The organism is Haladaptatus halobius, assembly GCF_020618475.1.
In the GTDB taxonomy this organism is placed as follows: Archaea; Halobacteriota; Halobacteria; order Halobacteriales; family Haladaptataceae; genus Haladaptatus; species Haladaptatus halobius.
The window spans coordinates 113,607-168,912 of the sequence record NZ_CP085335.1; the positions used below are offsets into that span (position 1 = coordinate 113,607).

60 protein-coding genes, 1 tRNA gene and 2 pseudogenes (2 of these 63 only partly in view) are annotated in these 55,306 nt (G+C 64.0%); 34 read left to right on the forward strand and 29 right to left on the reverse strand.

The features are described from left to right. From LIW51_RS00545 to LIW51_RS00565, 5 genes are all read left to right on the forward strand, one after another. A protein-coding gene (locus tag LIW51_RS00545; protein ID WP_227375319.1) for a CAP domain-containing protein crosses the window boundary here: on the forward strand, positions 1–219 show its end. 465 nt of this gene lie to the left of the window's left edge; only the last 219 of its 684 coding nucleotides appear in the window; its start codon lies off the left edge, out of view; the stop codon is at positions 217–219. 57 nt (positions 220–276) lie between these two features. Beyond that, positions 277–555, forward strand: coding sequence for a hypothetical protein (locus LIW51_RS00550; RefSeq protein ID WP_227375320.1), 279 nt, complete (start codon positions 277–279; stop codon positions 553–555). Between the two features lie 55 nt (positions 556–610). Then, positions 611–1,114, forward strand: a complete 504-nt coding sequence (locus tag LIW51_RS00555) for a cation:proton antiporter regulatory subunit (protein ID WP_227375321.1) — start codon at positions 611–613, stop codon at positions 1,112–1,114. 2 nt (positions 1,115–1,116) lie between these two features. After that, positions 1,117–2,316, forward strand: a complete 1,200-nt coding sequence (locus LIW51_RS00560; RefSeq protein WP_227375322.1) for a cation:proton antiporter — start codon at positions 1,117–1,119, stop codon at positions 2,314–2,316. A 119-nt stretch (positions 2,317–2,435) separates the two neighbouring features. Next, positions 2,436–2,588, forward strand: a complete 153-nt coding sequence (locus LIW51_RS00565) for a hypothetical protein (protein WP_227375323.1) — start codon at positions 2,436–2,438, stop codon at positions 2,586–2,588. A gap of 267 nt (positions 2,589–2,855) precedes the next feature. Here LIW51_RS00565 and LIW51_RS00570 read toward each other — a convergent pair whose 3' ends face one another. Then, the gene (locus LIW51_RS00570; protein ID WP_227375324.1) at positions 2,856–3,029 is read right to left on the reverse strand and encodes a hypothetical protein; all 174 of its coding nucleotides are present in this window, start codon (positions 3,027–3,029) and stop codon (positions 2,856–2,858) included. Here LIW51_RS00570 and LIW51_RS00575 point away from each other — a divergent pair. Together LIW51_RS00575 and gnd are read left to right on the forward strand one after the other, a co-directional pair. Beyond that, entirely contained in the window at positions 3,013–3,285 is a 273-nt protein-coding gene (locus LIW51_RS00575) for a hypothetical protein (protein ID WP_227375325.1), read from the forward strand. The genes LIW51_RS00570 and LIW51_RS00575 overlap by 17 nt on opposite strands. Before the next feature lie 51 nt (positions 3,286–3,336). Beyond that, the gene (gene gnd, locus LIW51_RS00580; protein WP_227375326.1) at positions 3,337–4,230 is read left to right on the forward strand and encodes a phosphogluconate dehydrogenase (NAD(+)-dependent, decarboxylating); all 894 of its coding nucleotides are present in this window, start codon (positions 3,337–3,339) and stop codon (positions 4,228–4,230) included. Positions 4,231–4,236: 6 nt separating this feature from the next. Here gnd and LIW51_RS00585 read toward each other — a convergent pair whose 3' ends face one another. Both LIW51_RS00585 and LIW51_RS00590 read right to left on the reverse strand, forming a co-directional pair. Next, positions 4,237–4,980: a class I SAM-dependent methyltransferase gene (locus LIW51_RS00585; protein ID WP_368411747.1), complete on the reverse strand. Its 744-nt coding sequence runs from the start codon at positions 4,978–4,980 to the stop codon at positions 4,237–4,239. A 352-nt stretch (positions 4,981–5,332) separates the two neighbouring features. Continuing rightward, positions 5,333–5,902: a class I SAM-dependent methyltransferase gene (locus LIW51_RS00590; protein ID WP_227375327.1), complete on the reverse strand. Its 570-nt coding sequence runs from the start codon at positions 5,900–5,902 to the stop codon at positions 5,333–5,335. A 115-nt stretch (positions 5,903–6,017) separates the two neighbouring features. On the opposite strand from LIW51_RS00590, the gene LIW51_RS00595 reads away from it, so the two are divergent. From LIW51_RS00595 to LIW51_RS00615, 5 genes are all read left to right on the forward strand, one after another. Next, entirely contained in the window at positions 6,018–6,593 is a 576-nt protein-coding gene (locus LIW51_RS00595) for a 2Fe-2S iron-sulfur cluster-binding protein (RefSeq protein ID WP_227375328.1), read from the forward strand. Positions 6,594–6,683: 90 nt separating this feature from the next. Continuing rightward, the gene (locus LIW51_RS00600; RefSeq protein WP_227375329.1) at positions 6,684–7,265 is read left to right on the forward strand and encodes an MATE family efflux transporter; all 582 of its coding nucleotides are present in this window, start codon (positions 6,684–6,686) and stop codon (positions 7,263–7,265) included. Beyond that, positions 7,247–7,465, forward strand: coding sequence for a hypothetical protein (locus LIW51_RS00605; protein WP_227375330.1), 219 nt, complete (start codon positions 7,247–7,249; stop codon positions 7,463–7,465). The genes LIW51_RS00600 and LIW51_RS00605 overlap by 19 nt, the downstream gene beginning before the upstream one ends. A 44-nt stretch (positions 7,466–7,509) precedes the next feature. Further along, a tRNA-Arg gene (locus LIW51_RS00610) sits at positions 7,510–7,582 on the forward strand. A gap of 317 nt (positions 7,583–7,899) precedes the next feature. Next, positions 7,900–10,137 (forward strand): universal stress protein, encoded by a 2,238-nt coding sequence (locus LIW51_RS00615; protein WP_227375331.1) that lies wholly within the window; start codon positions 7,900–7,902, stop codon positions 10,135–10,137. Between the two features lie 171 nt (positions 10,138–10,308). Here LIW51_RS00615 and LIW51_RS00620 read toward each other — a convergent pair whose 3' ends face one another. Beyond that, on the reverse strand, positions 10,309–10,644 hold the full coding sequence (locus LIW51_RS00620) for a sensor histidine kinase (RefSeq protein ID WP_227375332.1): 336 nt from the start codon (positions 10,642–10,644) through the stop codon (positions 10,309–10,311). 72 nt (positions 10,645–10,716) lie between these two features. Continuing rightward, on the reverse strand, positions 10,717–10,875 hold the full coding sequence (locus LIW51_RS00625; protein ID WP_227375333.1) for a hypothetical protein: 159 nt from the start codon (positions 10,873–10,875) through the stop codon (positions 10,717–10,719). A 304-nt stretch (positions 10,876–11,179) separates the two neighbouring features. On the opposite strand from LIW51_RS00625, the pseudogene LIW51_RS00630 reads away from it, so the two are divergent. Beyond that, positions 11,180–12,416 (forward strand): annotated as a pseudogene (locus LIW51_RS00630) (RNA-guided endonuclease InsQ/TnpB family protein). Positions 12,417–12,699: 283 nt separating this feature from the next. On the opposite strand, the gene LIW51_RS00635 reads toward LIW51_RS00630, so the two are convergent. Then, positions 12,700–13,068 carry a DUF7344 domain-containing protein gene (locus LIW51_RS00635; protein ID WP_227375334.1) on the reverse strand — a complete coding sequence of 123 codons (369 nt, stop codon included), beginning with the start codon at positions 13,066–13,068 and terminating at the stop codon, positions 12,700–12,702. Between the two features lie 146 nt (positions 13,069–13,214). Between LIW51_RS00635 and LIW51_RS00640 the strand changes: the two genes are divergently transcribed. The 6 genes from LIW51_RS00640 to trpB all read left to right on the forward strand — a co-directional run bounded on the left by LIW51_RS00640 (position 13,215) and on the right by trpB (position 20,081). Next, a complete protein-coding gene (locus tag LIW51_RS00640) occupies positions 13,215–13,373 on the forward strand; it encodes a hypothetical protein (protein WP_227375335.1) in 159 nt (52 codons plus the stop codon). A 322-nt stretch (positions 13,374–13,695) separates the two neighbouring features. Next, entirely contained in the window at positions 13,696–13,875 is a 180-nt protein-coding gene (locus tag LIW51_RS00645) for an amphi-Trp domain-containing protein (RefSeq protein ID WP_227375336.1), read from the forward strand. A 72-nt stretch (positions 13,876–13,947) separates the two neighbouring features. After that, positions 13,948–15,372, forward strand: coding sequence for an MATE family efflux transporter (locus LIW51_RS00650; protein WP_227375337.1), 1,425 nt, complete (start codon positions 13,948–13,950; stop codon positions 15,370–15,372). 156 nt (positions 15,373–15,528) lie between these two features. Then, positions 15,529–17,163: an alkaline phosphatase family protein gene (locus LIW51_RS00655; protein ID WP_227375338.1), complete on the forward strand. Its 1,635-nt coding sequence runs from the start codon at positions 15,529–15,531 to the stop codon at positions 17,161–17,163. A gap of 106 nt (positions 17,164–17,269) precedes the next feature. Further along, positions 17,270–18,775, forward strand: coding sequence for an FAD-dependent oxidoreductase (locus tag LIW51_RS00660; protein ID WP_227375339.1), 1,506 nt, complete (start codon positions 17,270–17,272; stop codon positions 18,773–18,775). A 130-nt stretch (positions 18,776–18,905) separates the two neighbouring features. Beyond that, complete coding sequence (gene trpB / locus LIW51_RS00665; RefSeq protein WP_227375340.1) at positions 18,906–20,081, forward strand: tryptophan synthase subunit beta; 1,176 nt, start codon at positions 18,906–18,908, stop codon at positions 20,079–20,081. 5 nt (positions 20,082–20,086) lie between these two features. Here the strand turns inward: trpB and LIW51_RS00670 are convergent. From LIW51_RS00670 to LIW51_RS00680, 3 genes and pseudogenes are all read right to left on the reverse strand, one after another. Continuing rightward, a pseudogene (locus LIW51_RS00670) lies at positions 20,087–20,575 on the reverse strand (SRPBCC domain-containing protein); the annotation flags it as partial. Positions 20,576–20,681: 106 nt separating this feature from the next. Then, a complete protein-coding gene (locus LIW51_RS00675) occupies positions 20,682–20,978 on the reverse strand; it encodes an ArsR/SmtB family transcription factor (RefSeq protein ID WP_227375342.1) in 297 nt (98 codons plus the stop codon). Between the two features lie 120 nt (positions 20,979–21,098). Beyond that, complete coding sequence (locus LIW51_RS00680; protein WP_227375343.1) at positions 21,099–22,745, reverse strand: helix-turn-helix domain-containing protein; 1,647 nt, start codon at positions 22,743–22,745, stop codon at positions 21,099–21,101. 139 nt (positions 22,746–22,884) lie between these two features. On the opposite strand from LIW51_RS00680, the gene LIW51_RS00685 reads away from it, so the two are divergent. The 4 genes from LIW51_RS00685 (at position 22,885) to LIW51_RS00700 (ending at position 28,003) form a co-directional block, all read left to right on the forward strand. Next, the gene (locus tag LIW51_RS00685; RefSeq protein ID WP_227375344.1) at positions 22,885–25,680 is read left to right on the forward strand and encodes a S8 family serine peptidase; all 2,796 of its coding nucleotides are present in this window, start codon (positions 22,885–22,887) and stop codon (positions 25,678–25,680) included. Between the two features lie 10 nt (positions 25,681–25,690). Next, positions 25,691–26,752 carry a S8 family peptidase gene (locus tag LIW51_RS00690; protein ID WP_227375345.1) on the forward strand — a complete coding sequence of 354 codons (1,062 nt, stop codon included), beginning with the start codon at positions 25,691–25,693 and terminating at the stop codon, positions 26,750–26,752. A gap of 24 nt (positions 26,753–26,776) precedes the next feature. Then, positions 26,777–27,676, forward strand: a complete 900-nt coding sequence (locus tag LIW51_RS00695) for a S8/S53 family peptidase (protein ID WP_227375346.1) — start codon at positions 26,777–26,779, stop codon at positions 27,674–27,676. Between the two features lie 150 nt (positions 27,677–27,826). Continuing rightward, positions 27,827–28,003 carry a hypothetical protein gene (locus LIW51_RS00700; RefSeq protein WP_227375347.1) on the forward strand — a complete coding sequence of 59 codons (177 nt, stop codon included), beginning with the start codon at positions 27,827–27,829 and terminating at the stop codon, positions 28,001–28,003. A 185-nt stretch (positions 28,004–28,188) separates the two neighbouring features. Here the strand turns inward: LIW51_RS00700 and LIW51_RS00705 are convergent, their stop codons facing one another. The 3 genes from LIW51_RS00705 to LIW51_RS00715 all read right to left on the reverse strand — a co-directional run bounded on the left by LIW51_RS00705 (position 28,189) and on the right by LIW51_RS00715 (position 30,979). After that, complete coding sequence (locus tag LIW51_RS00705) at positions 28,189–29,625, reverse strand: S8 family serine peptidase (RefSeq protein ID WP_227375348.1); 1,437 nt, start codon at positions 29,623–29,625, stop codon at positions 28,189–28,191. Between the two features lie 110 nt (positions 29,626–29,735). Then, positions 29,736–30,233 (reverse strand): deoxyuridine 5'-triphosphate nucleotidohydrolase, encoded by a 498-nt coding sequence (locus tag LIW51_RS00710; protein ID WP_227375349.1) that lies wholly within the window; start codon positions 30,231–30,233, stop codon positions 29,736–29,738. A 41-nt stretch (positions 30,234–30,274) separates the two neighbouring features. Further along, positions 30,275–30,979 carry a hypothetical protein gene (locus LIW51_RS00715; RefSeq protein WP_227375350.1) on the reverse strand — a complete coding sequence of 235 codons (705 nt, stop codon included), beginning with the start codon at positions 30,977–30,979 and terminating at the stop codon, positions 30,275–30,277. A 116-nt stretch (positions 30,980–31,095) separates the two neighbouring features. Between LIW51_RS00715 and LIW51_RS00720 the strand changes: the two genes are divergently transcribed. The 3 genes from LIW51_RS00720 (at position 31,096) to LIW51_RS00730 (ending at position 34,444) form a co-directional block, all read left to right on the forward strand. After that, the gene (locus LIW51_RS00720) at positions 31,096–31,782 is read left to right on the forward strand and encodes a hypothetical protein (protein WP_227375351.1); all 687 of its coding nucleotides are present in this window, start codon (positions 31,096–31,098) and stop codon (positions 31,780–31,782) included. A gap of 110 nt (positions 31,783–31,892) precedes the next feature. Beyond that, positions 31,893–33,875: an aconitate hydratase gene (locus LIW51_RS00725; protein WP_227375352.1), complete on the forward strand. Its 1,983-nt coding sequence runs from the start codon at positions 31,893–31,895 to the stop codon at positions 33,873–33,875. 128 nt (positions 33,876–34,003) lie between these two features. After that, positions 34,004–34,444 carry a metal-dependent transcriptional regulator gene (locus LIW51_RS00730; protein WP_227375353.1) on the forward strand — a complete coding sequence of 147 codons (441 nt, stop codon included), beginning with the start codon at positions 34,004–34,006 and terminating at the stop codon, positions 34,442–34,444. A gap of 3 nt (positions 34,445–34,447) precedes the next feature. Here LIW51_RS00730 and LIW51_RS00735 read toward each other — a convergent pair whose 3' ends face one another. The 3 genes from LIW51_RS00735 to rimI are packed head-to-tail and all read right to left on the reverse strand — an operon-like array spanning position 34,448 to position 35,783. Further along, the gene (locus LIW51_RS00735) at positions 34,448–34,858 is read right to left on the reverse strand and encodes a DUF5809 family protein (protein WP_227375354.1); all 411 of its coding nucleotides are present in this window, start codon (positions 34,856–34,858) and stop codon (positions 34,448–34,450) included. 24 nt (positions 34,859–34,882) lie between these two features. Then, positions 34,883–35,278 (reverse strand): DUF5810 domain-containing protein, encoded by a 396-nt coding sequence (locus LIW51_RS00740; protein ID WP_227375355.1) that lies wholly within the window; start codon positions 35,276–35,278, stop codon positions 34,883–34,885. Between the two features lie 34 nt (positions 35,279–35,312). Continuing rightward, the gene (rimI, locus tag LIW51_RS00745) at positions 35,313–35,783 is read right to left on the reverse strand and encodes a ribosomal protein S18-alanine N-acetyltransferase (RefSeq protein WP_227375356.1); all 471 of its coding nucleotides are present in this window, start codon (positions 35,781–35,783) and stop codon (positions 35,313–35,315) included. A gap of 518 nt (positions 35,784–36,301) precedes the next feature. Between rimI and LIW51_RS00750 the strand changes: the two genes are divergently transcribed. Then, on the forward strand, positions 36,302–36,865 hold the full coding sequence (locus LIW51_RS00750) for an NUDIX hydrolase (protein WP_227375357.1): 564 nt from the start codon (positions 36,302–36,304) through the stop codon (positions 36,863–36,865). Beyond that, a complete protein-coding gene (locus LIW51_RS00755) occupies positions 36,862–37,380 on the forward strand; it encodes an NUDIX hydrolase (protein ID WP_227375358.1) in 519 nt (172 codons plus the stop codon). Before LIW51_RS00750 ends, LIW51_RS00755 begins: the two co-directional genes overlap by 4 nt. Before the next feature lie 25 nt (positions 37,381–37,405). Here the strand turns inward: LIW51_RS00755 and LIW51_RS38355 are convergent, their stop codons facing one another. Continuing rightward, positions 37,406–37,528 carry a hypothetical protein gene (locus LIW51_RS38355; protein ID WP_255766877.1) on the reverse strand — a complete coding sequence of 41 codons (123 nt, stop codon included), beginning with the start codon at positions 37,526–37,528 and terminating at the stop codon, positions 37,406–37,408. 74 nt (positions 37,529–37,602) lie between these two features. Here LIW51_RS38355 and LIW51_RS00760 point away from each other — a divergent pair, with 74 nt between their 5' ends. Beyond that, positions 37,603–37,950 (forward strand): rhodanese-like domain-containing protein, encoded by a 348-nt coding sequence (locus LIW51_RS00760; RefSeq protein ID WP_227375359.1) that lies wholly within the window; start codon positions 37,603–37,605, stop codon positions 37,948–37,950. 111 nt (positions 37,951–38,061) lie between these two features. Here the strand turns inward: LIW51_RS00760 and yciH are convergent, their stop codons facing one another. The 5 genes from yciH to LIW51_RS00785 all read right to left on the reverse strand — a co-directional run bounded on the left by yciH (position 38,062) and on the right by LIW51_RS00785 (position 43,324). Beyond that, positions 38,062–38,355, reverse strand: a complete 294-nt coding sequence (yciH, locus tag LIW51_RS00765) for a stress response translation initiation inhibitor YciH (protein ID WP_227352784.1) — start codon at positions 38,353–38,355, stop codon at positions 38,062–38,064. Between the two features lie 80 nt (positions 38,356–38,435). Further along, a complete protein-coding gene (locus tag LIW51_RS00770) occupies positions 38,436–40,646 on the reverse strand; it encodes a transglutaminase TgpA family protein (protein ID WP_227375360.1) in 2,211 nt (736 codons plus the stop codon). Next, positions 40,643–41,734, reverse strand: a complete 1,092-nt coding sequence (locus LIW51_RS00775; protein ID WP_227375361.1) for a DUF58 domain-containing protein — start codon at positions 41,732–41,734, stop codon at positions 40,643–40,645. The genes LIW51_RS00770 and LIW51_RS00775 overlap by 4 nt, the downstream gene beginning before the upstream one ends. A gap of 1 nt (position 41,735) precedes the next feature. Then, the gene (locus tag LIW51_RS00780; RefSeq protein ID WP_227375362.1) at positions 41,736–42,734 is read right to left on the reverse strand and encodes an AAA family ATPase; all 999 of its coding nucleotides are present in this window, start codon (positions 42,732–42,734) and stop codon (positions 41,736–41,738) included. A 257-nt stretch (positions 42,735–42,991) separates the two neighbouring features. Further along, complete coding sequence (locus tag LIW51_RS00785; RefSeq protein ID WP_227375363.1) at positions 42,992–43,324, reverse strand: DUF7573 domain-containing protein; 333 nt, start codon at positions 43,322–43,324, stop codon at positions 42,992–42,994. 72 nt (positions 43,325–43,396) lie between these two features. Between LIW51_RS00785 and LIW51_RS00790 the strand changes: the two genes are divergently transcribed. Continuing rightward, positions 43,397–43,597: a DUF8024 family protein gene (locus tag LIW51_RS00790; RefSeq protein ID WP_227375364.1), complete on the forward strand. Its 201-nt coding sequence runs from the start codon at positions 43,397–43,399 to the stop codon at positions 43,595–43,597. Here LIW51_RS00790 and LIW51_RS00795 read toward each other — a convergent pair. The 3 genes from LIW51_RS00795 to LIW51_RS00805 are packed head-to-tail and all read right to left on the reverse strand — an operon-like array spanning position 43,560 to position 45,860. Beyond that, on the reverse strand, positions 43,560–44,540 hold the full coding sequence (locus LIW51_RS00795; protein WP_227375365.1) for a 5,10-methylenetetrahydromethanopterin reductase: 981 nt from the start codon (positions 44,538–44,540) through the stop codon (positions 43,560–43,562). The two genes, LIW51_RS00790 and LIW51_RS00795, sit on opposite strands and share 38 nt — an antisense overlap. After that, positions 44,527–45,288, reverse strand: a complete 762-nt coding sequence (locus LIW51_RS00800; protein WP_227375366.1) for a coenzyme F420-0:L-glutamate ligase — start codon at positions 45,286–45,288, stop codon at positions 44,527–44,529. Before LIW51_RS00800 ends, LIW51_RS00795 begins: the two co-directional genes overlap by 14 nt. Positions 45,289–45,341: 53 nt before the next feature. Next, positions 45,342–45,860, reverse strand: coding sequence for a metallophosphoesterase family protein (locus LIW51_RS00805; RefSeq protein ID WP_227375367.1), 519 nt, complete (start codon positions 45,858–45,860; stop codon positions 45,342–45,344). Between the two features lie 85 nt (positions 45,861–45,945). On the opposite strand from LIW51_RS00805, the gene LIW51_RS00810 reads away from it, so the two are divergent. The 3 genes from LIW51_RS00810 to ddh all read left to right on the forward strand — a co-directional run bounded on the left by LIW51_RS00810 (position 45,946) and on the right by ddh (position 49,469). Then, entirely contained in the window at positions 45,946–47,040 is a 1,095-nt protein-coding gene (locus LIW51_RS00810; RefSeq protein ID WP_227375368.1) for an outer membrane protein assembly factor BamB family protein, read from the forward strand. Positions 47,041–47,105: 65 nt separating this feature from the next. Then, a complete protein-coding gene (locus LIW51_RS00815; RefSeq protein ID WP_227375369.1) occupies positions 47,106–48,392 on the forward strand; it encodes an eIF2B alpha/beta/delta subunit family protein in 1,287 nt (428 codons plus the stop codon). 141 nt (positions 48,393–48,533) lie between these two features. Continuing rightward, positions 48,534–49,469: a D-2-hydroxyacid dehydrogenase gene (gene ddh, locus LIW51_RS00820; RefSeq protein WP_227375370.1), complete on the forward strand. Its 936-nt coding sequence runs from the start codon at positions 48,534–48,536 to the stop codon at positions 49,467–49,469. 48 nt (positions 49,470–49,517) lie between these two features. Here ddh and LIW51_RS00825 read toward each other — a convergent pair whose 3' ends face one another. The 3 genes from LIW51_RS00825 to LIW51_RS00835 form a co-directional block, all read right to left on the reverse strand. Next, entirely contained in the window at positions 49,518–51,002 is a 1,485-nt protein-coding gene (locus LIW51_RS00825) for an LVIVD repeat-containing protein (RefSeq protein ID WP_227375371.1), read from the reverse strand. Between the two features lie 46 nt (positions 51,003–51,048). Further along, the gene (locus tag LIW51_RS00830; RefSeq protein ID WP_227375372.1) at positions 51,049–52,023 is read right to left on the reverse strand and encodes an ROK family protein; all 975 of its coding nucleotides are present in this window, start codon (positions 52,021–52,023) and stop codon (positions 51,049–51,051) included. A gap of 120 nt (positions 52,024–52,143) precedes the next feature. Beyond that, entirely contained in the window at positions 52,144–52,593 is a 450-nt protein-coding gene (locus LIW51_RS00835; RefSeq protein ID WP_227375373.1) for a universal stress protein, read from the reverse strand. Positions 52,594–52,696: 103 nt separating this feature from the next. On the opposite strand from LIW51_RS00835, the gene LIW51_RS00840 reads away from it, so the two are divergent. Further along, positions 52,697–53,434: an SDR family NAD(P)-dependent oxidoreductase gene (locus tag LIW51_RS00840; RefSeq protein WP_227375374.1), complete on the forward strand. Its 738-nt coding sequence runs from the start codon at positions 52,697–52,699 to the stop codon at positions 53,432–53,434. Between the two features lie 30 nt (positions 53,435–53,464). On the opposite strand, the gene LIW51_RS00845 is transcribed toward LIW51_RS00840, so the two are convergent. After that, positions 53,465–54,046 carry an LURP-one-related/scramblase family protein gene (locus tag LIW51_RS00845; protein ID WP_227375375.1) on the reverse strand — a complete coding sequence of 194 codons (582 nt, stop codon included), beginning with the start codon at positions 54,044–54,046 and terminating at the stop codon, positions 53,465–53,467. 60 nt (positions 54,047–54,106) lie between these two features. After that, on the reverse strand, positions 54,107–55,306 hold the 3' portion of the coding sequence (locus tag LIW51_RS00850) for an ABC transporter ATP-binding protein (RefSeq protein ID WP_227376696.1). Its footprint extends 672 nt past the window's final position; 1,200 of the gene's 1,872 nt are visible here — the last part of the coding sequence; its start codon lies off the right edge, out of view; the stop codon is at positions 54,107–54,109.

Below are 55,306 nucleotides of genomic sequence, written 5' to 3' on the forward strand. Positions count from 1 at the left end.
GAGAACATCGCTCAGACGTGGTACGACACGGCCGTCACCACCGACGGCGGAACGGTTCGCCACACCACCGAGCGTGAACTCGCTCGCGGCATCGTGAACCAGTGGATGAACTCGCAGGGTCACCGCGAGAACGTCCTTACCCCTGCGTGGCGCAACGATGGTATCGGCATCTACGTGGCCGAGAAAGGAAAGGTGTACGCGACGCAGAACTTCTGCTAGCCCTCCTTCTTTCGCCGAAACGATTACCGTGTCCGTCCCGTAGTTGCGGATATCGAGATGGCTAGCTTCGAGCGCGTCGACCTCCGGATACCGCCGGACGAAGCGACCGATATCGTGCGGGAGAAGACAGACGACCTCCGCGTGGTTCGGGGCGACGGCGCTATTGAGTTCCGAACGGCCACCGGTTTCGTCGTCGCCACGATTCGACCGACTCCCGAGTCCGACGGCGCGAAAGCGACGCTTCGATACCGGGTCGCTCCGCGATTGCCCATCTTTCTTCACGGACTGTCGAAGGGCACCGAGATTCGAGACGCGCTCGACGCACATCGCGCGTAGTGAAATCGGCTTCCTGCAACGTGATTTTTATACCCTCACACTCGTTTCATTCCGTATGACCGTCTACGAGTCCGAGATTCCCGGCGTCGGGCACAAGTTCGAACTCGAACTCGACGGCGAGGAGCGACTCGTCGTCATCATCCACCACGACGGGAAGCGCGAACTCTACCGCCGCCCCGGCCCGAACGAAGACAGCGTCAAACTGGCCTCGCTAACCGGGAAGAAGGCGCGACAGCTCGGCTCCATACTCGAAGGCGCGTACTTCCAACCCGTCGAGATGGACGAGTTGAACGTCCCGCTTGGGGAGGCCATCATCGAGTGGGTCGAAGTCAAAGATGGGTCGCCGCCGGTCGGACGAACCCTCGCGGAAGCCGCGATTCGCCGACAGACCGGCGTCTCGGTCATCGCCATTCAGCGCGGCGAGGAGACGATTGCGAACCCGAACCCCGAAACTGAAATCGACGCCGGCGATATCCTGGTCGCCATCGGAACCCGCGAAGAGCAGGCGGCGCTCACGGAGCTACTGAACGCGACCGACTCCGAAGACGCGCAGTCCTGACGATGGCAGGGTCGCTCCTCGTCCAGTTCGGAGTCGCAGTGACGGCCATCGCTCTCGTCGGCGCGCTCGCGGTTCGCGTCGGTCTCTCGGTCATCCCCGCGTACATCGTCGTCGGCATCTTCGTCGGGCCGAACGAACCGACGAGCATCGGGGGAATCTCGCTCAGACTTGTCCGGACGAGCGAGTTCATCGACCTCCTCGCGGAGCTCGGCATCGTCTTTCTCCTCTTTTTTCTCGGGTTGGAGTTCAGCCTCGACCAGCTCGTCTCGAACCGCGAGAAACTCGTCCGAATCGGTCTCGTCGACCTCGGCATCAACTTCGCGCTGGGTCTCGGACTCGGCGCGCTGTTCGGCTTCTCGTGGCTCGAAACGCTCTTTCTCGCGGGAATCGTCTACATCTCGTCCAGCGCCGTGATAACGAAGTCGCTCATCGACGAGGGGTGGATCGCGAACGCGGAGAGCGAACCGATCCTCGGAACGCTCGTCTTCGAAGACATCTTCATCGCCGTCTATCTGGCCCTGCTCTCGGCGGTCGCGCTGGGCGAAGGGAGCGTTTCCGACGCCGCCCTCTCGATAGCTACGTCGCTCGTCTTTCTCTCCCTCCTCGTCGCGGTCGCGTGGTACGGGTCGGAGCATGTCGAACGACTCTTCGGCGCGGAGTCGAACGAACTATTCCTGCTCGGGGTGACGGGCGTCACGGTCCTCGTCGCGGGTGCCGCCTTGGCGTTGGGTATCAGCGAGGCGGTCGCCGCCTTCTTCGTCGGGACGGCGTTCAGCCAGACCGCCCACGTCCAGCGCATCGAACAGGTGCTCTCCCCCGTCCGCGACCTGTTCGCCGCGGTGTTCTTCTTCTCCATCGGACTGACGACCGACATCACGCTCTTGGCCGGCGTCGTCGCGCTCTTGCTCGCCGCCGTCGTCGTCACGACCGTCGGCAAGTTCGTGAGTGGGACGCTCTCGGGAATGTTCTACGAACTCGACCGACGGCGCTCGATTCGCGTCGGTCTTGGGATGGTGCCTCGGGGGGAGTTCTCGCTGGTGTTGGCGACGCTCGCGATGAGCGTCGGAACCGGCGCTCTCGGCGAACTGATCCCCGCGTTCGCGGTGGGGTACGTCCTCGTCATGAGCATCCTCGGAACGCTGTTGATCCAGCACGCGGACAGAGTGACGAACGCGGTCGAAACGGTCGCTCCGCGCTTCTGACGCCCCTGTCGCCGGAACGCGTCCCGGCGATGGACGAATCCGTATCTTGAAGTGTTCGATGTTGTGACGTCCTCGCCCGTCGTAAACGACGGGGCTTCCCCACATAGGAGGAACTCGGCATGACGCCGGTTCGGTTTCAGGACGCTGCGCGCCACGTTCGCCGGGACGGGTTTCATCCCTCCAGTGGCGTGTCCTGTGGCACCGTCACCAGTGCTCCCATCTTGAAGCGAGTCATCGCCACGCGGTTTCTCAACGCGGCTCTCTCCCAATGAGTTACCCTTGCGGACGGCCGTTATACCGTTTTGACCCGGCTTTCTGGCGGCACCTGCCGAAACGGACTTATGAGCACCCCGTCCGGACACCCGGACGGGAACCCTCTGCGTGCAGACTTTTGTCTCTGCTCCCAGTCAGTTGGTTCGAGAACTACTAAACGTTCACGTTGGGGTTCCTACCGGCTGATTTACGGCGGTAGTGTGACTGATCGTACACGATTCACGCCCGCCGTAAACGGCGGGATTCACTCGCTATTAAAAGATATGTTACCGCATATCCTGCGAGGAGTGCGGCGCGAGCATCTGTGCCGGCGCGAACCGCTGTCGTGACTGCGCCGCGCCGACCCCGAAGTACATCGAGGCGATCTGCGTTCTCGCCCTGTTCGTCGACCCGTTCGTCTTCGCGCTGTTGTTCTCGGTAACCGTGATACCTCCGTTCATCGCGGAGACGAGTCTCCTCCTCCTTTCGCCGTTCCCCGTCGGCAAACTCTCCATCTACTACGGACTCTTCCGAGCGCGAACGTGGGCGTGGGGGTTCGCCGTCGTGATGTTCGCCGCGGGTGCGCTGGTCGGACTCGTCGCACTCTGGTTCGGTAGTCTCGGCGGTCTCGTCACGCTCGTCAGCAACGGAGCTATCGCGGCGTACATCTACAGCCAGCACGAGGTGTACGTCCCCGACCCGTCCGAACGTGCGTAATCCGCGACCGGAACCGCAACCCCTACCTCTCCCCCACCGCCACCTACGTCCATGCAACTGGGCGTCATCGGACTGGGGCGAATGGGACGAATCGTAGTGGACAGAACCCTCGACGCCGGACACGACGTGGTCGCCTACGACGTGGCCGAGGGAGCGATCGAGTCGGCTGCGAAGGCGGGCGCGGAACCCGCGGACTCGGTGGCCGACCTCGCGGAGAAACTCGGTGACGAGAAGCGAATCTGGCTGATGGTGCCCGCCGGAGAACCGGTGGACGCCGCGCTCGAAGACTTGGAACCCCACCTCGACGGAGACGACATCGTGGTCGACGGCGGCAACTCCTACTTCGAGGACTCGGTGCGCCGGGCCGAGACAACTTCGGCGGCGTACCTCGACTGCGGGACGAGCGGCGGACCGGCGGGGGCCGAACTCGGCTTCTCGCTGATGGTCGGCGGGCCGGAGTGGGCGTACGAGGTGTTAACCCCGGTTTTCGACGCGGTGGCGACCGGCCCGGACGGACACGACCGAATGGGCGAGGCGGGGTCGGGCCACTACGTGAAGATGGTTCACAACGGCGTCGAGTACGCGCTGATGCAGACCTACGGCGAGGGGTTCGAACTGCTCCGCGAGGGCCGCTACGATCTCGACTTGGAGACCGTCGCCCGGACGTGGAACAACGGCGCGGTCATCCGTTCGTGGCTCCTCGAACTCTGCGAAGAGGCGTTCCGCGAGGAAGGCACCGACTTGGACGACGTGGCCGACCACGTCGCCGGCGGTTCGACCGGGACGTGGACCGTACAGGAGGCACTGGAGCAGGAGGTACCGGTTCCACTCATCTATCAGTCGCTCGCGGAGCGGTTCGGCAGTCGGTCGGAGGGTCGCTTCTCGCGCCGGTTGGCGAACCGACTTCGGCACGGGTTCGGTCGACACGAGGTCGCGCGGGACTGATATCGATCACCGACGTGCGACGACGACGTGGGCTTCCATCGGGAAGACGACGCCGTCATCGTCCGTATACTTTCGGAGCGATTCTTCGACATCCCGAACCAGCGCTTCCCGAACGACTCGCTTTAGCGCGCCGAGTGGTTCGGCTAACGGTGAACTCGCGGCCTCTCGTCGCACGAACTCCTCCGGAGACGGATATCGCATAGATTCGATCCCGATGGTGACGGATACGTCGTGGAATCCTGCTTCTTTAACGAGGTCGCGCAACTCGTCCATCCCCCACGAGGGAAACGGTGAACGCATCATCGCCGCCGTCTCGTCGCCGACGTGGCGCTCTAACGTGTCCGCCATCGTGACGTAGCTGGGATTGAACTCGATCGGCCGCCAGACGCTGACCACGAGTCGGCCTTCGGGAACGAGAACGCGACACATCTCCTGTAGTGTGGTCGAAGGGTTCGGCACGAACTGAAGGACCTGCTGGCAGAAGACGACATCAAACGTACCGTCCGAAAACGGGAGGTCGGTAGCGTCACCTTCTTGCCACTCTATCACCGAACCCTCGTCCGACGAGGTCGCTTTCGCCACTTCGAGCATACCTTCGTTCAAATCGAGTCCGGCGACGGATCCGTCCGGCTCCACCGTTTGAGCCACGTATCGTGCGACGATACTGGTTCCACACCCGACATCGAGCGCGCGATCACCCGACCCGAGACCGGAACGTTCGACGAGTTCGTCCGCCCAGGGGGCGAACATCCTCGGAACGAGAATCGTTCGTACGCTTCTGCGCTGTTACCCCTGAGCTGCCAACCTTCCGACGGTTGTCGAGTCTCGTCCGTGTCTCTCATGACACCGTACGAACACGCTATGAATCACCGTGAAGCTAGCTCGTGAAATATTTCCCTGCGTGAAAACGGCAACTGGATCGTTCAACAGTCGTTTTTCACCGTGAACTGACTCGGTGTATCCCGGTTGGGTCACCGATACGCGACGCGGAATTCCGCGGGAAGCGCATTCCGCGCATCCGATTGAGTTCGATATCTGTACGCCGCCTCGGAACAATCAACTCTCGCGGGTGGTTACGGGAGGAACACCTCGGAAATTCGGGTTATATCCTTCCAAACGCGCAGAAATAATCCTCTCGGTCTTTGATTCGAACGTCTTTGAATCCGGCCTCGGCGAGCAGTGCCGGTAGTTCTTCGCGCGACTGTCCGGAGTGGGGCGTGAACGCGACTGCGACGGTGCCTCCGGATTTCACGACGCGTCGTATCTCCCGAAGGCCGGCCACCGGGTCGGCCCACGCCTGCACGGAATTCATCGTCATCGCCGCGTCGAAGATGTCGTCGTCGGATAGCAAGTCGTCCGCGAGACCACGCCGTAGTTCGACCAGTCCGGAGCGAATCGCCGCTGCGTTTCGTTTCCGCGCTTGCTCGACCATCACCGGGGAAGCGTCCACTCCGGCGACGAACCCGTCCGGAACCGCTTCGGCGAACCGTTCGATGCCGAGACCGGGGCCGAAGCCGACCTCGAGTACGCGGTCATCCGGGTCGAGTTCGAGTTCGGAGACGACCCATCCGGTGAATTCTCCCTTCGACCGAGCCATGAGTTTTCCGCCGAGTCGTCCGAGTGCACCGGAGGGATGCCCGAATGCACGATCGAGAAAGGTATCGAAGAACACGGTCGCCTCGACGCACCGAACCGGCGTAACTTCTTCTCTCGTTCGTACTCACACCTCGCCTCGTACTCGCGTCAATCACAATGCTGTTAAACCACCGTTCCGTAGCTTCCGCCATATGGTAAACGAACTGGGTCTGGGACTCGGGCTACTGCTCACGCTCGTCGCGGTAGCTCTGCACTTCACCAAGGGAACCGAATGGCGCACCGCGGACGATATCTCCCAAGAAGTGCTCGACCAGCGTGCGGCGAGTGTCCCCGAAACCGACTTCCCCGAACCGATGAACCGCTCCATCGGTGGTGGCGGTGCGGTGGCCGTCGGTGCCGGTGCGGAAGGCGAACTCGAAGGCGAGGAAGCCGAGGAAGAAGAGGAGGGCTTCGACCCCGCCGCCATTCCGGAAGACGAGATCGAGCACTACGATATCGAGTACGCCAAGGAGGGCGCGACCATCGAAGTCGCCAACAACGAGACGCTCCTCGAAGCAGGCGAAGACGAGGGATGGGACTTACCGTACTCCTGCCGGGAAGGGTCGTGTCTCTCCTGCGGCGCGAAGATCACCGAGGGAGAACCTGAGGACGTCGTTCACAGCACCAACGACACGCTCAGCGACGACGAACTCGACCAAGGTTATATCTTAACCTGCACCGCGTATCCGCAGGCTGATATCAGCATCGAGACGAACGAGACGCCGTAACCGTCTTCTATTCTCCCCTCTCCGCTCGATATTCGAAAGTCAAAATGCGAATCGAGGGTGAGGCGATAGCGACCGTGCTCTAGCGCGGCGTTGCGACCGTCATCGGGGTGTACGTTCTGTTCGGAACGCCGTCCGGGGCCGGATGTGCGCCTCGGGAACCTCGTCCCTAGCAAGTCGCACATTTGGGATATTGTCCGCACCGGGACGCCGAGCGCGCTAGAAGAGTCGTCCGGCGCGCTGGCGATGCTCACCCTCACGGCCATCATCGTCACGTTCGCGCCGCCGGTCATCGCCGCCTACGGCCTCGGCAACCGCGTCGTCTCGCTCGTCTTCCTCCCCGCGGTCGAACTGGGTCGGGCGACGAACACGATGGTCGGACAGAACCTCGGGGCCGGTAAGGTCGAACGTGCGGAACGGGCGGTCTGGCTGGCGGCGAAAGCCGGCTGTGCGGTGATGATCGCAGTCACCATCCTCACGGCCCTGTTCGCCGATGTGTTCGTTGGCGTCTTTCTGACAATGGGGACGACGAACGCCGCACGGACGTTGGAGTTCGCCGCCGAATATCTTCGAATCCGAACCGTCGAGTTCGCGTTCATCGGCCCATTCCACGTCCTCGTCGGCGCGTACCGCGGCGCGGTAACACGAAGACGGCGATGGCATTCTCGATGGTGACGCTGTGGTTCTGTCGAGAACCCGCTGTCTACTATCTCGCTATCGTCCGCGACCTCAGGCCCACGGGTATCTGGCTGGGCGTCGCCATCGGACATATCATCGGTGCCATCGGGGCGGGTCTGTGGTTCACTCGCGAGACGTGGAAGCAGGCCGTCATCGGCGAACCGGCCACAGATTCGCGGAGCAGCGTCGAAGATTGACCGGGTCACAAGGTTAATATCCGCGGGAGAGTAGCACTGGATGAGGGCGCGTAGCTCAGTGGACAGAGTCCTTGGTTCCGGACCAAGATGTCGCGGGTTCAAATCCCGTCGCGCCCGTGAACCGAAACCGAATCCGCGAGGAGTTACGTTATTCGAGAAGCCACACCGAAGAGTGCGCTCTTCGTTGTTGAAGAGCAAACACGAAATGAACGGTCGGCTCGTGTTCTCCATCGTATTCGACAAGAAGTAACAGCCCAAGCCGGAGAAGACGTTCTAAGTGAACGTCTTGAGGGTGTTTTCCAAGCGGGACTGCTCCGGACGTCGTGGAACTTCCCGACGAAGGCGATGTCCACTCTTATGTTCCTACCGTCCGCAAAAGGACACACCGCGGGATGAAACGGGGCTGCAACCGATAAACGAACCAATAGACATTAATGGCAAAAGACCTCGAACGCGACCTCGGTTTGTACGCAACGATCACCATCAGTATCGGCGCGATGGTGGGCAGCGGTATCTTCGTCCTTCCCGGATTGGCTGCTGCAAAAACCGGCCCGAGCGTCATTCTCGCATACTTACTGGCTGGTCTTATCGTCCTTCCTGCGGCACTCTCAAAGGCAGAAATGGCGACCGCGATTCCCGAAGCCGGCGGTACTTATCTCTTCATCGACCGGGCGATGGGACCGCTCCCCGGCACCATCGCCGGTATCGGTGCGTGGTTCTCGCTCGTTTTCAAGAGCGCATTCGCGCTCGTCGGCCTCGGCGCGTACCTCCTCATATTCGTCGAGGTTCCGCCGGGATTACTCACGGTCGTCGGACTCGCACTCGGCGTTCTCCTCATCGTCGTCAACATCGTGGGCGTCAAACAGACCGGACGACTCCAAGCGGGAATCGTGAGTCTCGTCCTGCTCGTGCTCGTCGGCTTCGTCGCCGACGGGATGACGTACGTCGACCAGTCCCACTACCATCCGTTTTTAACCCACGGAAACGGTGGCCTCCTCGCCGCGACCGGATTCGTGTTCGTCTCCTACGCGGGCGTCACCAAAATCGCAAGCGTCGCCGAGGAGGTCGAAAACCCCGGTCGGAATATTCCACGCGCGATTCTCATCTCGGTTCTCGTGATGATGTTGGTGTACACGCTGACGGTCTTCGTCATCGTGGGCGTCGTCCCCGCACCAGAGCTGCAGGATAAACACAATTTGACGCCCATGGCGATGGCGGCCCGAGCGTTCGCCGGGTCGGCCGGCCAACTCGGACTCGCCGTCGTCGCCGTGTTCGCGCTGACAAGTATGGCGAACGCGGGAATCCTCTCATCGTCGCGCTATCCGCTGGCGATGAGTCGAGATTCGCTCGCCCCGCTGAGATTTAGCGAAGTGAGCGAGCGATTCAGGACACCGATCTGGTCGATCGGGTTTACGGGCCTCATCCTCCTCGTCCTCATCGCGTTCGTCCCCGTCGTCGATCTCGCCAAACTGGCGAGCGCGTTCCAAATCTTGGTCTTCGTCTTCATCAACGGCGCGCTCATCGCATTCCGAGAGAGCGAACTGGATTGGTACGCGCCGGAATTCACCGCCCCCGGCTATCCGTGGGTGCAGGCGTTCGGAGCCGTCGGCGGGTTCGTTCTCCTCACGCAGATGGGTATCATCGCGCTCGGTGGTGCTGCTGGCATCATCGTCGTCAGCGTTGCGTGGTACCGATTCTACGGACGGGAGAAAACCGAACGCGAGGGTGCCGCGCTCGACGCGATTCGACGCTCGGCCAGTTCGAAGACGCTCGCGGAAACGGAACGAACGGTTGCCGATGGCGACGGTGTCGACGCTGATGGGCACGTCCTCGTCGCGATGGACGCCGAGACGTCCGCCGAGCGTGAACGCTCGCTGCTGACGGTCGCGGCGAGCGTAGCGAAGCAACGAGGCGGTACCGTCCACGCCGTTCGGTTCGAAGAAGTACCTGAACAGTTGACGCTCTCCTCGGCGACCGATATGCGCCCGGACGACCGGGAGTTCGAAGTGCAGACGCATGAGTTGGCGGCGTCGTTGCCAGTGTCCATCGAAGCGCGTGAAATTGTCAGTCACGATACCAAGAAGGCAGTCGTCAACTACGCCCGCGACCTTGGTGCTGGACTAATCCTGGGCGAGTGGCGACCTGAACACTGGCACGCCGAACTGCTCGGTAGTGACGTCGATTGGTTCATGAAACACGCGCCGTGTGCCGTCGTGTTTCTCCGCGATCGAGGATTCGACGAAATCGATACTGTCGCGGTGCTCACACAACGAGGGCCGTACGGCCCGGTGAAAGTCGCGTTCGCCAACGCCATAGCGACCGAATTCGGGGCGACGATTCGGTTCGTGACGGCAGTCGACGCGGACGCCTCGGAGGAACTACTCACCGTAACGGAGGAGTTTCTGGACGAGCTCGAACGACTCTGTTCGGTCGAGACGAAAAGTACCGTACTCCAGACGACCGAGACGGTCGAGGGGCTCGTAGCAGCGACGACTGGTTCTGACGTCGCACTCTTAGGGACGGACGCCCATTCTCGGGCCCACGATTTCTTGTTCAGTAATCCGGCGACGGATATCAGTGACGAACTCGATTGCAGCGTACTTCTCGTCCATCCGCCAAAATCGAGGGGACAGACGTTCTTCACGGCGGTTATCCGGCGAATCGCGTACTGACACGGGAAGCGCCTACGAACCACTCACGATCTCCGTGCTCGAACGACAGGACGCTCGACGGTCGACCACAGTTCGACCATCGTCGGACGAATCCGTAATCGTCGTTCGGCCATCGAACGCTCGTCGCGTCCTTTCGGTTTTCAGACTCGCTCCGCGAAAAATCACGTTCTCCTACTGACGGTCGTCCGTCGAAGCGCCCTCCGTCCTTCGGATCTCGAACTGAGCGCCGCCGGTCGTCCCGTCGGTCACGGTTATCTCCCAGCCGTGTGCTTTAACGATCTCTTGGACGATTGCGAGTCCGAATCCGGTTCCGTCGCTCGCCGTGTAGTTGTAATCGAACACCTCTTCTCGGTTCTCGGGCGGAATTCCCGATCCCGTATCCTTCACGTAGAATCCGCCGACGGGTTCGTCCGCCGAGTCTCCGACCACTTCGCTTCCGGAGGCGTCGTCGAGGCGTCCGATGCGGACATCGACGTCGACGCCGCCGTCGCACAGTTCGCTCAGCACTTCGTCCGGCGTGTTGTCGTCGGCGATGTAGAGACAGCGTTCGCCGCGCTCCTGCCTCTCGGACGAACGGAACTAGGTGGAGAACTGCCCGTCTCGGCTATCGTAGATGAACGCGAGATGGTCGTTTTCTTCGTCGTCGTGGCCGTGATCGGCGATCTTCGGCTCCGAGGGTATCGTACTCCGATCGGCCTCGATGTCAAACGCCTCGTGACCCTCGATTCGTTCACTCATGGAAAATCCACTTCTTTAGCTGAATACAGGCGGTAATCCCCCTTCCTCACGGAGCGAGCAACGCGAGCGAGTAGGGAGGGGAGACAGCGCCGTCATCGTCTTTCAGACACTGTTCTGTTGCAGGCCCACAGGCCTACATTCCACAAAGTCTATGCGCATAAAAACGTATAGTGCGCATGTAATGAGACGGAAGAATATCACCATCCGCGAAGACCAAGCCGTGTGGGTAGAAGAAAACCACCTCAACCTCTCGTCGTTCCTTCGTGAGAAATTGGACGAACTGATTGAGGAGCGCGAATAGCGGATGTACTACGCCTACAAATATCGTCTCAAACCGTCCGACGCCCACCGTAAGGAGTTGGATCGTCACCGCGATATTTGCAGGCAAAACTGTACAACCACTGCCTCTACCGGCTTGATAGTACAGAGAGAGCCACGGAAAGCTCCAGTCTATGTCGTCGCTTCGGTCGGAACTCCCCGACCTCAAGAAGTGGTGGGACGAGCTTTCTGATGTGTACTCTCGGACGCTCCAAGTCGTCGTCGAGCGGCTATTCGACAACCTCAAGGGTCTCTCCAAACTCAAGGAGAACGGCTATGGCGTTGGTCACCTCAAGTGGAAGCCACCACGGGAGTTCCGCAGTTTCACCTACAGTCAGTCTGGCTTCAAGCTCGACAAGAAGGGCGGTCAGACGGTACTGTCACTCTCGAAACTCGCGGATATCCCGATACGGCTTCACCGCGCAATTCCTGACAACGCGAACCTTAGGCAGGTCACGCTCAAGAAAGAGCCAACCGGCAAGTGGTTCGCCACCTTCGGCGTCGAAGTAGACCGCGAACCACCCGAGAAACCCGATGAACTCACCGACGTAGTGGGCATCGACGTGGGGATACTCAAGTACGCCCACGACACTGATGGAATCGTCGTCGATTCCCTCGACCTCTCGGACGAACGCGAGCGGTTGGAACGCGAGCAACGGAAACTCTCGCGGAAGGAATACGGGTCGAACAACTACGAGAAGCAATGTCGCCGCGTTGCGGAGTGTCACGCCAACCTCCGCCGCAAGCGCCGCGACTTCTTGCACAAGCTCTCGAACTACTACGCTCGGGAGTATGACCTCGTGGCTGTTGAAGACTTGAACGTCGCTGGAATGATGCAGTTCGATTCAAATTCACGCAACCGAGCTTCCTCCGCATGGCGGACGTTTCTGCGGATGCTCGAATACAAGTGTGAACGCGAAGGCACGCACTACGTTCCAGTGAATCCACGGGGGACAACCGAAGAATGCGCGGCATGTGGTGTCTCGTCTGATAAGCCACTATGGGTTCGTGAACACTCCTGCCCGTCGTGTGGGTTCACGGCGGATAGGGACTGGAACGCGGCCTACAATATCCTCGTTCGCGGTCTGAAGAAAGTAGATATTGGAGTGGGATGCTCCGAATCAACGCCTGTGGAGACTGCGCTCCCTACGGGAACCACTTCGGTTCCTGCAAAGTGCGTCGTGGAAGCAGGAAGCCCCGTCCTCACCGCGCGTAGCGCGTAGGGCGGGGTAGTTCACTAACGGCTCGTCACTACAAAGTAGTGCTCATCCCGCTAAAAAAGCTTGTCAACACGCCGATTATAAATCGCGCGAACCGTGATTACGTCTGCCGAGAGGCTACACTTCGCTGCGCATGCTGAACGTCCCCCGTGCGACGAGACTTCGAGAACGGAAACCCCCAACCTGCTTGCGATTTAGGCGTCGTTTAATGGTTTCGTGGTCGACGCTCGGTCGTACCCGCTCTTCCGAGACGACCGACGGCACGGCTCGCGTTCGATAACCGGTGTTACTCGACGTACGCAACGCAGTCCAGTAACTCCTCGACCACGGGGTTGCTTCGATATCGGACGGTTCCGCTCCCTGAATCGTACGTGAGGAACTGCGCCGCTTCCAACTTCGGCAGTGTCGTGTGATAGAGTCTGATGACGACCCGTTCCGTGTTTCCGGACTCGGGGTCGTGAGCGACGATGTACTTCACGAGATCGTCGAACGAGCCGATGCCGTCGTCGGTTTCGCGCAGATAGCGGAGGACGTATCGTCGTTGGTGGTCGGCTAACATCTCGAAAACGGTATCGAGCCGATTTTCGACCGCTTCATCATCGTACTTTTCGCCCTTTATACCGAAGCCCGACCCGAGGAGAACATCGTCTGACATACTTATGGTTACTTACACAAATAGCAATAATAAAAAGTTTGCGGCCATCTTTCGTCCTTCGTAGATGTTCGCCTACGCCGCAGGTAACTCCTACCACGACGACAGGTAGCAAATAACTAACATATTGTACGCCTATGCAATTGTTCATGCGCCTCCACTGCCAGTCCGACTACCCCGTTCGAAACCCCGACGACTGCCCGACCGTTCGCCAAGTTCGGGACGGCGAGTGGTTAGCCAGAGACGCGGACGGTCGCTCCGCCCGCGGTTCCACGCCCGCCGCCGCGATAGCGACGCTCCGAAAGTAGATACGATACCGAAACCCGAACCGCTCGGCGCTCCGATATTCGCGGCGAGAATGATCGACGGGACGCGAGGTCGAACCGACTTTCTCACCCGTCCTTGATGGCTTAGGTAGTTCATAATAATCCTTTCTCATCCGTTCCTTACGAGTCCATATCTGAGATAAGCGCCGAGCGAGAGCGTTCGCGTGCCGAAGTCGCCGACAACCTCCGGAAGTTCGCCGACAAACTCGACGGTGGGGGCGGCAGCGACCGGGGTGACGGTCGCCCGGAACCGGATTTCGGAACCGATGGGGACGCCGACTCCGACCGCAACGCGGGCGAGAAGGTGACGTTCATGGTCGGCAACGACAGCGCGACAGTCAACCCGCCCGAAACCGTCTCGTTCGTCGTCGAGGTGAACTCCGACTCGTCACTGGTCAGTCCCGAAGAGACGCAGCGCGTTGGGTTCGAACTCGTCTGGGACGCCGACAAGATACCCGAGGACGACGAACTGAGCATCGAGTGAAATCCGGCATATTTTACCACCTCGTCCACGAGTCGAAATATTGAAACCGACCTGTTTCGTTTCGAAGGTACAATGACCAGCACGCAGCCCAGCAGCTCTATCACCGACGGCGGGCTGGTGCGACCGATGTTCAAACTGGCGTGGCCGATCGTCGTCATCCAGCTCCTGCAGGTGATGTACAACGTCGCGGACACCTTCTGGCTGGGGCGGCTGTCGTCCGACGCGGTCGGCGCGATGAGTATCGCCTTCCCACTCATCTTCTTTCTCATCTCCGTCGCGGGCGGGTTCACCGCCGCCGGAAGCATCCTCGTCGCCCAGTACACCGGGGCCGAGAGCGAGGGCTCCGCCGGAACGGTCGCGGGACAGATACTCACGTTCGTCTCCATCCTCGCGGTCGTCCTCGGGGTCGCCGGATACTTCCTCACCGAACCGATGCTCACGCTCATGCCGACGCAGGACGCGACGACCCTTCAGGTCGTCCCTCTCGCCCGCCAGTACATGGAGGTGTACTTCCTCGGTCTTCCCTTCCTATTCGGGTTCTTCGTCTTCAACTCGCTGATGCGCGGCTACGGCGACACCCGGTCGCCCATGCGTATCATGCTCGTCAGCGTCGCCCTCAACGTCGTGCTCGACCCGCTCCTCATCTTCGGCGTCGGTCCGTTTCCGAAACTGGAAATCGTCGGCGCGGCGGTCGCCACCATCGCCGCGCGGGCCGTCGCCAGCGTCCTCGGTCTGTACGTCCTCTTCGGGGCGCGCGCCGGTCCGGATGTGAGCTTCGACGACCTCGTTCCCGACCTCGGCTACATCTGGGATATCGTGCGTCTCGGAACGCCCAGCGCGCTCGAACAGTCCACCAGTTCGCTCGCCATGATAACGATGACCGTGATGGTCGTCCAGTTCGCACCCCCCGTGGTCAGCGCTTACGGACTCGGTAATCGCCTCGCGTCACTCGTTTTTCTCCCGGCGATGGGGTTAGGACGAGCGACGAACACGATGGTCGGGCAGAACCTCGGCGCGAAGAAGCCGGAACGCGCGGAACAGGCGGTTTGGATGGCCGCGAAGGTCGGTTCCGCGGTGATGCTCGCCGTCGCTCTCGTCGCGGCCCTGTTCCCCGACCCTATCGTCGGCGTGTTCATGGCAACGGGGACGCCGGACGCGGCCCAGACCATCGATTACGGGAGCAACTACCTCCGGATTCGTTCTGCCGAGTTCGCGTTCATGGCGCTGTTGCAGGTGTTGCTCGGCGCGTACCGCGGCGCGGGTAACACGAAGACGGCGATGGTGTTCTCGATGGTGACGCTGTGGTTGGGTCGGGTGCCGACGGTGTACTTCCTCGCGTTCGTCCGCGACCTCGGCCCAAAGGGTATCTGGATCGGCATGGCGTTCGGGAACATCGTCGGGGCCGTCGCCGCCGCGCTCTGGTTCACGCGGGGGACGTGGAAACGGACGGTCATCGACGATTCCGAGGTCGTTGTCGCGGACGGCGAAGGCGACTGATTTTTGGCTGTCGAGATTAAGCGTGCCATAATAAAATGCCTAGACCGAGTAGTGGTGTCCAATGAGTCCGGCGAGCGTCGCGCAACAGGGTGGATTACCCTGTCCGACGAACGAAACGATATATGTGGGCCGAAACTGTATCCGAGGTGAGAAACGATGACTGGCAACGTCGATGTTCTTCTCATCGGTATCGACGCGGGGTGTCTCCCCGTCTTCGAGCGTCTCTACGAGGACGATATTATCCCGAATATCCGGTCGATCTGTGAAGGCGGCGTGGCCGCTCCGTTGGAGTCCCAGATGCCCCCGTGGACGCCGAGCGCGTGGCCGTCGCTGTACACCGGGGTCAATCCCGGCCAGCACGGCGTCTGCGGATTCGTCACGTACGACGGCTACGACTTCCGCGTGGTCAGCGGAAACGACGTCGAGGAGCACGCTATCTGGTCGCTGCTCGACGAACACGACCGGTCGAGCGTCGTCGTCAACGTGCCGGTGACGCATCCGCCGGACGAGTTCGACGGCGCGCTCATCCCCGGTTTCATCGGTCCCGAGGATCCGAAGTGCCACCCCGAGGGGACGCTGGAGGAGGTGCGCGAGGCCATCGGCGAGTACCGCGTCTATCCGAACTACTCGCGCGAACACTCCGATTTCACCGACGAGCAGAAGATGGACGAGTACACGACGCTCGTTCGGATGCGCGGCGAGGCGTTCTGCTACCTCGCGGACAAACACGAACCCGACTTCGGGTTCGTCCAGTTCCAGAAGCCGGACACCGTCTTCCACGAGTTCGACGGTAACTGGGAGAAGGTGAAGACCGTCTACGAGGAGACTGACAGGCAGGTCGGCAAACTGTTGGAGGAGTGCGACCCGAACACGGTCTTCATCGCCAGCGACCATGGGATGGGTCCCTACGAGAAGTACGAGTTCCGCGTCAACGAGTTCCTGCGCGACGAAGGCTACGTGAAGGCGATAAAAGGCGGTAAAGGGATGCCGTCGTGGAACCCGATCCAGGAGGAACTGCGCGAAGGAAAAGACACCCAGACGTGGGAACCGAACGCAGTCGAGCGAATCGCGGCGAAAGCGGCCAAGTTCGGACTGACCGCACACCGGATTCGAACCGGACTGGAGAAGGTCGGACTCGCGGATATCGCCAAGCAGTACGCGCCGAAGAACGTGGCCCGAACCGCCAACGAGCAGGTCGATTTCCCGAACTCGATCGCCTACATGCGCGCCAGAACCGAGTTGGGCGTGCGCATCAACTTGCAGGGGCGCGAACCGAACGGTATCGTCCCCCTGGAGGAGTACGACGAGGTGCGGGACGAACTGATAGCGAAACTCGGCGCGGTCGAGACCCCTGACGGCGAGCCGATTTTCGGCGAGGTCGCGCCCCGCGAGGAGTATTTCCACGGGAAAAACGCGGACAACGCCCCAGACATCGTGACGATACCGAACGAGATGGGTCAATTCCTCTCAGCGCAACTGCTCGGCGACTACTTCGCGCCGCCGACCGAGCCGTGGAACCACAAGCTGGACGGCATCATCGCCGCGAAAGGAACGGGAATCGACCCCGACGCGATGCCCGCGAAGGCGCACATCTTCGATGTGGCTCCGACCATCATGTCCGCGCTGGGCGTCCCGTACAGCAACCGGATGGACGGGACGGTGGTTCCCATCGTCGCGGACGCCGGAGCGCAGTCGTACTCCGAGTACGCCAACGGCGACGGGTCGGCGATGGACGAGAAGGGAGAGGAGAACTTGGAAGAACGGTTGGCCGACCTCGGCTACATGCAGTAACTACCCTCTGGACGCTCCTCTTCTCACGCACCTCTTCAGACGACTTTTCAGCGCGGCCACCCCTCTTTTCCGCCCCGGCGTCGAACACCGCACGACGAGGGGTTTGATGGAAACGAACGAACTACCGGGGGAGGACGCATCGCTCTGGTTAGAGACGACGCCGCCGACCGATTTCGACCCGCTGGACGGCGACCGCCATGCGGACGTGGCGGTCGTCGGGGGCGGCATCGCGGGGCTGTCCGCCGCGGCAGCGCTGAAGGACGCCGGACGGACGGTCGCCGTGCTCGAAGCCGACAGGGTGGTCTCGGGCGTCACGGCGCGAACGACGGCCAAACTGACGAGCCAACACGGTCTCATCTACCACGAACTGCTGTCGCGGTTCGGTCACGAGCGCGCCCGCCAGTACGCGGACGCGAACGAGGCGGCCGTCGAAATCGTTGCCGACCGCGCCGAGGACGTCGACTGCGATTTCCGCCGCCGACCGGCGTACACCTACGTCAACGACCCGAACGACCGCAGTAAGGTGCGCCGCGAAGTCGAGGCCGCCCGACGCGTCGGCCTCCCGGCCTCGTTCGTCGAGGATACGCCGCTTTCGGTGGACGCGAACTGCGCGGTTCGGTTCGACGACCAAGCGCAGTTCCACCCCCGAAAGTATCTGCTCGCGCTCGCCGACGAGATTCCGGGCGACGGGAGCCACGTCTACGAGGAGACGAAAGCCACCGACCTCCGTGCAGGTCAACCCTGCCGCGTCGAGACCGAACGCGGGACGGTGACCGCCGACCACGTCGTCGTCGCCACGCACTTCCCGCTGGTCGACCCCGCCGGGTACTTCGCCCGGCAGTACCCGAAACGATCGTACGTGCTGGCGATTCGCACCCGCGACCCGCCGCCGGAGGGGATGTACTACCGGTCGGGCGACCCCTACTTCTCGGTCCGTCCGCACGAGACGGCCGACGAGTCGTTCGTCCTTGTCGGCGGCCAGAACCACAAGACCGGACAGGGGGGGTCGACGAGCGAGCGGTATCGGGAGGTCGAGCGGGAGGCCCGCGACCGGTTCGAAGTGGAGGAGGTCGCCTACCGCTGGTCGACGCAGGACTACACCTCGACCGACCGCGTCCCGTTCGTCGGCCCCATCGCTCCGTGGCGGCGGAACGTCTTCGTCGCCACGGGATTCGGCGGCTGGGGGATGACGACCGGCGTCGCGGCGGGCCAGATTCTCGCCGAGGAGATAGCGGGCGACGGAAGCGAGTGGGCCGACGTGTTCGACCCGGGGCGCTTGCCGCCGCTCGGAACCGCCGGAAAGTTCCTCTCGGAGAACGTGAACGTCGGCTCGCGATTCGTGGAAGACTGGGTACGAAAGCCGCACGGAACGCGCGAAGCGCTCGCACGCGGCGATGCGCGAGTCGTCCGTGAAGACGGGGACCCCGTCGCCGAGTACCGCGACGAGGACGGCGAACTGCACCGCCTGTCGGCGGTCTGCACCCACATGAAATGTCTCGTGGAGTGGAACGACGCGGAGCGAACGTGGGACTGTCCGTGCCACGGGTCGCGGTTCGATTCCGAAGGGACGGTGCTCGACGGACCGGCGGTGCGGAATCTACCGAAGAAGTGACGGAAAAGAGCGAGTCGGTGGCCGCGGAATCCGCTCTCGGCGGCACGTCGATGTTGGAAGACGTGTTCATCCAACACCGTATCTGATCATCGGAGCAGTTTTATATACATCGAAATATCATCTCTTCTCCATGCCACAAAACAAACCGACCGAGTTCGGGACGTTCGGCGGTCGACACGTCCCCGACGCGCTCGAAGAACCGCTCGAACGACTCGCGGAGGCGTTCGACGAGATTCACGACACCGAGGAGTTCCAGCGCGAGTTCCGCCATCTGTTGGCGGACTTCGCGGGACGGCCGACGCCCATCTACCACGCGGAGCGTCTCTCGGAGGAGTACGGCGCGCAGATATATCTGAAACGGGAAGACCTGCTTCACGGCGGCGCGCACAAGATAAACAACTGTCTCGGGCAAGCACTCCTCGCCGAGAAGGCGGGGAAAGAGCGACTCATCGCGGAGACCGGCGCGGGCCAGCACGGGACCGCGACGGCGATGGTCGGCGCGCTCCTTGACATCTCCACCGAGATCTACATGGGGAAAAAGGACGTGGAGCGCCAGAAGATGAACGTCTTCCGCATGCGCCTGATGGGCGCGGAGGTGAACGAGGTCACCCGCGGCGACGCCGGACTCGCCGACGCGGTGGATGCCGCGCTGGAGGACTTCGCCGGGAACATGGAGGACACGCACTACCTCGTCGGGAGCGTGGTCGGCCCCGACCCCTTCCCGCGGATGGTGCGCGACTTCCAATCGGTCATCGGCGAGGAGGCCCGACGCCAGATTCGAGAACAGGCGGGACGGTTGCCGGACGCCGCGGTCGCCTGCGTCGGCGGCGGGTCGAACGCCATCGGTCTGTTCCACGCCTTCCGCGACGACTCCGTCGAACTGTACGGCGCGGAGGGCGGCGGCGAGGGTGCAGACTCCACTCGCCACGCCGCACCCCTCGCTAGCGGGAAGACCGATATCCTGCACGGAATGCGTACCCGCATACTGAACGACGACGTGGAAGTTCACTCGGTCTCGGCGGGGCTGGACTACCCCGGCGTCGGCCCGGAGCACGCTCAGTTCCGCGAATCGGGGCGTTGCGAGTACCACGGCGTCACCGACGACCAAGCCCTCGAAGCGTTCCGCGAACTCAGCGAGTGCGAAGGGATAGTCCCCGCGCTCGAATCGAGCCACGCCGTCGCGCTGGCGAAACAGTTGGCGGACGAGAGCGACGAGGACGACGTCATCCTGGTGAACCTGAGCGGGCGGGGGGACAAGGACATGGAGCAGGCCGCCGAACTGTTCGATTTGGGGAACGAGCGGTAGAGGAACTACCCGTGCGACTCCCTCGACCTACTTTCTCGGCGTTTTCCCGCCGGACCGGGAAACGACTTCCGCGTATCCGGCGTGGATCTCCTCGAACTGCGCGTAAACTCCCGTTCCCCCGATCTGCCTCCATCCGAGTCCTTGGACGGGCGCTGATGCTCACCGACGGGGACTCCGTCCAAGTACGAGGCGAGCAGTTCGATCATCGTGTGCCAACCCGCCATGTCTCTGGCCCAGTCGTCGGAGCATTCCGGCGGTGCCGCGTAGGTGAGCGTCAGGCGACACCCGTCCGGGTGGGGGTCGAGCGTCCAGCGGACGACGCCGTCCGGGTTCATCTCCTCCCACCACGTGTGCTCCAAGAGACGGGGCGGCTCGATACTGAGGATGCGGTCTTCCGCTCTATCGTCAGCGCCGTCGTGTTCCGTGACGAACGCGCCTCCGGGCTCACCCTCGAACTCCACGACGTTGAGCCACTCTCGCAACTGTTCCGGTTCGCTGAGTGCCTTCTACACCTTCTCGACCGGGTGTTCGAGGATACGTTCGAAGCGCGCTTCGTAACCGTCTTCGCTCTCGGTAAGTTCTCCTTCCATGGTATCACGTCTAGTCTAAGTGCTCTTCCAGTGCGTCCAGGCGCTCCGTCCAAAGGGGGCCGTATCGCAGCAGCCAGTCCCGCATCTCCCGGAGTTCCTCCGTCCGAGCCCGATACATCCTATATCGGCCCGATTTGCGCACGGACACGAGCCCGCCTTCTCGGAGTCGGCGTAACTGTTTAGAAACGGCCGGCTGGCTGAGTCCGGTGGCCTCGACGAGTTCGCTGTCGCTCCGCTCTTGTCCGGCGGTCAGTTCCACGAGACGTCGACGAGTTGGATCCGCCATCAGTTGGAATACGTCGGCCACGCAGGAACGTATGCACGGGACTCATATAATTGTACACGCATACGTCGCGTTCCGCGGATTCGACGACATCGTCGGAACTGTCCGAGCACGATGAACGTTCAGAAAGCGTACCTCTCGAACTCAGTCGTCCGCGCTGACCGCGCTCCGCCCCGAAAACGCGGTTTTGGCTTCCGGCGAGAGCCGACTGACGACCGCCCGCCCGTCGCGCTCGCGCTCGACCAACCCGTCTTTTTCCAGCCGTTTCAGGTGGTGTGTGACGGTGCTCGGGTCGCGCTCAAGTTCGTCGGCCAACTCGCCGACCGAGGCGGGTTCCCTGCGAGCGACCGCGTCGAGCACCGCGGCGGTCGGCCCGTCGGCCAACGCGGCGGCGAGCGTATGGACGCTCTCGCCGTCTGAGTAGAACCGTCGCTTCCCGCGAACTTTCGCGTCCGTCACCATCCCTTCCCGCTCCAGCACGCGGAGGTGGTGACGGATGGTCGAAAGGGACACGTCCATCCCCGCATCCAGTTCCGAGAGGTAGGTGCCCGGCGAGCGTTCGATTCGCTCGAAGAGGTCGGCCCGAATCTCGTGTTCCAGCGGGTCGGAGTCGTCGTACCGGCTGTACCGGAACGGCGTGATGATGCGCCAGAATCGGTCCCAGTCTCGTCCCGCGACGACGGGTGCGACCCCGGTCGTCCCCCCGACGTTGACCGTCAACGCGGTCACGTCCGGAAGGTGGCTGGCGAGACCGACGGCGAGAACGGCTCCGGCGAGTTTCGCGGTGTCCGCCGGCGTCGGAATCGACCCCTCCGGAGGCGTCCTCGTATCGGTTCCACCCGCTGACCCCTCGCTGGACGCCGCCGGTGCGCCACTCGCTGCCGTCGTCTTCGTTTCGGGGTCGTTCTCTCCGGCCCCGGTCTTCGCGGTGGATTTCTCCTCACCGCTCCCATCGCTCCCGCCGCTCGCGGTCGCCGACCCGTTCGAGACCGTCTTCGTCGCTTCGTCGTTTCCGATTCCCGAACTCGCGGTTTCCGCATCGCTCATGTCCGCGACGGTCTCCGCCGCGGCGTCGACCGTATCGGTGATCGCAGTCGTCGCGTCGGCCACGGACGAGGCGGTCGTTTCCGAACTGCCGTCACCGTCCGACTCCGGGGCCGACGTGGTGTCACCGAGTGCGTCGGCGGTGTCGCTCGTCGCGTCGACGGAGCTATCGCCGGTCGGAGTCGTGACGTTCGCGTCGGTCAGGTTGTCGCTCACGCCGTCGGTCGATTGTTCCGAGTCGAGCGACGAATCGACCGCGTCGGTCGCGCTCGTGTCGTTCACGTCGGCTTCGACCGAATCGCCCGTCTCGTCGAGGGAATCCGTCGATAGCGTCTGAGTCGCGTCCGAGGTGTCTTCGACGGTCTCCGCGGTCTCGGCGGTCGTATCGTCGACCGAGTCGGTGACGGTATCGGTCGCGTCGTCGACGGTGTCGGTCGAATCGCCAACGCCGCTGCTCACCTCGGTCGTCGTCACGTCATCGGTCACTGTCATTTCGGCGACGATCGTCACCTCGGAGATAGAATTGGAAACGGTGTCCTGCGTGGTTCGCGTCGTCGCGTCGCTCGCCGTCACGGTATCGCCAATATCGATCGTCTCGACTGCGGTCGTAGTCTCTTCGACCGTGGTTTTCGTCCCGTTTAGCGGGCCCTCGACCGCCTCGCCGCCCGGTATCGCGGCGGCGAGGTTCGGCAAACAGAGGAGCGTGACGAGTATCACCGCGCTGGGCCGGTCGATACGTGCGGCCATTCGGTTCGTGTGCCCTCAGTTAGCATACAACGTTCCAGATATTTATGGTTACCTGCCGTTGACCCAAACAGTTCGATCGGTTGGACGTTTGGACGGTTTTGTCACAATCTCTTTTCAACGAGTTATACTTTCATGCGGTATGGGAACGGAGCAACCCCACGACGAGTCGAAGTTCGCACTTTCCCGACGTTCGTTTCTCGCGGCGAGCGGTGCCCTCGCCGGAGCGGGCCTGCTCTCGGGGCTGGCAACCGCCAGTGACGGGTTCAGTGATCGGTTTGCGAACTGGCGGGTACGAGAAGCGACCCACGCATGGGAACGCGGCTATCGCGGCCGAACTGACCGAACCATCGGCTTGACCGACAGCGGCATCGACGCGCGCCACCTCGACGTCGGCCCGTGGAACGGCGTCCGGGCGGTCGCCCGGGACGGCGAACTCCTCGTCACGAAAGATGGCCCGGACGCGGTGCAGCGCGTCGAACTCGACCGGTCCGAATCGTTCTCTGGCACCATCGGCCCAGGAACGTTCGTCGTGCCGACGACGAAGCGCCACTCCTTCGTGGTGCCGGACGGCGCGGACGAGATCCAGGCGGCCTGCGCGTGGTCGCCGGAGAACGTGCAGGGCGAGGGCGAAGACCTCGAATTCTACATCGAGAACGCCTCCGGCGAACGTGTTGCGACCGCTGCGACGGCGAAGAATCCCGAGACGCTCACGGTCGACGTGGACGCGGGCGGCGAGTACGCCTTCGTCGTCAAGACCTATCTGAACGTCGCCGCCGACTACGAGATCACGGGCGACTACTACCGGTACGAAGGGTCGCTCACGCCCTACGACGGGAGCGTCTTCCCGGGGAGCGTCGAGCCGGACACCCCGAAAGTCGTCGGCTGGTACGACTCGGACAGTCGCTACGGAAGCTACGCCAAACCCCGCGACGAGAACGGGCACGGCACGCACGTCACGTCCATCATGGCCGGGTCGGGAATCGCCAGCGCGGTCGATCCTGATACCGTCGCCGAGGACGACCCCCAGACGACCCTGACGCTCGGCGAGACGCTGTCGTACGAAGTCGACGCTCGCCCCGACCGCGGCGTCTTCGGGAGCGCCTACGGCGACGGTATCGAGATCATCATCGAGGGACCGAATGGCCAGGAACTCGGCTCCTCGAAGGTGCTCTCGGACACCAGCGAGTGGGACAACAACGTCGCGGAAGCCCACACCGTCCACGATTCGGACACGGCGACATACACCGTCTACGTTCGGCCCGCCGAGGGAGAAGCCGCCTCGACTGCCACGGTCGACGCCGTGAGCGTCGGCGCGTTCTTCGCGGAAGACGAGTCGGTCGGCGACCGCACCGCGACGGGCGACCGTTCCGTCCACGCCGGCATCGCACCCAATTCCAGCGTCGTCGGGTTGCAGGGACTCGGCGGCGCGACCGCCGACCTCGCGCAGCACGCCGAGACGTTCGCCGACCGGTTCAATATCCGCGTCGTCAACATGTCTTGGGGCTACGTCGGCGGCGCGCCCCTCGGCGCGGCGGGCGGCCTGCTGACCGAAGACCCCTCTCTTATCGAGGACATCGCGTCAGCGGGCGTCCTCGTCTCCGCAGCCGCTGGAAACGCCGGGACGCCGGCCAACGGAAACGGTGCGCCGAACGTCGCGGACGAGGCGATATCCGTCGTCGCAACCGGCCCACTCGACGGAATCGCGGGCTACTCCAGCGGCGGCCTCGGAGCCTACGACGAGGATTCGAACACCGTCTACCGCAAGCCCGACGTGACCGCGCCGGGCGGCACCGTCACTGACCTCGCGCGGGCGGCGAAGAAGGGTATCGCCGCCGACCCCGAGGGCGAACAACCGCCCATCCGCGATTACACGGGCAAGGCGGGCACCAGCATGGCCGCGCCCTACGTCTCGGGCATCTCGGGACTCGTCGCGGAGGCGATGGAGAGCACCGACGCACCGGGCCGGATTCGACTCTCGTCGCCCGACGAAGCGGGGATGGAGGACGTGCTCCTGCTGAAGCAAGCCATCCTCGCGTCCGCTTCCGAAACCGCGTTCACCGCCGCTCCGTACCACCGAACCGAGGGACCGACCTACGACTTCGGCGCTCGCGACCCTTACGAGGGCTACGGACGGGCGAACGTCGGCGCGGCCATCGACGCCGTGACCTGTGACGCGACGGGCGTGACGGACGCCACGATCGGCCTGAACGTCCCCGAGGACGAGCGCGCCTTCGCGGGCTACGTCGAGGCCGGGCCGGGCACCGTCAACGTGAGCGTGACGTTCAGCCACCTATCGGGCTGCAACAATAGCATGGCGAAGGGCGACCCGCACATCGATCTGTTCGCCTACGCCGCCGCGAATCCGGCGCAGAACGGCGAACCGAACCTTCTCGGGCGAGCGCAGGGACTGACCGGCGACGCCTCCCTTTCGGTCTCGCTCGGCCGAGACGCCGGCGAGAAGGTGCTCTACGTCGTTGGCAAACTCGTCGACGTTCCCGGCGCGGTCAACGGAAACGACGTGCAGGCGCACTTCGACGTGGACGTATCGACCACCGAGGGCTTCTTCGCGGACGGGACGCGGGAGAACGACGCCAGCGTCTTTACCGGCGGTCAGACGAACCACGTGAAACTCTCCGTCAATCCCTCGGAGGACTCGCAGGTGCGCGACGTGGTGCCCGCCGCGTGGGACGTGCTGGTCGAACACTCCGACGACGTGGCGAGGATCGAGCAGGCGGGCGACGTGCAGCACGTCTACTTCACGGCCGACGCCACCGCCGACGAGCAGACCGAGTACACCTACTTCGTCGAGGCACCCGACTCGCTCACTCAATCGGGCGAGTACGCGATGGGGCCGGTTCAGGTGAACCCCGGACGGTCGTGGGTGGACGTGAGTGGAACGAGTGCGACGCTGGTCGTGCTGGGAGCTAGCACGTAAGGTGGTCGGGATGAACGGCAATACCTCACGACTGGACGACCCGTCGCAGGGATTTCACCGACGAACCGTCATCAAGGGTGTCGGAACCGTCGTCGCCGGGTCGATGCTCTCCGATTCCATGAGGGCCAGCACCGACATGAGCACCGTCGACGACGAACTCGACCCCTCGGCGTCCGGGCTTCACGAGGTGCTCGTCGTCTTCGACTCGCGCGACGCGATGAGTCGACTCATCGACCTCGAACTCCCGGACGGAAGACATGAGTACTCGACGCTCCCTATCACCTACGCGGCGCTGTCGACCGACCAGGTTCGGTCGGTCGCCGGATGGGACGGTGTCTGCAGAGTCCGAAAGGCGGTCGAACTGGAGTACTTCAACGACGACTCGCGGGGTGCAATGGGCGTCGACGCGGTTCAGCGGGAACTCGGCTACGACGGGTCGAGCGTCGACGCCGTCGTCATCGACTCCCGGTTCATCGGCCCGCACCCCGACTTCGAGGGTCGCCTCGAATCCAATTGGCAGTGGGTCGATAACCCTCTCGGGACGCGAGACGCCGACTGGATAGACCTCGATTCCGACGGCGACACCGACAACTTGGGTCACGGCACCCACTGCGCCGGCATCGTCGCAGGAGACGGCTCGGCAAGCGACGGTCGGTGGCGGGGGATGGCCCCCGGAGCGCGCCTGTCGGTCTACTCTACGAATCAGGCGGTCTACCTGCCCTACGCCATCGGCGCGTGGGATCACGTGCTCGCACGTGCCGCCGACCCGGACGACGACTTCGACCCGGCGGTCATCTCGAACTCCTACGGCGTGGCTCGTGACGTGCGCTACAACCCAAACGACCCGCTGAACGTGGCGACGTGGGAGGCGTTCTGTCACGGCATCGTCCCGGTGTTCGCGGCGGGCAACTCCGGGCCGGACGCCGACACGCTCTCGCGGTTTGCCAAGGCGCCGCACGTCCTCTGCGTGGCCGCGACCCGCGACGACAAGCACGTCACGGGATTCTCTTCGCGAGGTCGCTTCCCGGGCGAGAACCGCGAAACGAACTACGACCGCAAGAGAGCACTCTGAAATCTCGGGAAGTTCCACGCCGCGATGACCTACGGGCAGTACGTCGTGGACGTTGGCACGTGGGAAGGGACTGTCGGCCCCGCCGCGGACAACGGAACGACTGGCACCGACGTTTCGACCGAGAGCGGGTTCCACGAGTGGTACGCCCCGCCGAACGCGGACGCGCTGGAACTCACGCTGGACGTCACGCCGGACGGCGAACAGGTTCGCGTGTCGGTTCACGAAGGGAGCAGAGACGGCACCGTCGTTGCGCAGATGGGCGAGGAACCGGTTCACCAGCACCGGACGCTGACGACCGACGTGGACGGCGGGACGACCTACTGGGTCGAGGTGGAGCCGATGGTGTCGGTCGCCGTCGACTACACGCTGGAGTACGAATCGCACGAGAAGATTCGCGGCGAACCCGAGAAGCAGCGTCCGGTCGGTCTCTACCGCCCGGCGGTCGGGACGCCCGGCGACATGGTAATGAGCACGCTCGGGTCGACTGACCCGCTGGACGCCTACGGTGCAGACACCGAGGCGTACTACGGGCCGATGAGCGGGACGTCGATGGCCTGCCCCGCCGCCGGAGTCTGCGTTCTCGTGCTGGACGCGGCCCACAAGAACGGCTACGACCCGTCGCCCATCGAGGTCATCAACACGGTCGAGGCGACCGCCCGCGACGTTCACACGGTCTACACGCCGTGGAACGTCGGGGCCGGCTTCGTGGACGCCGAGGCCGCCGTGATGCGCGCCGAGGCGGGCGACTTTGCGAAGTTCGGCGAGACGACGCTTGCCAACCCCGACACGCCGACCTCGCTCTCCGTAACCGGGTCGCGTGCGGACGACGGGTCGGCCTTCATCGGTGGGCAGACGAACCGAGTCGACCTGACCATCGCGGCGGACGAGTCGGTTCGCGTCCGCGACCGGATTCCAAGCGAGTGATCGGTCGCTGGCGGCGACGCCCACACGACCTACCTCGAAGGCGGCGACCGCTACGTCGAGTTCGTCGGGACGGTCGACGGCGACGACCGCACCTACTTCGCGGAGGCGCCGACCGGCGTCGACGAGACGGGGTCGTACACCTTCGGTCCGGTGGAGTACAGCACCGACGGCGAGACGTGGCGGACGCTACCGGGAACCACCGAAGAGAACACCGTCCTCGCCGCGAGCACGGCGGGAGTCGGCACGCTCGGCGGCGTGGCGACCAGAAGCGTCTTCTATCGGCTTCGGGCGCGTCTTCGACGGCTAACGAGGATCGACGAGCAGTAGCATACCCGACCCGTCCTACTCCTTCCGACAGTTCGAACAGAGGTCGTCTTCGAGATAGATATCGAGCATCCGTTCCCCGCAATTGTCACACTGTCTAAGTACGTCCGTGGCTGTCACGACTCTTCGACCGTCGGTAGTGAGTTGATTAGAATAGTGGTATCGGTTCCGGAGAGGTGGAACCGGTTTCAGTAGTTCACGAGGCTGACATCACTGTACGTCGCCATGTTCCCGTTCTCGGCGCGGGTCACGGCGTTCGCGGCGTCCACGAAGCCCGAACCGATGGTACATGGTTTGTAACCGCTGATAGCGTCTTTCGCCTCCGCTGAGACGGTGTTCAGCACCTCGGCCGGCGTCGGCGACCCACTGTTATTCTGTCGGTAGGCGTCGACGACGAGGCTGGCGATTCCGGCCACCGCCGGACAGGACATGCTCGTCCCGCTGATGGTCGCGTAATAGAGTAATCCGTCGTCCGCGCTCTCGGCCTGCAGGGGGTCGGTCGGAGCCATCGTACTGACGATGGCGTTGCCGGGCGCGCCGACGCCGGGTCGGTAGACGCCGAGCGGGCCGGACGGCGACCCGCCGTTGCGGTACTGCTCCAAGTTGTCGAGCGCCGTCTTGCGGTCCCAGTTGCTCGGGTCGGCGCTCTGCTTGCGGCCCCGCGACGAGAAGTTCGTGACCTTCTTGTTGTCCTTCGTCGCGGCGACCCCGAGCACGTTCGGCGCTTTAGCGTACTGGTTGAGCGTGTTCGTTTGCGGCCCCGAGTTGCCCGCCGCGAACACCGGGAGGAGACCCGCCTTCCACGCCTCCCACGTGGCGACGTTCAGCGCATCGTCCGGGTTGAACGCGTTTCCGTTCGACGAACCGTAGGAGTTCGAAACGACCGACACGTCCGTCTCACCCGCCTGCTGGCGCGCGAGCAGGTGGTCGAACGCGGCGACGGGTTTGACGATGAGCAGGGTCAGCCCCGCCGAGTACACCGTGAGGTCGGCGTCCGGAGCCATCCCCTTGTACTGTCCGCCGCTCTGCGTTCCGTCGCCCACGATGGTTCCCGAGCAGTGCGTGCCATGCCCGTTGTCGTCGGTGTCGAGGCTCCCCGCCTGCACCCAGAGCGTCGGCGACCCGAGCGGGTTGCCCGCCCAACGCCAGTTGTTCACGAGACTGGACTGGAGGTCGGGATGGTCGCCGTCCACGCCCGAGTCGATGACCGCGGTGTGGACGCCGTCTCCGGTGTAGCCGCTCGACTGCACTTCCGACACCCGCGTCACCTCTCGCGTATCGTCGTTGTAGTAGTCGAGTTCGACGTTCTTCTGGACATACCGAACCGAATCCCAGTCGGCGAGCGTTTCCAATTGGCCGACCGAGAGTTCGGTGAAGCCGATGGGGAGCACCTCGAACTTGTGATAGCCGTTCACGAGATCCAGTGCGCCGAGTCGGTCTACGTCGTCGTTGCTGTCGAAGACGACGAGCGCCTGCTGTAGGGCGCCCGTCGTCAAATCGAACGCGGAGTCGAGGATACCGTCGCCCGCCGTCGCCGTCCCGCTGAACGGAATCGCCGACGCGACCGCCGCCGCGCCAGTTGCCTTCAGAAATCGCCGCCGTCCGTGTGACTGGTTCTCAACCATTCCAACTTCCAACACGTCACGAATGAACTAAACGATTTTCACCGATATTTGAAAAGTAATTCTTCACATAATGTTCCGGGGATTGGCGTTGGAATAACGGCTTCGTTCGCCTACTCGACGGTCGTCCGTTCGACGTTCTCGCCCTGATAATCGCCGTCGTAGGTTCCATCGTGATCCGCCTCGCTGAGAACGAGTTGTGCGATGCGCGCTCCGCGTTCGAGTTCGATGTCGTGGTGAACCTGCAACAGCCCTTCGCCCTTGCCCTCGTAGCCTGCGTCCCAGACAGCCGTGTTGAGCATGCAGGAGTTGCGCATGAGCGACGATCTGGGGAAGATAAATCCGACGTGTCCCTCCGGAATCTGGACGGTTTCGGCGTACTGGACGATATAACCGCCCTGCGGGAGGTAGTAGGTTTCGGGCGACTTCTCGGTCACCTGCTCGGGTTCGACCTGTTGGCGGTCGCCGATCTCCTTTTCGTTGCGCCCGATGCGACCCGAATCGCGCTGTTCGTAGACGGTTTCGAGCGTCAGGTCGATGCCGTTTGGCTGTACCTGCTCGTCCATGGTCTCCGAGACGTGCTCCGCGACGAACGTTCCGCTCTGGAACATACTCGAACGAATCTCGCACGGGGGCAAAATCGTTGTCTTTCTCACTCGATGCGCTCCACCGATCCGACGGTCGCGCCGTCGGCGGCGTCGAGTTCGCGCGCTCGGACGGTCTCGACGCGAGCGTCGGGGCCGAGGCGCACGCGGTCGCCGACGACCGTCCCGACGGCGACGTGGTCGAGGGCGATATCGTCGCCCTCGACGCGCTCGGCTCGAAGGAACCCGTCCGGTCGGTGTCGGGTGACGACCACGGAATCGGCGACGAGGCGGAAGACGACCGAGTCGGAGACGAGGTCGAAACCGAGGTCGTCCGCTTCGACGACTTCAGCGCCGATGGCGCCGCGGACGCGAACCGTCCCGGCGTCGAGCGTCGCCAGTTCGACCGCACCGGACGCCTCGAACCGATCCGCCTCGACCGCTTCGAGGCTGGCCGACCCCGAGCACTCGAACGCGTCGGCGACCGTCGTTCCCCCAACGTTCATCGACCCCGAGATAACTATACTGTCCGCGCGAACGTCTCCGTCGACGTTGGTTGCTCCGGAGACCTCCGCCGAGTCGCAGCGGAAATCTCCGCCGATGTGGGTCGACCCCGAAAGCGATGCGTCGTCGGCGCGAACGTCGCCTTCGACGGTCGCTACGCCGGAAACGTCGAATCGCTCGGCGTCTACTTCGTCGAAGCTGGTTATCCCCGAGACGCGAATCGCTCGGTCTCGTCCGATTCCTCGGTTTCGTTCGGTATGCGTATCCATCGCAGTCGGTGTTGCACGACCCACCTCATAAATCTATGCATCGTTTGTGAGTTCGATGTGAGTTCGATGTGAGTTTGATAGCAACAGTTATGTTGGGGGGGCCAGTAGCTCCGGCTATGGGCCGAGAGATCCGGATCACCATCGACGACGACGAAGTGTTCGAGCGCCTGAAACGCCGCAAGCAGGAACTCGACCTCTCGTGGGAGGAAGCGCTCCGCCGCGGTCTAGAGCGCGGACGAGAGTCATCGACCGGGTGGAGGGCCGAGTATCCTCGACACCCTCGACAACCCCCGCAACCGCCTCACTCGCGCGATCGTGAACGCGCTCGCAGCGAGCACCCAAGTCCGTTCGACCCCGACTTCGGCGACCGACTTCGACGGGAGATCGAGAGTTCGGTGCGGGAGTCGATGGACACCGTCGAGGAGTCGATGGACGCGGTTCGCGCGGGACTCGGCGTGGAGATCGACCGACTGGAGGACGCGGAAGACGCCACCCTCTCGTTTCCGTTTCTCGAAGACGACCGCGCACGAGTGCCGCTGCGGGTGAATCTTCAGACGAGCGCAGACGGTCTCGACGTGGATGTCGTCGCGGTGCGACGCGGAAAAGACACCGCGACGTCGAACCGTTTCGCGGCCGACCAACGAGCGCAGGTGAATCGTCGGCTCGCGGAGGGTGCGTCGGCGCGGCTCGAACTTCAGAACGGGAGCGAGGCGTACGACGTGGTACCGACGCTCTCGTGGGGGCGCGCCGACGACGGGACACCGACCGTGACCGACGTGGAGTGCGACGTTCGGTTCGAGTAACGAACACGTTCCGAAGGCGAAAATTGCCGCACGAGAGGCGAATTTACCACGAACGATGGTAATGCAAACACGCGGGATTTATACCTCCGGAGAGTCGATATTTAGCCGATATGGGACAGACACTTACGGAAAAGATTCTCGACGATCACCTCGTCGAGGGCGAGCTCGAAACCGGCGAGGAGATCGGGATCGAGATCGACCAAGTTCTCACGCAGGACACGACGGGGACGCTCGTCTGGCTCCAGTTCGAGGCGCTCGAAATGGATGAAGTCCAGACCGAGATCGCCGCCCAGTACTGTGACCACCAGACGTACCAGTTCGACTTCAAGAACACGGACGACCACCGGTTCCTCCGCAGTGCGGCGGGCACGTTCGGCGCACACTACTCCCGTCCGGGCAACGGTATCTGCCACAACGTTCACAAGGAGAACTTCGCCGCGCCCGGCAAGACGATGCTCGGGTCTGACTCGCACACGCCGACTCCCGGCGGTCTCGGCGAACTCGCCATCGGTTCCGGCGGTCTCGACGTCGCGGTCGCCATGGGAGGCGGACCGTACTACATCGAGATGCCGGAGATCGTCAACGTCCGGCTCGAAGGCGAACTCCCCGAGTGGGCCACCGCGAAGGACATCATCCTCGAGATGCTCCGTCGTCTCTCGGTGAAAGGCGGCGTCGGCAAGATATTCGAATACTCCGGGCCGGGCGTCGATACGCTCTCGGTTCCGGAGCGCACGACCATCACCAACATGGGGACGGAGCTCGGCGCGACGACCTCCATCTTCCCGACGGACGAGAAGACCGAGGAGTGGCTCGACCGCCTCGGCCGCGAGGACGAGTATGTCGACCTCCAGCCCGACGAGGACGCGGAGTACGACGACGAACTCGTCATCGACCTCTCCGACCTCGAACTGCTCATCGCACAGCCGTCGATGCCGGACAACGTCGTGCCCGTCCGCGAAGTCGCCGGGCAGTCGGTCGACCAGGTCATCATCGGTTCCTGTACGAACGGCGGCTACGAGGACATACTCCCCGCCGCGAAGATGCTCGAAGGTCGCACGGTCGACCGGAAGACGGACATGATCGTCGCACCCGGCTCCAAGCAGGCCTCCGAGATGCTCGCCCGCGAGGGCTGGGTCGCCGAACTGATGGCGGCCGGCGTCAACTTCTCCGAGGCGACCTGCGGCGCCTGTATCGGCATCGGACACGTTCCGGCGTCCGATTCCGTCTCGGTTCGGACGTTCAACCGCAACTTCGAGGGTCGTTCCGGTATCGAGGACGACTCGGTCTACCTCTGCTCGCCCGAAGTCGCCACCGCGGCGGCCATCAAAGGCGAAATCGTCGACCCCCGCGACCTCGCGGACGAACTCGGCGACCTCGAAGACCCCGGCTTCGAACTCGGTGACAGGTACGGCACCAGCGCCGACGACCCCGACCTCATCGCCCCCGACCAGGCCGTGGACGACGAACTCATCAAAGGGCCGAATATCGGCGACGTGCCGCTGAAGGACGAACTCGAATCCGAACTCGAAGGACCGGCCCTGCTCAAGATGCAGGACAACATCACGACCGACCACATCATCCCCGCCACGCAGGATATCCTGATGTACCGGTCGAATATCCCGAAGCTCTCCGAGTTCACCCTCTCGCGCGTGGACGACACGTTCGCGTCCCGCGCGATGGACGCCGACGGCGGGTTCCTCGTCGCCGGCGAGAACTACGGACAGGGTAGCTCGCGCGAACACGCCGCGCTGTGCCCGATGTTCCTCGGCGTGCAGGGCGTCCTCGCCCAGAGCTTCGCCCGCATCCACAAGGCGAACCTGTTCAACTTCGGTCTGCTCCCCCTCGAAATCGACGCGGAGACCTACGAGAAGATAGAGCAGGGCGACGACATCGAAATCGTGGACGACGTGGCCGAAGCGGTTCGCTCCGGTCAGGAGGAGTTCACGGTTCGCGTGAACGACGAGTGGGAGGCGACTGCGACCCTCAACGCCTCCGAGCGCGAACGCCGCATCCTCGCCGACGGTGGCAAACTATCCCACACGAAGAAACAGGCTACATCCGGCGACAGCGGCGCGACCCCCGCCGACGACTAAACAACACGACATTTTTCTGCCGTTCGAACGCCGAGACGAGTGCCGCTGCGGCGCTCGTCTCGGCTCCCGACCGCAGTAAAAGGTCGTGGGGAATGATTTATGCCTCCGCCACGCGCTAGTATCGCAGTATGAGCGAGGTTTCAGCGAGCGTCGGGCGCTACCTCAGCATGATACATCTCGTCAGTCAGCGTGCCGGTCGCCCGGCGAAAACCGGCGAACTGGCGTCGGCCCTCGACGTGAGCGCCGCCAGCGTCACTGAGATGCTCGCCACCCTCGAATCGCGCGACCTCGCGACCTACGAGAAGTACAAGGGTGCGACGCTCACCGACGAGGGCGAGGAGACCGTCCGCGAAGTAATGTGGAAACACTGCCTCGCGGAGAACTTCTTCGCTGACGACCTCGAACTCGACGACCGCGAGGAGGCGCGGGAGATGGGCAACGCGCTCTCCGACGAGGTCGCGGCCAAACTCCGCGAGCGCATCGACCACCCGTGCGCTGGGGAGTGTAACGCACCGCAGAACGAGTACAGCGAGTGCCTCGACGATGTGCGCGACGACGCGCTCCAGTGAGCATCAGACGATATCCCGGTACACCCGTCCGAACACGATTCGCCGGAGCGTCGCAACCGCCGCCGCCTCTTTCCGCTGATACGTGGCGGCGACGACCGTCCCCGCCGCGGGAGCGACGTGCCACGCGACGTACTCCACGTTTTTACTCCCTTCCTCGTAAACGTCGAACTCGGCGGGCACCCCGTTCTCGAACTCCTCGCGCGTTCCGGTGTGGACTTCGAGGAGCGACGCGAAAAGCGCGTCTCGGGCGGTTTCGACCACGTCGCTCGTCACGCGTTCGTCGTACTCCTCGCGGTCGAAGCGCATTGCTTTCGCCGTCTCCTTGACGACGGTTTGCGCCGCCGGGCCGACGACCTCGTACTGTTCTCTCGCGTCTTCCGCGCCGTCCGGAGCGAGCATTCCGTGCGTCTCCATGCGCGGTGATTTCCGGGGCGGGAACTATTCGTTTTCGTCTTCCGCACCGTCCTCGTCTCGCATCTTCTCGGTCATCCGACGCGCCTCGTCCAGAATCGCCCGCGCTTCCGCACCCATCTCGGCGTTCCGGTTCCCGGCGCTCCGCCCGTAGCCACCGGCCTGCTGGAGTTCGTCCTCCAGCCGGTGGTCGTGCCGGTCGTCGACCGTGTCCTCGAACACCTGCGGGTACTCCGTCTCCAGCGCGTGCTCGGTGACGCGCGGCGCGAGTTCGTCGGGGCCTTGGTCGTCCCAACCCGGCGCGTGTTCGTCCAGCCATGATTCGTGCTCGTCGTCGCCCATGATGGCGGCGAACGCGAGGTGGTTGGCGAGGTGCTCCCCGTCGGACTGTGGCGTCTCGCAGACCGGACACGCGAATCCCATGCTCGGTGGTACGGAGCGTGGACGGAAAAACGGTTCAGTCGAGTTCGACCACCATCACGATGGCGTCCTCTCCGTCGCCGTAGTAGCGCGGTACCGTCCGAAGGTAGTGGAAACCGAACTTGCGATACAGGGAGATGGCGCCTTCGTTGCTGGCGCGTACCTCCAGTTTGACAGAGTGTACGCCGTGCGCCTGGAGTCCCGAGAGGGCGCGTTGGAGCAGCGTCCGACCGATACCCTCGCCGCGGCGGGCGGGGTGTACTGCAATGTCCTTGACGTGTCCGAGTCCCCGACCATGGTTCGGAACCAGATCCGCGACGACGTAGCCGACGACCTTCCCCGCGTCCACCGCGACGAGGAACGTGGGTTCGCCCACGAAACGCTCGAACGCCGAGAAGGGCCACGGCTGACTGAACGACGCCTTCTCGATTCGGAAGACGGCGAGCAAGTCAGCGTCCTCTGCGGGACGAATCGTCGGGGAGCTCGCCTCGCTCGCAGTGGTCGTCACATCAGGGGGGTTCGGCACGATGGGATAAAGCCTTCATGCCCGACGAGCTTTTTCTGCGGTCGGGAGCCGAAACCAGCGTAACCAAGGTGTTAGCAAACGTTCCGCGAACGAAGCTCTTGTGCGCCAATCAGAAATCGACAATTTCTGATGAGGTCTTCCGGCGCTTTTGGTCGAGTTCTTCTAGGGAGAGAAGCCGAGACCAGCGCCGTGCGGCGCTCGGTCTATCTCCCTGCGAAAGGTCGATCAAAAGCTGTCCTCACCCCGGTCCGTCGTGCCTCCAGCAGACGCGAAGCGTCTCCTTTCGGCACTCCGTTGGGGGTTCGTCGGCCCGGAAAATCAGAGATTTTCCGGGCGGCGTGCTAGCCCTTCGGCGGTCGTGTCATCGACCGATTTCCGGCGGCTGTGTCGCCTGCCGACCCGTAGTTGACGTCGCCTCTCGATTTCGGCGGTCATCTCGCCACCGCTTGACGCTTCGACACTTCCTTTCGGTTTTAAACGTTCGTCACTACAGTCGAACCATGACCGACGACCTGCGAGACGACTGGCGCGACCACGACTGGTCGGTGCTCGAATCGAAAACGGAGTACGAGACGGGGTGGTACACCGGGGGGTACGACCTCGTCGAACAGCCCGACGGGACGACGAAGAAGTACTACTGGGCGGAGCTACCGCCCGCGGTGGTCGTCCTCGCGGTCGCGGACGGAAACGTCGTGTTCGTCGAGCAGTATCGCCCCGCGATTCGGGAGCGATGTTTGGAGTGTCCCGCCGGAATCGTGGAGGACGGCGAGTCCTACACTACCGCCGGAGCGCGCGAACTCCGCGAAGAGACGGGATTCGAGGCGGACGGTCTCGCCCTGCTCGAATCGTTCTGGGTCGCGACCGGCGTGTTGCGCCACGAGCGCGGCGTCGTCTTCGCGGAGGGGTTGACTCCCGCCGGGCGGGAACTGGACGATAACGAGTTCCTCTCGGTGCAGACGATACCGGTCGAAGACGCCCTCGCCGCCGCCCGCGAGGCACCGGCCAACGACGCGACCATCGAGGCGTTGCTCCTCGCTAGCGAGGCCGGACTGCTCGACGGATGAACTGGGAGCGCCGCGGGCGACGGAGCGTCTCGCTAGGGAAGTACGCGGTGGGGTACGACACCCTTCGGCGACCCGACGGGAAGACGGTTCGGCGCGTCTGGTTCGACCCGCCGGATTCGGTCGCCATCGTCGCCCGTACGGGGGACGAGATCGTCCTCATCGAGGAGTATCGCTCGCGCCTCGGCGAGACAGTGGTGTCCTGTCCGGCGGGTCGCGTCGAACCCGGCGAGTCGTTCGAGGCGGCGGCGAGACGGGAACTCCGCGAGGAGACGGGCTACGAAGCGAGGAACGTCCGACACCTCGAAACGTACTACCCGGCGGCGGGGATGCGAAAGCGCCGAGGTATCGTCTTCGCGTCGGAACTCACACCGGGCCGCCAGCGCCTCGAACCCGACGAGTTCATCGATGTGCGAACCGTTCCGGTCACGGACGCCATCGACGCGGTTCGCGCCGCACCGACGTGCGGTTGGGCGCTCCCGCCGTTACTTCTCGCACGCGAAGAAGGGTTACTCTGATCGGTGTTCGGTACGCTAACCGGCACTACTCCAATCGACCCGCTCGAATCGCCCGGAGCGTCGGCGTGCTCCTCGGCTCCGACGACTCCTCCCGGGTTGGATTCGGAATCGCCGTCACGACCGTCGCTTTTCGTCGAATGAGTGGCATATGGTAACGATTCACAAAAGACTTCGGTCGTTCGACCGGGCCGCTTATTCCGTCGGAGGCCGTAGCCCGCGCTCATGGACGCCGAGATTTCCACGGAGGAAGTCCACGAACTCGTCGAGTCCGACGCGGACGCGCGAATCGTCGATATCCGACCGCAAGCCCAGTTCGACCGCGGTCACATCCCCGGAAGCGTGAACATCCCGTTCCACGCGCTGCCGCAACGAGTCTCAGAACTGGACGACGCCGAGCACGTCGTCACCGTCTGTCCGCTCGGCAAGTCGAGCGTCCAGGCCGCGCGGCTCATCGATTCCTACGAAGGTGTTCCGTCGGACGCCCGCGTCGAGAGTATGGCGGGCGGACTGGACGACTGGGATCACGAACTCCGATCGGCGGACGACGCCGAATCCGACGCGCCGTTCTGACCGGAAAACCGCCGCTTCTGCGACGTTCGATCCGTCGCTCGGCGCGCTACCGAAAACGGTCACAAAGGGGAAGATGCCGCTAACCAGCCCGGAACTCGACCGACTTGCTCGTCAGGCGACGTTGAAGCCTTTGTCGCGCAGGAAATCCTCGACGCGGCCGGTGTGGTTTCCTTGGAGTTCTATCTGACCCTGTTCGACCGTCCCGCCGCAGGCGAACTTCGATTTGAGATCTGAAGATAGACTGTCCAAGTCCACGTCCTTGGGGTCGAATCCTTCGATAATCGTTACCTCTTTTCCGTAACGGCGCTCGTCGATGCGGATGGTGATCTGCTGGGATTCTTTTGCGACGTCTTCGCAGACGCAAAGCTCCTGAGGCAGCCCGCACGTCGAGCAGACTTCCGACATTACGCATGGGGCTACGAAAGCAACCTATTAAACATTGTCGGGTATGTTTCCATGTCGAGAGGTCGTTATCCGCTCACGTTTCAACGCCTCGACTCGCGGACGATGTCGTCCACAATCGACACCGCCTCGTCCGCGTGTTCGCTCGTCACGGTGCCCGCGTAGCGCGCCTGTTCGTACAGCGCACCCACTCGTCGTGCTCGCTCGTCGACACCGACGTGGGAGAGCGCGTCGATGTACTCGCGGGGCGTCTCGCCCGGTCGTCGCTCGCGGTGTTTCCGAGAGAGGTGGTACTCCAGCCTGTCGAACGCGCGCTCCACGTCCGTCTCCGGGTCGTCGCGCGGTTGCCAGCGCACCCACGCCGTACGATAGATGGTTCCGAGGACGCCGGTTCGTCGCGCCGTGAGCAGCAGTCCGGCGCCAAGCAACCCGCCGTACAGCAGTTGCTCCGTCGACGGCATCTGGATGGGAATCCTGCCACCAGCGGCGGTCGTGCCCGCCAACGTGTTCGTCGTCCCGCCGCTCGTCCTGGGCGCGATGGCGTCGTTGCCGCGCTGACCGCGGTCGGGTCGGGGGCCGTTGCTCACGTCGCTCGTCGTTTCGTTCTCGTCCGTCGACGCTTCGGTCGTGGTAGTAGTGGTCGTCGGCTCCGGCGTCCACGTTCTGTTCTCGCTCCCGCCGGCGTCGACGTTGCTCATGTTGTTCGCGCGGGCTTCTTCGACCACCGACTGTTCGGCGTCCGACCGCGGGCCGGACGGCGTCGGGTCGAATCGAACCCAACCGACGTTCGGGAAGTACACCTCGACCCACGCGTGCGCGTCGAGACCGCGGACGACCCACTTATCCTCGGCCACCCGTTGTCCCGGCGTGTAGCCGGTGACGAATCGCGCTGGGATGTCCTGCGTCCGTAGCATGGCGACCATCGAGGTGGCGTAGTAGACGCAGTAACCCTTCTCCATCTCGAAGACGAACGAGTCCGCCACGTTCCCGTTCGGCTTCTGCACGTCGAGCGAGTATCGCTTGTTCTCTTCGAGCCACCGCTCGATGGCGATGGCTTCCTCGTAGGGGTTGTCCGCTTCGGCGGTTATCTCGTCCGTCCGTCGTTCCAATCTATCCGGCGTGTTCGCGGGAAGTCGCGTGTACCGGTTTTCAATGGTTGAGGGGTAGTCCGTCCCGGCGTCTCGCAACTGTGACGGGCTTTTCGTGGGGACGCGACTGACGACGCTGTACGTCTCCCCTTTCGTCAGCGCGTTCTTCGGTGAGAAGCTTCCGGCGCTCCCGATTCGCACGTTGCCTTTCTGGTTTCCGATGACCCGTATCGGCTTCCACGCGGTGGGCATGGCGTCGACGCGGTTTGCTTCGACGGTGAACGTCTGGCGCACTTCGTACGAACTCCCCAGCGGCGGTGACTGCTGTTCGTAGGATCGACTGCCGTCGGTTCGCATCCAGTTACTCCCGGTGTAGCGGTCGTAGGCGGCGACCCGCCAGTACGCCCAGCGGTTCGCCGTCACCGTGTACTGTACCTTCGGCGAGAGTTCGATGCTCCCCTGTACTGCGACGTGTCGCTCGTTACTGATGAGGCCGCCGCTCCCGCCGGAGCCACCGCCGCCGCTCGGGAGGATCGGACTCACGCTCCCGCCCGGAACGACGCTCACGGTCGTCGAGAGGAGTACCATCGCAACCAACGCCACCGCCAGCACGTCCACCTGCGCGACGGTGCCGCCGTACCGAGCCATCGTTCCGAACGCGATGATGCCGAGGATACCGAGCATCCCCGTGAGCGTCACGAACGACCCGGCGTCGCTGGTGAGGACGAAGAAGCCGAGCGCCGCCCCGCCGCTGGCGGCGGCGAGCACGTACCGTCGCCGGAAGACGAGATACCATGGGACGAATGCGGTCGCCGGCGCGACGCCCAGCGCCCACGTCCCGACCGCACGCATCTGGAGGATCGACAGCCCGGTCAACAGCGCCACGTTGTCCGCGACGATGCGGCCGGTTTGGGAGAGGTTCGCCTGCGGCACCGTCGAGTAGTAGCTGAGCAACCCGCCGCCCAGTAGCACCCCGCCGAGCACGAACGCCGTCCACGTCGGGAGTTTGCGCGCCAGTATCGTCGCCCCGACGAGCGCACCGGCGACGAACAAGAGCAGGTCGTCGGTGCCTCCCACCACGTTCGTGATGTAGTAGAAGATCTTCAAGTACGACGCGATGAGCACCGCCGTCGAACCGACGGCGAACCAGTGGAAGGGGACGGCGACGCCGCCGAAATGGAACGCACCGTCCTGTGCCGTGCTCATCGTCGCTCACCCCCAGAAGACTTGCGACGCTCGTCTTCCGACGTTCGCGATACGTCCGACTTGTTGGTTCGCTCACCACCGTCGGTTCGCACCGCCTGGGCCGCCGAACCGGCCGTTCCGCCGGTGGCGAACTCCTCGAACGCGACCGTGCGACCGGCGAACCGGATTTCTGCGTCCTCGCACTCGGTTGCCCCGCGGACGACGATATCCGCCCGCTCTCGGTCGCGTTCGTAAACCCGACCGCTCTCCATGTGCGCGAGCAAGGTGAGTACGTTCGTCTGCTGCCCCTCGTTGAAGTCGGGGGCGACGCGGCCTTCCGGGGTCGTCATCCCGACGGCGACGCCGGCATCGAGAAGCGCCGCCGCGATGCTCGCCGCCGCGTCCGCGACGACGTCGACCCGGCCCGCGTTGGCCTCGGCGCTGATCTCGACTCGTTGTCGCTCCTCTTCCGTTTCGAACTTCCGAACGAGTAGGCCGTCGTCCGGTCGCTTCGCACTCGATTTCCAGTGTACGTCCCGAAGCGGGTCGCCGCGCTGGTACTCGCGGAGTTGGTCGAACTCGCGTCGCGCCGCGACGCCGAGACTCTCTTCGAACGCGGTCACCGTTTTCACGTCGTCTATCCGTTTGATCCGCGGGAAAATGAGTATCGACTCCCGCACTTGGTGGGTGAACGTTCGCCGAAACAGGCCGAACACGTCCTCCCCGACCACGCGAACGGGGCCGATGGCCTGTTCGCCGCGCTCCGCGAGGCGAACGTCGAACGTCAGCGTCGTCTCGCCGATGCTGGCGTCGACCGGTTCGCCTGAGTGTTCGAGTCCGTCCGCGAACCGTAACGAGACGCTTCCGGCGAAGGGATCGGGAGCCGAGAAGTCGAGTTCGACGGTCGCCTCGTCGCCGCGGAATCCGACGCTCGGCGCCGTCACGTCGAGGTCGGGGTGGTCGGTTCGTTTCAACTGGACGTACCCGACGATGAGCGCGACGAGGAGCGGGCCGACGACGGCGTTCAGCGACCGCGCGCCGAACGCGAACGCCAGCACGATTCCGGCGACGCCCACGACGACGAACACCTGCCCGCGTCGCGTCAGCATCTCACTCCACCGGAACGTTGTCGAGGGCGTTCTGCACGACAGCGTCGCCCTCGTCGCCACCCATCGCGCCGGTGTCGCTGCGGATGCGGTGGGGGAGCACCGTCACCGCTTCCAGTTTCACGTCGTCGGGGACGACGTACTCCCGTCCTTCGAGGACGGCCCGCGCCTGCGCCGCCCGGAGCAGAGCGATAGACCCGCGCGGACTCACGCCGAGCCGACTGCGGTCGCGGGTGTAGTTCGACAGTCGAGTGACGTAATCGCGAACCGGCGGCCGAACGGTCACGTTTGCGATGGTCGCTCGCGCCCGTCGAATGTCGCTCGCGCTCGCCACCGGGTCGAGTCGCCGAATGGGGTGTTCGCCCACGATGCGCCGGAGCACTTCGGACTCGTCCTCCGGACTCGGATAGCCGAGCGAGAGCTTCTTCATGAATCGGTCTACCTCGGCGACCGGCAGTTCATAAGCCCGGTCTTGCTCGACCGCGTTCTGAGTGGCGATGACCGTGAATGGGTTCGGCACGTCGTGGGTCGTTCCGTCGATGGTGACCTGCTCTTCTTCCATCGCTTCCAACAGGGCCGACTGCGTCTTCGGCGGCGCGCGGTTGATCTCGTCCGCGAGGACGACGTTGCCGAAGATGGGTCCGGCCTGAAACTCGAACTCGTTGGTCTTCTGGTTGTAGACGTTGACGCCGGTCACGTCCGACGGGAGGAGATCGGGCGTGAACTGCACTCGCTTGAACGAACAGTCGATAGAGCGCGCCAGCGACCGGGCCAACATCGTCTTGCCAACGCCCGGCACGTCTTCCAACAGGAGGTGGCCCCGTGCGAGAATCGTCGTGAGGATGTGTTCGGCCACGTCGTGCTGACCGACGATGACGTGTTCGATGTTCCCGATGATTCGCTGTGCCAAATCCGCTGCGTCTTCGATGGAGAGTGGGTCTGCAAACTCGTCTGTCGGTCGTTCCACGGAAGTCGGCTCGGGTTCTTTGTTAGCTTCCTTCATGCTCTGAGTGCGGCGGTTAGATCGAGACGGGTGGTCTTAGTCCCGGAGACGCCAATGCTGGCGTCTCCTCGTTACTCGTACTATGGGGACGTACCTTTGTAACTTTTGTCGCTACTCAAAGAGGAGTACACGTTTCGGTTGAATACTTTGTGGATTAGTGACTCTACCCAGTCGGCGCGGAAACTGGCGCGGACGTCTCGTCGATTCCGTCGTCAGTGCGCGACGAGCGCGGGCCGAACGGTACGACCCGTGTCCTGCTACCACTCCTTGCAGTCCGAACAGACCATCTCGTCGTCGTCCAACCATCGTTGTTCAACCGACTCGCCGCAGCACTCGCACGCCGTTCCGTCGGGCGTCCACCCGTACGTCGCGCTGGCCGGTTCGACGTCCGACTCACCGCGCGCGGCGGATTTCGAGCCTTTCTCGGCTTCCGCGACGGACTCGGAGGTTTCGCCGACCTCTGAGTCCGCTCCGATCGATTTGGACGTTTCTCCGTCGTCCTCGTCCGAACTGACGGACTCGGACGCTTCACCGTCCGCCTCGTCGGTTTTCCCCGTCACGAACTCCGACAGCGACGTATCCTCTGACACGTCCTCGCCTACGAAGCCTCCCGTCGTAAGCGTGACGGAGCAAACAAGTACCCCCAGTACGGACGTTCGACCATGGCAGGACTCATCGCAAACGTCACCGAAATGATTCGCCTGTTTACCGACATCGCGGCGGTGAACCCCGTCTCCGCGTTCCTTCTGCTCGTCGGGGTGCTCCTCATCGGCTTCTCGTCGCTCTTCTTCGGCTACCTCGCCCTCGGCGGCCTGGTGTCGCCGCTCATCCCCGATTCGCCCGGTCGAGCGCCGCCGCGGTGAGGCTCACGGCTTCGTCGCGGTCGGGACCGAGCGGCGACCCGGCGACGAAACTGTCCGCGTAGTCGAGAACGGCGGCGATTCGGTCGGCCACCGTCCCCGGCGTCCCGGCTATGCAGAACACGTCTATCATCTCGGCCGTCACTCGTTCGAAGGCGGCCGAGAAGTCGCCCGCTTCGATTCTCTCGCCCACTTCTTCGGCTCGTTCGCGGTCGATTCCGTGTCTGTCGAGCACCGGCTCTGCCGCGCCACCGGCGACGAACGCGACCGGCGGCCGGGCGGCCTCGCGCGCATCGTCTTCGTCCTCGGCGACGCTCACGCAGGCGTAGGCCGCGAAGTCGAACTCGCCACGGTCGTCGGATCGCTCGTCCAACCCCTCCGCGATTCGCTCCGCGGCCCACGCGAAGTCGCGGGGGTGTGCGGCGTTGACCAGCGCGCCGTCGGCGTGCTTCGCGCTCATCCGGAGCATGTGCGGCCCCTGCGCGCCGACGTACACTGGAATCTCGCTCGCCGAGTAGTTCAGCCCTGCTTCCCGCGCGGTGAAGGTCCCGTCGTGGCTCACGCGCTCCCCAGCCCAGAGGCGCTTCGACACTTTCATCGTCTCCAACACGCGCCGCAGGGGGCGATCTCGGTCGATGCCGAGGTTTCGCAGGGTCGAGCGGTCGCCCGCGCCCAACCCGCAGACCGCCCGCCCGTCGCTGGCTTCGTCGATGGTTGCGATGCGGGAGGCGAGGGCGACGGGGTGGGTTTCGTATGGGTTGATGACGCCCGGCCCAAGATGGATGTCCTCGGTCGCCGCCGCGACGCGGGAGAGGACGGCGAAGGGGTCGCGGTTGTTGTAGTGACTGCTGGCGAACAGCGCGTCGAATCCCTCGCGTTCCGCGCGCTCGCCGAGGGCGACCAGTTCGGCGACGGGCTGTTCCGGCGCGAGTTCAATCCCGCGCAAACTCCCACCCCCGAAGTGCCTGCCGGACGAAGTCGCCCTCGACCGCCCGGAAGAGCTTCTCGCTCCCCTCGTGATTGCCGAACTCCCAGTCCCGGACGACGACGACCGGAAGCCCGTCGTCCCCTTCGCCGGTCACGAGGTTGGCCGCGGAGGCGAGCTCGTCCACGACCGACTCCACCGTCACTTCGAGTTCGTGGCCGTCCCTGTCGCGCTCGCCGCGCCAGTCCCTGCTCGCGGGCATTCCGGCCCAGCCGAGGGCGACGCCGCGCTGGCCGTGCCGAAACGGTCGCCCGCAAGTGTCGGTGACGACGACCGGCACGTCCGCCGAGAGAGCCTCTCGAATCCGCGCGGCGCTCTCGCTCGGTCGTTTCGGGAGCAAGAGGAGGTCGGCGCTCCCGGTGTTCGACCGGTCGATTCCCGCGTTGACGCCGACGTGGCCGAACCGCGTCGCGGTGAGCAGGAAGGGCGCTTCCACGATTATCTCCGTGCTCTCTTCGAGCACGGCCTGCGCGAATCGTGGGTCCTTCTCCTCGCCCGAAATCTCGGCGAGGCGGGCCGCCAGTTCCTCCGCCCGCGGACTCGCCGGGAACTCCTCGAGGTCGAACGCGCGCCCTTCGGCCTTCGAGACGATCGTGCTCGCTACCAGCAGTACGTCGCCGGGTTCGAGGTCGACGCGCTCCTCGACGAGCGCCGCGATGTCGTCGCCGGACTCGACCTCCGGAATCCCCGGTACCGCGAAGACATTCATGCTCGGTCGTTGGTGCGCCCGGATAAAAACCCGCCCGAAACTGACGAATCCGGTCAGCTTTCATGCGTCTGCACGCTCACCTCGCCGTCTTCGACGGTTGCGACGAGCATCGTCGCCTTTCGAGCGGGAGCCGCTCCGGTCGCGCTCCCCGGATTGAGCAGGCGCACGCCGTCGACCGCGTCATCCATCACCTCGTGCGTGTGCCCGGCGATGCCGACCGCACCGACCCCCGACCCGTCTACCGACTCCCTCGCCGCCTCTCGAACCGTCTCCGCGACCCGGTCTCGATACCCCCGTTTCGGCCCGGTTCCGTGCGTCACGACGAACGCGACGCCCTCTATTTCGAGCGTCGCCACCTCGGGTAACTGCAACGAACGCGGGTCGGTGTTTCCGGCGACCGCGGTGAGGTTGCCGTCCGTCAGTTCGTGCACCGACGCCAGCGCGTCCGCCGAGTCGAAGTCCCCCGCGTGAATCGTGTGGTCCGCGCGCTGGATTCTGGTTCGAACCCAGTCGGGGATGCGATTCGCACGCGAGGGGATGTGAGTGTCGCTGATGACGGCGACCCGGAGCATGGTCGTCGTTTCGACGTGCCGGGGGAAAAGCGTTCGAGGTCGTTTCGCCCAGAACGCTTTTTTCCCCGCTTTCGAAGACCCTCATATGGTTCGTCGCTCCCCTCGCCGCGATTTCCTTCGCGTCGCCGGTGCCGGTCTGCTGGCGATGGGGGGCGGTTGTAACGCCCTTCGGAGCAGTACCCGGTGGACGGTGGAACTAGACGGATTGCTCTCGCGCATCCCCGCCCAGTACGACGACGGACTCGTCGTCGGGAGCACGCACGTCGCCGACAGCGAACTCGGAACCGTCACGTTCGACGGCGAGTACGACCGGGTGACGAAACTCCCCCGAACCACCTCGTCTCCGGTACTCCGCGGGAACACGGCGTACGTCGAAGCCGACGGCGTCGTCTGCGAGGCGTCGTTGAACGCCGACGGCTTCGAGCGATTTGACACCGAGTACCTCTCGTTCGGCTGGTTCCCTCCGGCGATAGCCGGGTCTCGCATGTTCATCGCCGGATTCAGCGGCCGGGTGAAGAGTTTCGGCCTGTTCGCGCTCGACCTGGACGACCGGCAGGTTGCATGGCGACGCGCCTTCGGCGAGTGGCCGACGGCGGTCACGACCGACGGCGACGGCGTGTTCGTCAGCAGCTCCGCCGGCTACGTGCGAGCGTACGCCGCGGACGACGGCGAACACCGATGGACGCACGCCACGAGCGAGAACGCTCGTGTCGTCTGCGACCGCGGAACCGTCTTCGTCGCGTCGAACGACGGCGTGACGGCGCTCTCGCACGACGGGAGCGAACGCTGGTACAGGCGCGTCGTCGGGAACGCCGCGACGGTTCCGGCGGTGACGAAATCGACGGTGTACGCGGCGCTGTCGGTCGGTTCGGGCGGAAACCGGACGACGATGGCGGCGAGTCCGTACCTGTTCGCGTACGACCGTAAATCGGGGAGAAAGCGGTGGCGGAAGGCGCTTCCCGCGAGTCCTTCGACTCCTCTATCGGCCGTCGACGGGACGGTGGTCGTCGGAACCATCGACGCTGAAGGGGACGGGGATCTGCTTTCCGTCTACGACGAGGGCGGCGATCGACGACGGCGGTACGACGTCGAGAGCGGAATTCGGATGCGGCCGATGCTTCGCGGCGGGACGGTCGTCGCCGGTAGTTTCGACGGCGTCATCTCGGCGTACGAACTGTAGGTCGGCCGCTCGTCCACTCCGCTCCATCCCACAGGTTCAACTCCCGAGAGACCGACGATTCGACCATGGACGAAACCCACGTCGTCACCTGCTTCCTGCGTCACCGGGGCGAAGTACTCCTCCTCCGGCGAAGCGACGAGGTCGGATCGTACTCGGGTCGGTGGGGCGGCGTCGCCGGGCACGCGGAGGGCGACCCGGACGCTCTCGCGCGCGAAGAAATCGAGGAGGAGACCGGCCTGCTCGACGCTTGCGAGTTCGTTCGCTCGGGCGACTCGTTCGACGTGGTGGACGAATCGCTCGACGCGCGGTGGGTCGTCCACCCTTACCTGTTCGACAGCGCGAGTCGAGACGTGACGATAGACTGGGAGACGACCGAGGCGGCGTGGGTTCCGCCGACCGAAATCCTGCGGCGGGAGACGGTTCCCGACCTCTGGACGTCCTACGAGCGTGTCGCCCCCTCCGTCGAATCGATCGCCGAAGACGCCGAACACGGTTCGGCGTACATCTCGATTCGCGCCCTCGAAGTCCTCCGCGACGGAGCGGGAGCACTCGCCGTTCGCGGTGGCGATCGGGACGACGACTGGGACGAACTGGCCAGTCTCGCACGCGACCTGCTCGACGCCCGCCCGAGCATGGCAGCGTTGGAAAACCGGGTGAACCGTGCGATGGCCGAAGCGAACTCGGAAATGGACTCCGCGGAAACAGACTCCGCGGAGGCGAACTTCTCGGAGGCGGTCGAGCGATCGGCCGTCGACGAAATCGACCGCGCCTATCGCGCGGACGAGGAGGCGACCGAGGCGGCACGCGAGTTCGTCGCCGACATCGCGGTCCTCACGCTCTCGCGGTCGGGGACAATGCTCGACGCGCTCCCCGCAGCAGAGCGCGTCTTCGTCGCGGAATCGCGGCCGGCGTGCGAGGGCGTCGGCGTCGCGGAATCGCTCGCGTCCGAGACGGACGTGACGCTCCACATCGACGCCGCGACGGCGCACGTGCTGGCGACCGAGGAGGTGGATCGCGTGGTCGTCGGCGCAGATTCGGTGCTCTCGAACGGCGACGCGGTGAACAAGACCGGAACGCGGACGGCGGCGCTGGCGGCGAATCGCGAGGGCGTGCCGGTGTTCGTCGTCGCCGCGACCGACAAGGTGCGAACCGACGACGACCCGGCGCTGGAATCGGGCGACCCGGAGGCGGTGTACGACGGGGAGGCGAACCTGTCGGCGCTGAATCCGACGTTCGACGTGACGCCCCGCGACCTGGTGTCGGGCTACGCGACAGAGCGCGGCGTGCTCGGACGTGAGGAGCTATCGGAGGTGGCCGAGGAACTGCGCGAACTGGCCGAATGGGACGAGTGATAAGAGTCAAATTGCTCGGGTAGCTATCTCCGACCGGGCGGCGGTGACGAAAGTTACCCCCTCCGAGCCCCTTGTGACGAGGCCTTCTCCCGAGCCGCCCCGTTCCGAAGATTCAATCCATAGCCGCGAGTACCCATCTCCATGCAGATTTCCCATATCGGAGTTCACGAATCGGTCGGAGCCGTCTTCCCGCCCGAGCAACTCCGCGACGCGCTCTCGTCCATCGACTCGCGAGCGGTCGTCGTGGGCGACGATGTGGACGAACTGGCCGGGTGTGATGCCGTAGTTACGTTTGCCTACCGCGAGGAGTTTCTCGACGCCGGGATTCGGTGGGTACACTCGATTCAGGCGGGCTACGACCGGTTCCCGCTCGACGAGTTCGAGTCGGAGGGCGTCGTCCTGACGAACAGCACGGGCATCCACGGCACCAGCGTCGGCGAGACGGCGCTGGGGATGATGCTGTCGCTCGCCCGCCGACTGCACGCCTACGCCCGCCAACAGACGGAGCGTGAGTGGAGCCGTCCCGAGTGGGACGAAGCGTTCACGCTTCAGGACGAACCGCTGTGCGTCGTCGGTCTCGGAACGTTGGGGCAGGGAATCGCAAAGCGGGCGGACGCCGTCGGGATGCACGTCACGGGCGTCCGGCGCTCGGCGGAGTCAGTTCCGCACGTCAGCGAGGTGTTCGCCACCGACGACCTACGCGAGGCCATCGCGGATGCTCGGTTCGTCGCGCTGGCGACGCCCTTGACCGACGAGACGCGAGGGCTGATGGGCGACGCCGAGTTCGACGCCATGCGCGAGGACGCTTTCTTCGTCAACGTGGCTCGCGGGAAGTGCGCCGACGAGAGCGCCCTCGTCGCGGCCTTACAGGAGGGAGAAATCGCGGGTGCGGCCCTCGACGTGTTCGAGGAGGAACCGCTCCCCGACGACTCACCACTCTGGGGGATGGACGAGGTGCTCGTGACGCCCCACGCCGCCGCCGCGGAGATCGACTACTACCGGCACATCGCGGAGCTGGTGCGGGGGAACGTCCGACACATCGACGCCGGCGAGGAGTTGGTCAATCGGGTCGTGTAGAAGGGGTGAGGTTCCGCGCTCTCCGTGCCGAGGACGTGGGAGAGTCACCTACTCTCGGTTTCGAAATCGGCGCAACGCAGTCAGTCCGAGCACGGAGAGGCCGGCGGCGCCGAATCCGAATCCCGGTTGTTCCGTCGTCGACGCGGTCGATTCGTTCTTCGGAGCCGAGATCGCGCCGCCGGTTCCGTTGCCGCCGGGGGTGAGCGGCGGCGGATTCTCCTGCTCGCCGGCGCGATTCGGGAAGGTGTAGAGCGCCCCCTTCCCGTTGGCGTGCCGACCCATACTTCCGGCGACGAAGAAGTCGTCCGAGACGCGCTGGGCCGTCCAGAACGAGGTCTTCTTCGGGTCGCGCCACCACGCGAGTTCTCGCAGGTTCGCCGGGTCACTTATGTCGAACAGCTTCACACCGCCCTGATACCACGAGGTGTAGAGGCGGTCGCCCGCGATGTCGAAGTTGTGCGAGGTCGTCCACTGACCGGACGCCCCGGCCCCGCCGGTGCAATCGTGACACTTTCCGTGCGCCGACGCGACGCCGATGGGGAGGAGGTTCGGAAGTTGGAGGTCGTAGGTCGGGTCTTTCGACTCCGGTGCCGGAATCTCGGACAGTTTCTTTGGCTGTCGGAGGTTCGACACGTCCCAGAGTTCCATCCCGCCGGGGCCGTTGCCGCCCTTCCCGTCCGTGTCCCACGCCTCCTTGTTGCAGACCAGCAGCGACCCGTCTTCGTTCGTCCTGACGTAGTGGTCGTTGCCCGGCAGGCCGATGACGGTGTCGTGTTCCTTCTCCGACGGAATCTTTGCGAGTTCGTTCAGCGGTCGTCCACCGAAGTGCGCGAGATGGGAGGGGTTCTTTGGGTCGGACACGTCCACGACCCACATCCCAGCATCCCACTGCGCGAGGTACGCTTTTCCGTCCCGAACCCACACGTCGTGGAGCGACCGAACCCACGAGTCCACCTTCGACCAGTTCGAATCCGCGTCGAGCATCGACCACCGACCGACCTCCTTCGGGCTGTCGTTCGACGTATCCACCATCACGAGAGGGTTTCCGTCCCCGTCGTTGCCGGTGAGGTAGGCCATCCCGTCGGCGAACATCGCGTTGTGGATGGGGAACTCCGTCTCGTGAAACGCCACTCGCTCGGGGTTCGCCGGGTCGCTCACGTCGTACAGTGCGAACCCGTGGAGCACGTTGTCGCCGACCGGATTCGCCGGACCGGCGACGAGGAGACGGTCGCCGTCGACTTTCACGTCCCATATCTCCGAAAGTGGGCCCCCCGTCTTCCCGCTGAGCAAGTCGCGTCGCTCCGCCAACACGGTCGGGTTCGCCGGGTCGCCAATACCGACCGTCGCGAAGCCATCGGTCGAGGCAACGAAAGCGGTCTTCCCGTCGCTCCCGACGACCGCTTCTTTGGCGTTTCGGACGGCGACGCTGCCGAGCGGACGATACGGTTCGCGGGCGACACTCACACCGGACGCAAACAGAGTCGCGCTGCCACCCCCCACGGCGGCGGTACGGAGGAACTCTCGCCGTCGCATATCTCGATAATAGGGCGCGAGGAGAATAAAGGCGCGGGTGCCGAAACTAACGCACTTTCGATTGGTCTCCGGTGCCGTCGGTCAGCGCGCTCGCTATTGCGCCTTTCAGCACAACTTCGTCGCCGAGCGTCGTCAGTTGCACGTCCGGAACGTTGTTGAACACGAGGTCGTCGAGTCGCTCTCGAATCGGGTCGACGACCAGTTCCTCGTTGTTGAGCACCACGGCCCCGCCGAGGTAGACGACGATGGGCGCGTACGCCTGCGCGACGTTCGTCACGCCCACCGCGTTCCAGTGAGCGACCCGGTCGATGACGCGCTCCGCGAAGGCGTCGGTTTCTGCGTGGTCAAACACGTCCTTCGCCGAGAACTCCGGGTCGGAGAGCGGTAGGCTAGTCTCGACCGATTCTCCGTCCTCGGCGAGCATCCGAGCGTACTCGGGGATGTTGTTTCCCGAACAGTACGCTTCCCAGTGCCCGTCGCGCCCGCAACCGCAGGTGCGCCGCCCCCGCGAATCGACGACCATGTGGCCCATCTCGCCGGCGTTGCCGTCCCACCCGGAGAGGACGTTGCCGTCGACGGCGACGCCCGCACCGATACCGCTCGAAATCGTGATGTAGGCCATGTCGTCGGGGTTACGCTCGCTGTGAAATCGTTGCCCGATGACGCCCGCGTTGGTGTCGTTGTGGAGGTACACTCGGTCGCTGGCGATGAGCTTCCCGACTGGTCCCGTCAGCGGGATTCGGTCGATGGTGTCCGGCAGGTTCGCCGGATTCTCAACCGCCCCTTCGGCGAGGTCGAGCGGACCGATACTGCCGACACCTGCCGCCCGAAGCTCGGTCGGCTGGATGCCCGCGTCAGCACACGCCTCCCGCAAACTGTCGAGTACCGCTTCCGTGACTGCGATGCCGGCCGGACCCTGTGGCGTGTCGCAGTCGGTCGTGCTGACGACGTTGCCTTCCTCGTCGGCGACCGCCGCTCGGATGTTGGTCGCTCCCAAGTCTACGCCCGCGTAGTAGGCCATTATTCAGATGGACAGAGGTTATCGGGTACACTTAACTACAAGCATTTACTCGCCACCGAGTTCTATTCGTCCCACAGTCGCGGGAAAACATCGGACGTTGTGACGGTGGCGCGGGTTATCTCAATCATCTCGCACGAACGTCACCGGACAAGGCGCCGAGAGGATGACTTCCTGCGCGGTACTTCCGAACACCGCCTTCCCGGTGGGCGAGCGCTTTCGACCGCCAACGAAGACGCTGTCGGCGTTCACGTTCTCCGCGAGGTCCACGATGGTCTCGCCGTGTTCGCCCACGGCGCCGCGAATCGCGTACCCCACGTCCGCATCGTCCAGCGAGTTGGCGAGCGAGCGAATAGTCGCGTGTCGAGCCGCCACCTCGTCCGAGTTCGGCTTTCCGGAGGGGTCGTAGTCGAGCTGCTCGATCACGTCGTCGAACTCTTCGTCGGTGAAGACGTGCGCGAGCACCACTGTCGCTCCCGTCGGCCCGGCTACGTCCGCGACCGCGGACGCGAGTTTGTCGGTACGGTCTGCATCGCCCGGTCCCACGGCGAGCAGAATCGTCTCGATTGCCATGGTATCACCTTTCCACGCAGAATATTAAAGTTGGGGGCGTTAACTCGGAATTGAAAAAACGCGGACATCAAGATAGTTTATCCGGCACCTCCAAAGGGGACGCATGATCGCGCCAGATCTCGACGGACGAGTCGCACTGGTCACCGGAAGTTCGAAGGGCATCGGTCGGGAGCTACTCCTCTCGCTCGCCGACTGCGGGGCCGACATGGCGGTTCACTATCGGTCAAGCGACGAGACGGCGCGGGCGGTCGTCGAGAGCGCCCGTCAACGAGGCGCGGACGCCACGCTCGCGCAGGGCGACGTGACCGACCCCGCCAGCGTGAACGACCTCTTTTCGACCGTCGAAGCCGACCTCGGGTCGGTGGACGTGCTGGTGAACAACGTCGGCCCCTTCGCGCCCGACCATTGGGAGGAGATTTCGTTCGAGCGGTGGAACGCGGTGCTCCACGGAAACATCAACGGAACCTACCTCTGCTCGAAGCGGGCGCTCCCCGAAATGCGCGAACGGGGGTTCGGACGCATCGTCAACGTCGGCTATTCGAGTTCGGAGAAGGGACTGGTCAACCCCGAGAACACACCCTACTTCATCGCCAAGGCGGGCGTTCTAATGTTCACGCGGATGCTCGCCGCCGACACGCAGGACGACGGCATCACCGTCAACGCGGTCTCGCCCTACGTGGTCGAGAACTCCGACGTGTTCCCCGACGACCTACCGCGGGGGCGGCCCGCCCGATTCGAGGACGTGACGCAGGCGGTGCGCTTCTTCCTGGACGAGGACAGCAACTACCTGAGCGGCGTGAACGTCAAAGTCGACGGGGGCTGGCTGCCGGAGACGGTCTGAGTCCCGACGCCGTCCGACGTCCGTCCTCGTTCAGTTCCCCTCCAGCGCGTCGATGGCGACCGCGCCGACGACGAGCGCTGTGTTTGATATCGTTCCCGGATTGTCGATGCGGATGTCGTAGCGGTCGCGGATGGAGAACTGCCCCGCAATTTCGCCGATTGGTTCGCCGTCCGACGTCGTGATGGAGTACTTGTGCGGGATGAACGAGAGAACGTCGACGAGCGACCGCAGCGCTTCGAGCACCGCGCTCCGGGACGCGACTTCTGCGATCACGGTTCCGTCGGGACGCTTGATCGTCCAGCGGTGGTGGAAGAAGGTGAAGTTCTTGCTCAGCACCAGAATCGGTTCGTCCGACCCCTCTTCGGTGAGGACGTAGTCACCTGCTACGTCGAGGATGTTCTTCGCCTTCACCCGGAAAACGACGTTCCCGTCCGGGTCGAAAAACGGAAACTCCTCTTTCATCTTCATCATCTTCTGTTTCGACTTCAGGACGAGATTTCCGTCCGCGTCGTACACCTTGTACTTGTTCCGGAAGTGGCTCTGTTCGACCGTGTACTCGTTCCCGTCGAGGACGATGCCGCCGATGCCGTGCTCCCCGGTGATGTCTTCCATCGTGGTTGGTTTGCCGCGGGTTAGTATTTAAAATTGAGGGCGGTTCGGTTGCTCGAAGCGTCACTCGCTCCCGTCAGCGGGCAAATCGCCGGCGTCCACCTCGGCGCGGCGTCGAATCGCGCGTTCGATGAACTCCGGCGGGAGAGACTCTATCTCGCCCGCCTGCACCCGCCAGAGGTTCGCGTAGAGGCCGTCGAGCGCCAAGAGTTCGTCGTGTGTTCCGCGTTCGACCACGCGGCCTTCGTCCAGAACGACGATCTCGTCCGCGTCCTTGATGGTCGAGAGGCGGTGGGCGATGGCGAACGTCGTCTTCTCGCGGACGAGATGGGCGAGGCTGCGCTGGATGAGCGCTTCGGTCTCCGTGTCGACATGACTCGTCGCCTCGTCCAGCACGAGGATGTCAGGATCTTTAAGTATCGTCCGCGCGATGGAGAGGCGCTGGCGTTGGCCGCCGGAGAGTTTCACCCCGCGCTCGCCGACCTTCGTCTCGTACCCCCCCGGCAGATTCGTGATGAACTCGTGGGCTTCGGCGGCCTTCGCCGCCTCCTCTATCTCCGCGTCGGTCGCGTCGAACGTGCCGTATTCGATGTTCTCTTTCACCGTCCCGTAGAAGAGGAACGGTTCCTGACTGACGTAGCCGATGGCGCGCCGAAGGCTCCGGAGGTTCACGTCGCGGATGTCTGTACCGTCGATGCGAATCGCACCCTCGTCCACGTCGTACATCCGGAGCAGGAGTTTGAGGACGGTGGATTTGCCCGCGCCGGTCGGGCCGACCAGCGCGAGGGTGTCGCCGCGCCCGACGCGCAGATCGACGTGCGAGACGACCGTCTCGTCCGCGTAGCCGAAACTCACGTCGTCGTACTTCACGCGCGCGTCGGTGACGACCAAGTCGGGTGCCTCCGCGCTCGCTTCCAGCGACCCCTGCTCGTTCATCAGATCGAACACCCGCACGCTCGACGCCTTGGCCCGCTGATACATGTTGATGATCTGGCCGAATTGCGCCATCGGCCAGATGAACTGCTGACTGAGGACGATGAACGTGACGAACTCGCCCGGGTCGAGCGTCCCGGTGAACGGTCCCGGCGCTCCCGCGAGCAGCCAGAATCCGCCGACGCCGAAAGTGATGGCGAACCCGATTCCGGTGAGAACGCTCAGTCCGGGGAAGAACGTGATTCGCGTCCTGATGGCGTCCCAGTTGGCGTCGTAGTAGTTCCGGGAGGCGTCAGCGACGCGCTCGGACTCGTACTCCTCCGCCGTCTC

Coding starts and splice junctions, on each gene's coding strand:
- LIW51_RS00550 (WP_227375320.1), top strand. CDS start 277: ATGGCTAGCTTCGAGCGCGTCGACCTCCGGATACCGCCGGACGAAGCG.
- LIW51_RS00555 (WP_227375321.1), top strand. CDS start 611: ATGACCGTCTACGAGTCCGAGATTCCCGGCGTCGGGCACAAGTTCGAA.
- LIW51_RS00560 (WP_227375322.1), top strand. CDS start 1,117: ATGGCAGGGTCGCTCCTCGTCCAGTTCGGAGTCGCAGTGACGGCCATC.
- LIW51_RS00565 (WP_227375323.1), top strand. CDS start 2,436: ATGACGCCGGTTCGGTTTCAGGACGCTGCGCGCCACGTTCGCCGGGAC.
- LIW51_RS00570 (WP_227375324.1), bottom strand. CDS start 3,029: ATGAACGGAGGTATCACGGTTACCGAGAACAACAGCGCGAAGACGAAC.
- gnd (WP_227375326.1), top strand. CDS start 3,337: ATGCAACTGGGCGTCATCGGACTGGGGCGAATGGGACGAATCGTAGTG.
- LIW51_RS00585 (WP_368411747.1), bottom strand. CDS start 4,980: ATGTTCGCCCCCTGGGCGGACGAACTCGTCGAACGTTCCGGTCTCGGG.
- LIW51_RS00595 (WP_227375328.1), top strand. CDS start 6,018: ATGGTAAACGAACTGGGTCTGGGACTCGGGCTACTGCTCACGCTCGTC.
- LIW51_RS00605 (WP_227375330.1), top strand. CDS start 7,247: ATGGCATTCTCGATGGTGACGCTGTGGTTCTGTCGAGAACCCGCTGTC.
- LIW51_RS00615 (WP_227375331.1), top strand. CDS start 7,900: ATGGCAAAAGACCTCGAACGCGACCTCGGTTTGTACGCAACGATCACC.
- LIW51_RS00625 (WP_227375333.1), bottom strand. CDS start 10,875: ATGAGTGAACGAATCGAGGGTCACGAGGCGTTTGACATCGAGGCCGAT.
- LIW51_RS00635 (WP_227375334.1), bottom strand. CDS start 13,068: ATGTCAGACGATGTTCTCCTCGGGTCGGGCTTCGGTATAAAGGGCGAA.
- LIW51_RS00640 (WP_227375335.1), top strand. CDS start 13,215: ATGCGCCTCCACTGCCAGTCCGACTACCCCGTTCGAAACCCCGACGAC.
- LIW51_RS00650 (WP_227375337.1), top strand. CDS start 13,948: ATGACCAGCACGCAGCCCAGCAGCTCTATCACCGACGGCGGGCTGGTG.
- LIW51_RS00655 (WP_227375338.1), top strand. CDS start 15,529: ATGACTGGCAACGTCGATGTTCTTCTCATCGGTATCGACGCGGGGTGT.
- LIW51_RS00660 (WP_227375339.1), top strand. CDS start 17,270: ATGGAAACGAACGAACTACCGGGGGAGGACGCATCGCTCTGGTTAGAG.
- trpB (WP_227375340.1), top strand. CDS start 18,906: ATGCCACAAAACAAACCGACCGAGTTCGGGACGTTCGGCGGTCGACAC.
- LIW51_RS00680 (WP_227375343.1), bottom strand. CDS start 22,745: ATGGCCGCACGTATCGACCGGCCCAGCGCGGTGATACTCGTCACGCTC.
- LIW51_RS00685 (WP_227375344.1), top strand. CDS start 22,885: ATGGGAACGGAGCAACCCCACGACGAGTCGAAGTTCGCACTTTCCCGA.
- LIW51_RS00690 (WP_227375345.1), top strand. CDS start 25,691: ATGAACGGCAATACCTCACGACTGGACGACCCGTCGCAGGGATTTCAC.
- LIW51_RS00695 (WP_227375346.1), top strand. CDS start 26,777: ATGACCTACGGGCAGTACGTCGTGGACGTTGGCACGTGGGAAGGGACT.
- LIW51_RS00705 (WP_227375348.1), bottom strand. CDS start 29,625: ATGGTTGAGAACCAGTCACACGGACGGCGGCGATTTCTGAAGGCAACT.
- LIW51_RS00710 (WP_227375349.1), bottom strand. CDS start 30,233: ATGTTCCAGAGCGGAACGTTCGTCGCGGAGCACGTCTCGGAGACCATG.
- LIW51_RS00715 (WP_227375350.1), bottom strand. CDS start 30,979: ATGGATACGCATACCGAACGAAACCGAGGAATCGGACGAGACCGAGCG.
- LIW51_RS00720 (WP_227375351.1), top strand. CDS start 31,096: ATGGGCCGAGAGATCCGGATCACCATCGACGACGACGAAGTGTTCGAG.
- LIW51_RS00725 (WP_227375352.1), top strand. CDS start 31,893: ATGGGACAGACACTTACGGAAAAGATTCTCGACGATCACCTCGTCGAG.
- LIW51_RS00730 (WP_227375353.1), top strand. CDS start 34,004: ATGAGCGAGGTTTCAGCGAGCGTCGGGCGCTACCTCAGCATGATACAT.
- LIW51_RS00735 (WP_227375354.1), bottom strand. CDS start 34,858: ATGGAGACGCACGGAATGCTCGCTCCGGACGGCGCGGAAGACGCGAGA.
- LIW51_RS00740 (WP_227375355.1), bottom strand. CDS start 35,278: ATGGGATTCGCGTGTCCGGTCTGCGAGACGCCACAGTCCGACGGGGAG.
- LIW51_RS00750 (WP_227375357.1), top strand. CDS start 36,302: ATGACCGACGACCTGCGAGACGACTGGCGCGACCACGACTGGTCGGTG.
- LIW51_RS00755 (WP_227375358.1), top strand. CDS start 36,862: ATGAACTGGGAGCGCCGCGGGCGACGGAGCGTCTCGCTAGGGAAGTAC.
- LIW51_RS38355 (WP_255766877.1), bottom strand. CDS start 37,528: ATGCCACTCATTCGACGAAAAGCGACGGTCGTGACGGCGATTCCGAAT.
- LIW51_RS00760 (WP_227375359.1), top strand. CDS start 37,603: ATGGACGCCGAGATTTCCACGGAGGAAGTCCACGAACTCGTCGAGTCC.
- yciH (WP_227352784.1), bottom strand. CDS start 38,355: ATGTCGGAAGTCTGCTCGACGTGCGGGCTGCCTCAGGAGCTTTGCGTC.
- LIW51_RS00770 (WP_227375360.1), bottom strand. CDS start 40,646: ATGAGCACGGCACAGGACGGTGCGTTCCATTTCGGCGGCGTCGCCGTC.
- LIW51_RS00775 (WP_227375361.1), bottom strand. CDS start 41,734: ATGCTGACGCGACGCGGGCAGGTGTTCGTCGTCGTGGGCGTCGCCGGA.
- LIW51_RS00780 (WP_227375362.1), bottom strand. CDS start 42,734: ATGAAGGAAGCTAACAAAGAACCCGAGCCGACTTCCGTGGAACGACCG.
- LIW51_RS00790 (WP_227375364.1), top strand. CDS start 43,397: ATGGCAGGACTCATCGCAAACGTCACCGAAATGATTCGCCTGTTTACC.
- LIW51_RS00800 (WP_227375366.1), bottom strand. CDS start 45,288: ATGAATGTCTTCGCGGTACCGGGGATTCCGGAGGTCGAGTCCGGCGAC.
- LIW51_RS00805 (WP_227375367.1), bottom strand. CDS start 45,860: ATGCTCCGGGTCGCCGTCATCAGCGACACTCACATCCCCTCGCGTGCG.
- LIW51_RS00810 (WP_227375368.1), top strand. CDS start 45,946: ATGGTTCGTCGCTCCCCTCGCCGCGATTTCCTTCGCGTCGCCGGTGCC.
- LIW51_RS00815 (WP_227375369.1), top strand. CDS start 47,106: ATGGACGAAACCCACGTCGTCACCTGCTTCCTGCGTCACCGGGGCGAA.
- ddh (WP_227375370.1), top strand. CDS start 48,534: ATGCAGATTTCCCATATCGGAGTTCACGAATCGGTCGGAGCCGTCTTC.
- LIW51_RS00825 (WP_227375371.1), bottom strand. CDS start 51,002: ATGCGACGGCGAGAGTTCCTCCGTACCGCCGCCGTGGGGGGTGGCAGC.
- LIW51_RS00830 (WP_227375372.1), bottom strand. CDS start 52,023: ATGGCCTACTACGCGGGCGTAGACTTGGGAGCGACCAACATCCGAGCG.
- LIW51_RS00835 (WP_227375373.1), bottom strand. CDS start 52,593: ATGGCAATCGAGACGATTCTGCTCGCCGTGGGACCGGGCGATGCAGAC.
- LIW51_RS00840 (WP_227375374.1), top strand. CDS start 52,697: ATGATCGCGCCAGATCTCGACGGACGAGTCGCACTGGTCACCGGAAGT.
- LIW51_RS00845 (WP_227375375.1), bottom strand. CDS start 54,046: ATGGAAGACATCACCGGGGAGCACGGCATCGGCGGCATCGTCCTCGAC.